We start from the raw sequence: 57,671 nt of genomic DNA on the forward strand, positions 1-57,671 counted from the left end.
TGATAGGGAGGAAATAAAGTGTTAAAAAAACAAACGGTTTGGCTATTAACGATGTTAAGTTTAGTGGTTGTACTATCTGTTTATTACGTAACAACTCCTGATAAAATGAATACAGCAGCACCGGCAACGGGTGAAAAGATGGGACAAGAAAAGCAAGGTGTTGATAAAGCAGTTACAAAAGAAACAACGAAAGAAACTACAAATAAAGAGACAACAAAAGAAAATACAAGCAAGGAAACTACAAATAAAGAAACAGACAAAAAAGAGAATGACAAAAAAGAAACAAGTAAAAAAGAGGCTAGCGTAACAGTTCAATCAAGCGATGAGAATTTTACAGCGCTACGTATGCAAATGGAAGATCAGCGTAGTGTAGAGAAAGAAAAGTTACAAAATGTAATGAAGTCATCAAAATCTTCAGCAGAAGAAAAGAGTAAAGCGAAAGATAATCTTGATGCCATCACTACGATGGAAACGAAGCAACAATTACTTGAGACAGTGATTAAATCTCAAGGTGGATATAAAGATGCTCTTGTAAGAGCTGATGGAACGGACATTAAAGTAACAGTTAAATCGGCAAAGCATTCACAAAAAGAAGCGAATAAAATTATTCAGCTTGTAAGAAGTGAAGGTGGTCCAAAAGATGTAGGTGTGAAATTTGATCCATCAGTAAAATAAATTATAATAGGTGTTGCTGCTTCAAATTAGATAAAAGAATAATAGAAAAAAGCTATCGTTTTCGATAGCTTTTTTCTATTTCATCTTTGCAGTTGTATTTAGTATTTTCAATTGGAAACGGGGAAATACGCTGTGAGTAAAAGATTAATGGTTCGTGATGATGGTGATTAGTTTTTCCAGATTTGACGTGAATGAAGAGGACCAATGTCCAAATCACTACGGCAGGCAAGAACAGGATGAGCCATATCATATGTCCGCACCTCACTACAATAAATTTGCTACACTTTGAACATACTATTCTTTTATGAAGGAAGAATGAACGGCGCGTAAACAAAAAAATAATATTTGGTAAAAATATGTTTTTTTACCGTAGATAAAATGAAGAATTCTGAGGGAATTACGTTTTTACACTTTGCAGTTTTGAAAAAGTAAAGAATGTTTTTTAGGAAGTGGTCTTGCCAATTTTGTGTGAAACTTGGTATTATTACTAGGTAATAATTTTTTGATGGAATAATATTTTTACAGGAGTTTCGATTTATAATAAAGAAATATAAATTGGAATGTTTAAAAAATTTAGCGTAAGATGGGAATAGTAAATATTTCTATTAGTAAATGTCATAGGAATAAATTTTCTAATAGAATACATCGTATTTTTACAGTAAATCAGTTTGATGCCAATCTGTAAAAACGGGACAAACAAGAGTATGGGAGTGGATTTTACATGTTTAAAATTCAAGAAGTTCGTGAATTAATTAAATTAATTGATAGCTCTAATATTGATGAATTTGAATACAAAAAAGACGGTACAGCAATCAAAATGAAAAAACGTGGTAATGAAGTTGTTGCTGTGCAAGCACCGGTAACGAAACAAGTAGTACAACCAGCAGCATCTGTTGAAGTAGAAACAACAGTAGCGGCAGCGCAAGTAGAAGTGCAAAAACAAGAAGAGAAGAAAGTTGTTCAAGATGAAAACCTACATAAAATCACATCACCGATGGTAGGGACATTTTATTCCTCTTCTTCGCCTGATACACCTCAATATGTAAGTGTTGGGGACAGAGTATCGAAAGATTCTATCGTATGTATTGTTGAAGCTATGAAATTATTTAACGAAATTGACGCAGATGTAGAGGGCGAAATTGTTGAAATTCTTGTTAATAACGGACAGCTTGTTGAGTATGGACAACCGCTATTTCTTGTAAAAGCGTAATAAGGGAGTCTTTGTGATGATAAAAAAAGTATTAATAGCCAATCGTGGGGAAATTGCTGTACGAATTATTCGTGCTTGTAAAGAAATGGATATTGAAACAGTTGCAATTTATTCAGAAGCAGACAAAGAGTCACTTCATGTGCAAATTGCAGATGAAGCGTATTGTGTTGGACCAACGATTTCAAAAGAAAGCTATTTAAATTTGACGAACATTATTAGTGTTGCGAAATTAACAGGTTGTGATGCAATTCATCCGGGATATGGATTTTTAGCAGAGAATGCAGATTTTGCAGAATTATGCCGTGAGTGTAACTTGATTTTTATCGGTCCAAGCCCAGAAGCCATTTCAAAGATGGGCACAAAAGACGTTGCACGTGATACAATGAAAGAAGCAGGGGTTCCAATTGTACCAGGTTCACAAGGGATTATTAAAAATACCGAAGAAGCGATCGAGCTTGCTAATCAACTTGGATATCCAGTTATCATTAAAGCGACTGCAGGTGGCGGCGGAAAAGGTATTCGTGTTGCGCGCCATGAAGAAGAGCTTGTAAAAGGAATTCAAATTACACAGCAAGAAGCCAGTACCGCTTTTGGGAACCCTGGTGTATACTTGGAGAAGTACGTTGAAGATTTCCGCCATGTTGAGATTCAAATAATGGCAGATACACATGGAAATGCCATTCATTTAGGAGAGCGTGATTGTACAATTCAGCGCCGTCTGCAAAAACTATTAGAAGAAAGTCCATCACCTGCACTTGATGAGAATATTCGCAAGCAAATGGGTGAAGCAGCAGTTAAAGCGGCGGTAGCGGTTGATTATACAGGTGCTGGTACGGTTGAGTTTATTTATGAATATAAAACGAAAAGCTTTTATTTCATGGAGATGAATACGAGAATCCAAGTTGAACATCCAGTTACTGAAATGGTAACAGGGATGGATTTAATTAAAGAACAAATTCTTGTTGCTTCTGGAGAAAAGTTATCGTTACAGCAAGAAGAAGTACAATTTAATGGTTGGGCAATGGAATGTCGAATTAATGCGGAAAACCCTGCCAAAAAATTTATGCCATCTCCAGGTAAAGTAGAAATGTACTTACCACCAGGCGGATTTGGTATTCGCGTCGATTCAGCTGTATATCCGGGATATTCAATACCACCTTTCTATGATTCGATGGTTGCTAAATTAATTGTTCACGGAAAAACACGTGAAGAGGCAATTGCAAAAATGAAGCGAGCGCTCAGTGAGTTTGTCATTGAAGGCGTACATACAACAATCCCGTTCCATTTGCAATTGCTAGAGCATCCTGATTTTGTAAAAGGTGAGTTTAACACGAAATTTTTGGAAGAGCATGAACTTGTGACGCAGTGATACATTAAAGGAGGTTTTTTTCATGGCTGAACATATGTTAGATATGGGTCAAGATACAACTCTTGGAAAAGTAGAAATTGCACCAGAAGTAATCGAAGTAATTGCAGGTATTGCAGCTGCTGAAGTAGAAGGTGTAGCGGCAATGCGTGGTAATTTTGCTACAGATGTTGTTGAGAAGTTAGGTAAGAAAAATCATGGTAAAGGTGTAAAGGTTGAATTAGCAAACGAAGATATTATTGTTGACCTTTATGTTGTGATGTATTTTGGTGTAGCAATTCCGGTTGTTGCACAAAAAATTCAAGACAATATTCGCCAAGCACTCTTTACAATGACAGGACTTGAGCCAAAAGAAGTGAACGTTCACATCGTTGGCGTAACATTCGAAACACAAAAAACAGAAATCGAACCAGTGTAAGAGTGGAAAAAGGTGCCTAGTAAAATAGGCATCTTTTTTATCGTTTCATTTCTTCACAAATTAAAATCCTCTAATTATTATACTATTTCAAAAAAAAAGAAAAATAAAACGGTATGTTTCATTTTTCCAAAAAACGTACATTGTGATAAGATATGGAACTTGAAGTTAATCTTTTTATTATTTTTCAGCCTTGTACCCCGTGTGTGAAACGATAAATTGTGTTATTATCATTGTATTATAAGGTTGGAAAATCAATGAAAACTGCAAGAGTAAGTGAATTGACGGCTTATAAATTATAATAATATAACAAAACATAAGGAAAGACTTGAAGTATAAAGGAGAGTTACAATGAAACGTAGGACGGCTAGAGAAAGAGCAATGCAAGCATTATACCAAATGGATATTACAGGTGAATTAGAACCGAAAGTAGCGGTGGAAAATACGCTAGATGAAGGCGAAGAAACAAATGAGTTTCTAGAATCACTTGTTGTAGGATTTGTAGACAACAAAGAAGAGATTGACGCAGCAATTCGTCAAAATTTAAAAAAGTGGAAGCTTGAGCGTATTAGTATTGTTGATCGCAGTATTTTACGTGTAGCTGTGTGTGAGATGAGATACATGGAAGAAATTCCGCACAATGTAACAATTAACGAAGCAATTGAAATCGCAAAAACATTTGGGGATGAGGAATCTCGTCGTTTTATTAACGGCGTTTTATCTAATATAAAAGATACACTGTAATTTCTTTAAGGGGGAAACTTAAAATGGTAGCAGTAATCATCAAAGGAAATGAAGTTGCGGAGAAAAAACGAGCACAATTAAAAGAAAAAGTTGTGAAGTTAAAAGAGCAAGGGATTGTACCAGGATTAGCAGTTATTTTAGTTGGAGAAGATCCAGCATCGCGTTCTTATGTAAAAGGAAAAGAAAAAGGTTGTGAGCACGTAGGAATCTATTCAGAGCTAATTGAACTTCCTGAAACGATTACTGAGGAGCGTTTGCTTGCTGAAATCGATCGCTTAAATGGAGACGACCGCATTAATGGCATATTGGTACAATTACCTTTACCAAAACACATTGAAGAAAAAGCTATCATTGAAAGAATTTCACCGGAAAAGGATGTAGATGGATTTCACCCAATCAGCGTAGGACGTATGATGACGGGACAAGACACATTCCTTCCATGTACACCGCATGGCATTTTAGAATTAGTAAAAGAAACGAATCTTGATATTTCTGGAAAGCATGTTGTTGTAATTGGAAGAAGTAATATTGTTGGTAAACCAGTGGGGCAACTGTTTTTAAATGAAAATGCAACTGTCACATATTGTCATTCTAAGACGCAAAATATAAAAGAATTATCGAAGTTAGCTGATATTTTAATCGTAGCCGTTGGACGACCGAAAATGGTAACAGCTGACTATATTAAAGAGGGTGCGGTTGTAATTGATGTTGGTGTTAACCGTTTAGAAACAGGCAAACTTTGTGGTGATGTTGATTTTGACAATGTATTAGACGTTGCAGGTTACATTACGCCTGTGCCAAAAGGAGTCGGCCCAATGACTATTACAATGCTTCTTCACAACACTGTGGAGTCTGCAAAGCGTGCAGGTGTTGTTTGTCAATAATTTGAATCGGCTATGAGGAGAGAGAAATGGAGAAACAATATTTAACCGTTACAGCGTTAACACGCTATATTAAAACAAAAATAGAGTATGATCCGCATTTACAGTCTGTTTGGTTAAAAGGAGAAATTTCCAACTTTAAATATCATAGTCGTGGTCATATGTATTTTACATTGAAAGATGAAAATGCAAGAATTGCAGCGGTTATGTTTGCGGGTCATAATCGTAACATTAAATTCAGACCGGAAAATGGAATGAAAGTACTTGTAAAAGGAAAGATTTCTGTTTATGAGGCGAGTGGTTCTTATCAAATTTATATTCAAGACATGCAGCCTGACGGAATTGGAAACTTGCATTTAGCTTATGAGCAATTAAAAGTTCGTTTAGAGGAAGAGGGCTTGTTTTCTCAAGTTTATAAAAAAATAATTCCTCCGTATGCTAAAACAATAGGTGTAATCACGTCGCCAACAGGAGCAGCAATTCGCGATATTATAACAACAATTAAACGTCGTTATCCGATTGGAAATGTTATTGTGTTTCCTGTACTTGTACAAGGGGAGTCAGCAGCTCCCTCGATTGTACAAGCAATTCGTACAGCGAATGAAATGGGAGATATTGATGTTTTAATTGTTGGACGTGGTGGAGGCTCTATTGAAGAATTATGGGCCTTTAATGAGGAAATAGTTGCAAGAGAAATTTTCACAAGTGAGATTCCGATTATTTCGGCTGTAGGCCATGAAACAGATTTTACAATCGCAGATTTTGTCGCGGATTTACGTGCACCAACACCGACTGCAGCAGCTGAGCTGGCGGTACCTAATACTATAGAGTTACAAGAAAAGGTATTACAAAGAACTCTGAGATTGCAAAGAGCAATGAGAGAAAGAGTACATAAAAAAGAAGAAAAGCTGCAAGTGTTACAAAAATCTTATGCGTTCCGTTATCCAAGGCAAGTGTACGAGCAAAAAGAAGAGCAGTTAGACAGGGCTCTTGAACAACTTGTTTTAGCGAAAGAGCGTTATATAGATAAAAAAGTAAATCAATTAAAGCAACTTTCATTTTATTTAGAAAAGCACCACCCATCTCAAAAAATTATACAAACGAAAACGGCAATTGAAACGTTGCAAAAGCAGTTGCAACGTGAAATGCAAACATTACTTCAAACGAAGGAGTTCGTATTTGTGAGAGCGGCTCAAAAGCTTGAGGTATTAAGCCCGCTTAAAGTAATGATGAGAGGGTATGGGCTTGTATACGATGAAGAGAAACAAGTATTAAAAAGCGTGAAAGATGTTAGCCTTGGAGATGCTGTTTCGGTTCAATTACAAGATGGAATACTAGATTGTAGCGTATCAAGCATAGAGGAGCGTGAATTGAATAATGGAAAATAAGTTAAGCTTTGAAGAAGCAATTTCGCAGCTTGAGCATCTCGTTTCTAAGCTTGAACAAGGTGATGTACCTTTAGAAGAAGCAATTTCTTATTTTAAGGAAGGCATGGAATTATCTAAGCTTTGTGATGAGAAATTGAAAGATGTACAAGAACAAATGGCAGTTATCCTTGGGGAAGATGGAGAGCTTAAACCGTTTACTGCTTTAGGAGATGAAGCATAGTGACACATATAGCTTTTGATGCTTTTTTGAAAGAGAGTAAAACTTTCGTAGAAGAAAAGCTTGTAAGCTATGCAAATGAATTACAATGTCCAAATGTGCTTCGTGAAGCGATGGCATATTCTTTGGAAGCGGGTGGGAAACGTCTCCGCCCGTTACTTTTATTTGCAACGTTACAAGCGTTTGGGAAAGAAAGAAATCTTGGAGTGGGTGCAGCTTGTGCCCTTGAAATGATTCATACATATTCGTTAATTCATGATGATTTACCTTGTATGGATGATGATGATCTAAGACGAGGAAAGCCTACAAATCATAAAGTATTTGGTGAAGCAATGGCAGTTTTAGCGGGAGATGGTTTGTTGACATATGCTTTTCAAGTTATTATGGCATATGAGCAAAAAGAAATCTCTGCTGAAAAAAAAGTAAGACTTGTACTTGAGCTTGCGAAAGCAGCAGGACCTGAAGGAATGGTTGCTGGACAAGTGGCAGATATGGAAGCTGAAGGAAAACGACTTACAATTAATGAATTAGAGTACATTCATAATCATAAGACAGGTAAACTGCTTGAGTTTGCTGTACTTGCAGGCGCGATACTTTCTGATGCTACAGAAGAGCAAGAAGAGAAGTTACTTGCATTTGCGAAATATATCGGTCTAGCTTTCCAAATTAGAGATGATATTTTGGATGTAGAAGGAACAGAAGAAGAGATTGGAAAACCGATTGGTAGTGATGCTTCCAACGAGAAGAGCACATATACGACGTTATTTACTGTAGATAGAGCAAAATCTATTTTAGAGGAGAAAATTGCAAAAGCAAAAGCTTCTATTAGCTCCTTACAATTACAAGATGAATATTTACTATCTATTTGTGATTTAATCGCAAAACGTAATAACTAATATAACAGCGTTTCCATTTGTTGAGTCATTCATCATTTTATGATATAAATGTAGGAAAAGGTTTTTCTTTTCTTGTTATTGGCAAAAATATATGTAGATTACATTGCCGTTATCACTTCGTGTTAGCGGCTATTTTTTTCATCACGTAAAGAAATATGATGTATAATATGATAAGTGAAAAAATGGAAGTGTTTTCTGAAAGCAGGACAAGATAAAAAGAATAGAAAAGATAATTTCTTGTGTTGTGTAAATGTTTCTTATAATATTTGACATGTTGACAGATTATGAAATGAAAGTGAGTGATCCATGTGGATCTAACGCAAATTCAAAACCCTAGTTTTTTGAAAGATATGTCTATCAGTGAACTAGAGGGGTTGAGTGAGGATATTCGTAAGTTTTTAATTGAAGAGCTCTCTCAAACAGGTGGACATATTGCACCTAATTTAGGTGTAGTAGAACTCACAATTGCTCTGCATAAATTATTTGATAGTCCGAAAGATAAGTTTTTATGGGACGTAGGACATCAATCCTATGTACATAAAATTTTAACAGGGCGTGCGAAAGAATTCGGCACATTAAGGCAATACCAAGGTCTATGTGGTTTTCCAAAACGCTGTGAGAGTGAGCATGATGTTTGGGAAACTGGTCATAGTTCAACGTCGTTATCTGCTGCAATGGGAATGGCTCTAGCACGTGATTTAAAGAAAACGGAAGAATACGTTATACCAATCATTGGCGATGGTGCATTAACAGGCGGAATGGCTTTAGAGGCATTGAACCACATTGGGCATGAAAAAACGGACATGATTGTTATTTTGAATGACAATGAAATGTCAATTGCACCAAACGTCGGTGCACTTCATAATGTACTTGGTCGTTTACGTACCGCAGGGAAGTACCATTGGGTAAAAGATGAACTAGAGTATATATTGAAGAAAATCCCAGCAGTCGGCGGGAAAGTTGCTGCGACAGCAGAGAAAATAAAAGATAGTCTAAAATATTTACTAGTATCAGGCGTCTTTTTTGAAGAATTAGGCTTTACATATTTAGGTCCGGTCGATGGGCATGATTATGAAAAGTTATTCGAAACGTTGCAATATGCAAAGAAAACAAAAGGCCCAGTACTTGTTCATGTTATTACGAAAAAAGGAAAAGGTTATAAACCAGCTGAAAGTGACGTTATTGGAACTTGGCATGGAACAGGATCGTATAAAATTGAGTCAGGTGACTTCGTTAAACCGAAAGAAGTTGCACCAGCATGGAGTGCTGTTGTTAGTGAAACAGTGCTTAAGCTAGCGAGAACGGATGAACGTATCGTTGCAATTACGCCTGCAATGCCTGTTGGATCGAAACTTGAGAAATTCCAAAAAGAATTTCCGGATCGCATGATTGATGTAGGTATTGCAGAGCAGCATGCTACAACAATGGCAGCTGGTATGGCAACACAAGGGATGAAGCCGTTCTTAGCAATTTATTCAACATTTTTACAAAGAGCATATGACCAAGTTGTTCATGATATTTGTCGCCAGAATTTAAACGTTTTTATTGGAATAGATCGCTCTGGATTAGTAGGAGCAGACGGTGAAACGCATCAAGGTGTATTTGACATCGCGTTTTTACGTCACTTGCCGAATATGGTGCTTATGATGCCGAAAGATGAAAATGAAGGTCAACATTTAGTATATACAGCGATGCAATACGAAGATGGGCCGATTGCTTTACGTTATGCACGCGGAAATGGACTTGGCGTTCAAATGGATGAAGAATTAAAGGCGATTCCAATCGGTACATGGGAAACGTTAAAAGAAGGCACACAAGCAGCAATTTTAACGTTTGGTACGACAATCCCGATGGCAATGGAAGCAGCTGAGCGTCTTGAACAAGCTGGAATATCAGTGAAAGTAGTGAATGCTCGCTTTATTAAGCCGATGGACGAAGCATATTTACATGAGCTTTTAGGGAAAAATATACCGATTTTAACGATTGAAGAGGCTTGTTTAATCGGTGGCTTTGGAACGGGAGTAGTTGAATTTGCTTCTGAGAACGGATACCATAGTGCTTTAATTGAACGAATGGGTATTCCTGATCGCTTCATAGAGCATGGTAGTGTAACAAAACTGTTAGAAGAAATTGGTTTAACAACAGATGCTGTTGTAGACCGTATTCATACAATGATTCCATCAAAACAAAAAAGGGCGTAACAAATGAGCGTAAAAAAAGAAAGAGTAGATGTACTATTAGTAGAGCGAGGACTTATAGAAACGCGTGAGAAGGCTAAACGTGCTGTTATGGCAGGTCTTGTATATGCGAATGAAATGAGACTCGATAAGCCAGGGGAGAAAATCTCACAAGATACGGAGATTACGGTGAAAGGGCAAGTCATGCCGTATGTAAGCCGTGGTGGTTATAAGCTTGAAAAGGCATTAGAAACATTTCAACTTGATTTACAAGATAAGGTTATGATAGATATTGGTTCATCAACTGGTGGTTTTACAGACTGTGCGCTTCAAAATGGGGCGAAGTTATCCTACGCATTAGATGTAGGATATAATCAACTTGCGTGGAAATTGCGTCAAGATGAGCGTGTTGTTGTGATGGAACGAACGAACTTCCGTTACGTGACACCGGCAGATTTAGAGCGTGGTTTACCGCAGTTTGCAAGTATTGATGTTTCATTTATATCATTAAGGCTTATATTGCCGGTTTTAAAAACAATGCTTATGCCAAATGGTGATGTAGCTGCATTGATTAAACCTCAGTTTGAAGCTGGACGAGAACAAGTCGGGAAAAAAGGCATTGTTCGTGATAGAAAAGTACATGAAGCTGTCGTGGAAATGATTGTCGATTTTGCCCTTAAGGAAGGCTATAATATCGAAGGTTTAACATTCTCACCAATTACAGGCGGGGATGGAAATATTGAATTTTTAATTCATCTAAAGTGGCACGGTGAGCGTGAGAATGGCGAAAATCATTCTCCGGTTTCTATTGAGCAAGTTGTTACAGAAGCACATGATGTTCTAAAACAAAAAGGGAAAGGGGAATAACATATGTTGTTCCTCTTTTTGTTGTAATCGTATAATGATTGTAAAAACAATTGTGTACAAGTAATGGATTATACGGTAACATAAATAAATGAAGTATACCAATGTTTAAACTATGGTAAGAGATAGTGTGAGGTGCAAATGTATGAATAAAGGTCAGCGCCATATTAAAATCAGGGAAATTATTGCTAACAAAGAAATTGAAACACAAGATGAACTAGTTGATATTTTACGTAATGTGGGGTTTAATGTAACGCAAGCAACAGTATCGCGCGATATTAAAGAACTGCACTTAGTGAAGGTGCCATTACATGATGGCCGCTATAAATATAGCTTGCCAGCAGATCAACGATTTAATCCGTTGCAAAAATTAAAACGAAATCTAGTGGATTCATTTGTAAAATTAGACACGGCAGGACATATGCTTGTGCTAAAAACATTGCCTGGTAACGCTCATTCACTTGGGGCACTCATTGATCATTTAGAGTGGGATGAGATTGTCGGAACCATTTGTGGTGATGATACTTGCTTAATTATTTGCCGTACACCTGAAGATACAGGTGTTGTCTCTGATCGTTTCTTAAATATGCTTTAACAGAAAAATCTTGTTTACTTTCCTCTGTAAAGTGGAAAGTAAACAAGATATTTTTATTGGCGAAAAATACGGATTTTCAAATACAATACATTATTTTTTTTGAATGAAGTTAGAAAATAGGTGGATTGACCCGTAAAACGAATGTTTGGTACAATGGAGCGGGTTAGAAGAGTAATTTATACATACAAACATATAGTATAACTATTTGAATGAAGAATACTGAGAAAAGCCCTTAATAGGGGATTAGTTTATAACGAGGTGAATGGGGCATTGTTATCGGAATTATCGATCAGAAACTTTGCTATTATTGAGGCATTAAATATTTCTTTTCAAAAAGGTTTAACCGTTTTAAGTGGTGAAACAGGAGCTGGAAAATCCATTATTATTGATGCAATTAGTTTGCTTGTTGGTGGCCGTGGTTCAGCAGAATTTGTTCGATATGGAACAGAAAAGGCTGAGATAGAAGGCTTATTCTATGTAGAAGATGACAAACATCCATGTATCGCAAAGGCAGAAGAGTTAGATATAGAAATAGAAGATGGCATGATTATTTTGAAGCGTGACATCGCTGCGAACGGAAAAAGTGTCTGTCGTGTAAATGGGAAACTTGTTACACTCAGCATATTAAAAGAGATTGGAAAAACGCTAGTTGATATTCATGGACAGCATGAAACACAAGATTTAATGAATGAAGAGCGTCATATGTTTATGCTTGATCATTTTGATGGAAATCGCATTGTTAAACAATTGGGCATATATCAAAATGTATATACAGACTATGAGAAGTTAAAAAAACAGCTGAAATCTTTAAGTGAAAATGAACAACAAATGGCCCATCGTCTAGATTTAATTCAATTCCAACATGAAGAAATTCGTAAGGCGGATTTAAAAATGGATGAAGAATATGAATTGACTGAGGAACGATTAAAAATCTCCAATTTTGAAAAGATTTATAAAGCATTAGGAGATGCGTATCGTTCGTTAAGTGGAGACGGACAGGGATTGGATCACGTAAGAAATGCAATGGGACAAATGGAGAGTATTACGCACTTAGATGAAGCGTATCAAGAAAATCATGATTCTATTGCAAATAGTTATTACTTATTAGAAGAAGTTGCATACCAGCTTAGAGAAAAATTAGACATGATGGAATACGATCCGAAACGTCTAGATGAAATTGAAACACGTTTGAATGAAATCCGTATGTTAAAGAGAAAGTATGGAAATACTGTAGAAGAGATTTTAGCGTATGCTGATAAAATTGAACAAGAAATTTTTACGATTGAAAATAAAGACGTACATATTGAAACGACGAGAAAGCAGTTAACGAAATTAGAAGGTGTTATTGTAAAAGAAGCAACGTTGTTAAGTACTATGCGTCATGAGCTTGCAGATCATCTTACAAGCGCTATTCATCAAGAATTAAAAGAACTATATATGGAAAAAACGAAATTTGAAGTGAGAATTATGAAGAGGGTAGGAAATGTAGAAGAACCTCTCGTGGAAGGAACACCGGTAAAACTTACGGCTGATGGCTACGATCATGTGGAATTTTATATTTCAACGAATCCGGGTGAACCGTTAAAGCCACTTTCAAAGGTCGCTTCTGGCGGAGAGTTATCTCGTATTATTTTAGCTTTAAAAAGCATTTTTTCTAAGCATCAAGGTGTTGCATCTGTTATTTTTGATGAAGTGGATACGGGTGTGAGTGGTCGGGTTGCACAGGCTATTGCGGAAAAAATTTATCGTGTATCAGTAAACTCGCAAGTACTTTGTATTACGCACTTACCTCAAGTAGCTTCAATGGCGGACTCTCATTTATTTATTAGAAAACAAGTGGCGAATGATCGTACGATTACATCGGTTACTGTGTTAAGTACGGATGAAAAAGTAACAGAAATTGCTCGAATGATTTCTGGTGTTGAAATTACAGATTTAACGACAGAGCATGCGAAAGAGTTACTTACGCAAGCGCATCATTTCAAACAGACAGCAGAGGCTATCCAGTAATGGATAGCTTTTTTTTCTCAAATGACGATTTCTTAATTCTTCCGGTTATAAATAAAGCGCTGCAAGGAGAGATTAAAAAGTGAAGCCAAGAGGCTGAATGTGGGGTAGGAGCGAGGAGAGTGAACAAATTGAAATTAGAAAGATTTCGAAAAATAATAGGTCTTTGTCTCCTTGTTTCTCTAGTTTTTATTGGATGTTTTAAACCGCTTCGAACGTTTATTTCATCGCCGAAGCAACTTGTTGTTTTTGAAGGACAACAATCAGAAATAGCATCATTACCAGTTTTTAAGGCTGCATCTACAAATCGTAATGTGTTTACTGTAAGTTCAAATGAACAAGAACTTATGGTAAATTCTCACCAAAATGGTGAAGCTGATATGGTGTTTCAACTTGCTGGTTTTCCAGTGAAAAAAGTAAATGTGAAAGTATTAAAAGATTTTAAAGTTATTCCAGGTGGACAATCGATTGGTGTAAAATTGAACACAAAAGGTGTACTTGTTGTAGGCCATCATTTAATTCAAACTGAAAAGGGTAAAGTATCTCCTGGTGAAACAGCTGGTGTACAGATTGGAGATATGATTACTGAAATCAATGGTAAAACAATTGAAAGAATGAGTGATGTAGCACCATTTATTCATAATAGTGGAGAAACAGGTGAACCGCTTAATCTTGTTTTATTAAGAGATGGAAAATATATTCGTGCTAAGCTAACACCACAAAAAGACAATGGTGAATCCTCTTACCGAATTGGACTGTATATTCGTGATTCAGCAGCTGGTATCGGAACGATGACATTTGTACATCCAGATTCTATGAAATATGGAGCGCTTGGTCATGTAATTTCCGATAATGATACAAAAAAACCAATTCAAGTAGAAGATGGACAAATTATGCGTTCGACAGTAACGTCTATTGAAAGAGGAAGTCACGGGAACCCGGGAGAAAAATTAGCAAGATTTTCACCGGATCGTGAAGTGATTGGTAATATTACAATAAATAGCCCGTATGGTATTTTTGGGAAATTAAATACAGATATGACAAACGGCATAATGGATAAAGCAATGCCTATCGCATTATCCCATCAAGTAAAAGAAGGGCCAGCGAAAATATTAACAGTTATTGATCAAGATAAGGTGGAAGCATTTGATATTGAAGTTGTTAGTACGGTACCACAAAAGTTCCCAGCTACAAAAGGTATGGTTATAAAAGTGACAGATAAACGTTTACTAGCAAAAACGGGTGGTATTGTACAAGGAATGAGTGGAAGTCCGATTGTACAAAATGGGAAAGTAATTGGTGCGGTTACACATGTATTTGTAAATGATCCAACGTCAGGATACGGTGTTCATATTGAATGGATGTTACATGAGGCTGGAATTAATATTTATGATCAAGAGAAAAAAGCGAGCTAATACATATTAGCTCGCTTTTCTTTTGAAAAATTCGTTGAAATTTTGTAAAAGCTCCGCAAGAGCTGTTTTTTGTTGTAAGATATAAGCAAAGGGTTGAACGTTTCGCTGTAATTCTATGATGGAATGTGTTGCGAAAGTAAAAAAATGAACGATAAACATATTTTTTTGTGATTTTATCGGAAAGTAAGAAACTTTAAAGGGAATTTTCACACAATTGTCGAACAATTCATGTAGCCTAGAAGCTTACACATGTCGGAAGAATCGATTCGGTAAGGGAGGAAAAACTGTGGAGAAAATTAAAGTATGTCTTGTGGATGATAATAAAGAATTGGTATCGATGCTAGAGAGTTATGTTGCTGCCCAAGATGATATGGAAGTTATCGGAATTGCTTACAATGGTCAAGAATGTTTAAACTTATTGAAAGAAAAGCAGCCTGATATACTCGTTTTAGACATTATTATGCCACATTTAGATGGTCTAGCTGTGCTAGAGAAAATGCGACATATTGAAAGATTAAGACAACCTAGCGTTATTATGTTGACAGCATTCGGACAAGAAGATGTGACGAAAAAAGCGGTTGATTTAGGAGCATCATATTTCATATTAAAACCATTTGATATGGAGAATTTAACAAGTCATATTCGTCAAGTTAGTGGTAAGGAAAGTGCTACTATTAAACGTCCATTACCATCTTTCCGATCAGCAACAACGATCGATGGAAAACCGAAAAACTTAGATGCGAGTATTACAAGTATCATTCATGAAATTGGTGTACCCGCTCATATTAAAGGGTACATGTACTTACGAGAAGCAATCTCTATGGTGTACAATGATATCGAATTACTAGGATCTATTACGAAAGTATTATATCCAGATATTGCAAAGAAATATAATACAACAGCAAGCCGTGTCGAGCGCGCAATCCGTCACGCAATTGAAGTAGCTTGGAGCCGTGGGAATATTGATTCTATTTCGTCCTTATTTGGTTATACAGTATCCATGTCAAAAGCAAAACCTACGAATTCCGAGTTCATCGCAATGGTTGCGGATAAGCTGAGACTTGAACATAAGGCTAGTTGAGATTAGTATATTCAAAATAAATATTTTTATAAAAGATCAATGAGTTTAAAACACTCGTTGATCTTTTATTTTGTTTCCCACATTCATAATTTTAGTGGGTAAGTTATCCGTGATATAATAGGTGATAATAAAAAGCCCTGCAAAACAGGACTATATTATTCTTCGTCTTTATTTTGTTTTTCTAATTCAACTAACTTTTGTATTAAAATATGCTGTGGCATATGCATAAGTTGTTCAAGTGGAACACCTAACGCTTTTGATAGGCGGACTGCAGTGTCTGGAGAAATTTGTAATGGTCTCATAGAAGTACCTCCTTTTTCGTATAGTATAGCATAAGATTGGGGGAGTGAGGATGACTCTTATATTTGCACATCGTGGTGCAGCGGGAACGTATCCGGAAAATACAATGATTTCATTTGAAGCGGCGGAGGCTTTCGGGGCAGATGGAATTGAACTCGATGTTCAATTCACGAAAGATGGAAAAGTTGTCGTTATTCATGATGAAACGGTGGATCGGACAACAAATGGAAAAGGTGCGGTTCGAAATTATTTATATGAGGATTTATGTAAGTTGGATGCGAGTTATAAATTCGGTGACAAAGTAGGTTTTTGCAAAATACCTCTTCTAGAAGAGGTGTTAGAATGGCTCGCAAAAACGAAATTGCTACTCAATATTGAACTGAAAAATAATAAAATTCCATACAGAGGTTTAGAAGAAGAGGTTATAACACTTGTACGTAAGTTTAGTCTAGAGGATCGTGTTATATTTTCTTCGTTTAATCACTACAGTATGAAAAAATGTCATTTGATGGCTCCTGATATTCAAACAGCTATTTTGTATCGTGAAGGTTTGCATAGCCCGTGGGCATATGCAAAAAAGATGGGTGCTAATGCAGTACATCCGAATTATCGTTATCTTCAAGATGCTATCGCTGAATTAACGATGGAAAGTGGTGTGGAGGTTCGTCCTTACACAATAAATGAAGAAACGCTTATGCGTAAATATTTTGATATGAATATATCAGCGATTATTACTGATCATCCTGAAACAGCAAGAACTTTATTACCGATAAAAAAATGAGACCTAATATAATGGTCTCATTTTTTTATCGGTATGTGAAAACTTTGTTCTATCTTCTGAAGCGAGCTTGCACTTTATTTCTCTTACGATCTCTGTGTAAGACGAAGCCGCCGAAAATATAAAACCCGAGTGCAAAGCAAAGAGCGCCGATTAAAAATTGTAACCATAATATAGGGATTGGGGAGAATAAAATCCCAAATACAGTATCTCTCATTAGTTTAATACCAAGCACGGCTAATGAAATTGGGATGAGTGCTAATGATAGAGCGAGGTAACGCTGCATACATAACGCTCCTTTTCAGATTATTTTGTGTATTTTAATGATGTTATATGGAATGGGGGTTTGTCAAGAGGTTGCTGAACGAGTAAGATAAGAATGTGAAAAATTTTGCAGAGATACTTCGAGAGGAAGTGTAATGTATGAAACAAAATGTGTTAATTGTTGGAGCAGGTGAAGGTGGGAGTACACTGCTGAGTCTGTTGCAAAATTCGAATATATTTCAAATTATAGGGGTTATTGATATTAATCCAATTGCGAAAGGATTACAAATCGCAAAGGAACATGGAGTTCCGATTGGTGATAGTGTAACTCCGTTTCTTTCTATGCATATTGATGTAATGTTTGATATGACAGGTGATTATGATTTACATAAAGTGTTATTGGGAAGTAAGCATAAAGATACTCTTCTTATACCAGGGGATATTGCAAAAATTGTTACGAGACTAGCGCATGAGAAGGAAAGTTTAATTGGAAAGCTAGAAGAACAGACGCAACAAGGGAATTTAATTTTAAATTCAACGCATGACGGTATGATTGTTATAGACCAAGAGGGACAAGTTCGTCTGTTTAATAAAAGCGCAGAGCGTATTACTGGATATAAAAAAGAGGAAGCAATAGGGAAATATATTTTAGAAGTTATTCCAACGAGTAAGTTGCTTCGTATTATACGCACGAAAAAAATAGAAGTGAATCATGAACTGACGTTAGAGAATGAAAAAAAGATTATTACAACGCGTATTCCGATATTAAAAGAAGGTGGAGAGGTTCAAGGGGCATTTGCGATTTTTAAAGACATTACAGAAGTTGTAGATTTAGCGGAAGAAGTTACAGACTTAAAAGAAATTCAAACGCTACTTGAGGCGATTATTAACTCATCTGAGGAAGCAATTTCGGTTGTTGATGAGAAAGGAAGAGGACTAGTTATAAACCCTGCTTATACGAAGTTAACGGGTTTGACTGAAGAAGAAATTATTGGGAAGCCGGCTACAACTGATATTGTGGAAGGTGAAAGTATGCATATGAAAGTACTTCGGACGCGCCGAGCGGTACGAGGAATACATATGAAGATTGGGCAAAAAAAGCGAGATGTAATTGTAAACGTAGCACCGGTTATTGTCGATGGAATATTGAAAGGGAGCGTCGGGGTAATTCGCGATGTATCAGAAATTCAAAAGTTAACAAATGAATTGAATAGGGCAAGACAAATTATTCGAACGTTAGAAGCAAAATATTCATTTGATGATATTGTTGGTGATTCAGATGAAACGACGGCAGCTATTGAACAAGCAAAACTTGGAGCGAATACACCGGCAACAGTATTGCTTAGAGGGGAATCTGGTACGGGGAAAGAGTTATTTGCACACGCTATTCATAACAGTAGTAATCGAAAATACAATAAGTTTGTACGAGTAAACTGTGCTGCTATTTCTGAGACCTTATTAGAAAGTGAATTATTCGGTTATGAGGAAGGTGCGTTTTCTGGAGCGAAAAGAGGCGGGAAACGAGGGTTCTTTGAAGAAGCGAATAATGGAAGTGTTTTTTTAGATGAAATCGGAGAGTTATCTGCAAATACGCAAGCGAAGCTCCTTCGTGTGCTACAAGAAAAGGAAATTGTGAAAGTAGGGGGAACGAAAGCGATACCTATTAATGTTCGAGTGATCGCTGCGACGCATGTGAATTTAGAAAAAGCTATTTTAGAAGGGAATTTCAGAGAGGACTTATATTATCGTTTAAATAAAATCCCGATTCAAATTCCTTCCCTTCGTCAGCGTAAAGGAGATATACCAGCGATTGCAGAAAGGTTAATTCAAAAAATTAATCAAGACTATGGTCGTAATGTAGAAGGACTCACCGATTCAGCCGTTTCGTATTTACAATCATATGAATGGCCAGGGAATGTTAGGGAACTTGAAAATATTTTAGGACGAGCTATTATCTTTATGAATTATAACGAGATATATATTGATGTACATCATTTACCGCCTTTACATAAAGAAGAACAAGTAGAGACGAAACAAAATAATTTATTATCTGAATTAGAAGAGAAGGCCCTTGAACACCTAGTGACAGAATTTGAGGGGAATATTATCCGTGAATATTTAGAGAAATTTGATGGGAACAAAACGAAGACTGCAAAAGCGTTAGGAATTTCAGTTCGAAACTTATATTACAAGCTAGAAAAGTATGACTGTGCAAAAAATAGCATGCAATAAATTGCGTACCGCGCAATTTATTGCACGGTATACAAAAAGCGACAAAACGAGACAGAATATTCCGTTGTTTTCCAAAGTATTGATTTTACTGCATTTTGAATGCGTTTTCATTATTGGTAAGACCACTTTTAAAAGTTGGCACGGTATTTGCTTAATGAATAGACGAGGGACGACGGAAAGGGTTGATTACAAAATATGAAGTTAGAACACTTAATTGATCAAGCAGCAGGACAGCCTAAAAAAACTGTGGCTGTAGCAGTAGCTGAAGATCATGAAGTAATTGAAGCTGTAGCGAAAGCAATCAAGTTACAGCTAGCTCAATTTCGTCTATATGGAAATCAAGAGAAAATAATAGGGATGCTACAAGAGCATGGGTTACAAACTTCAGAACATATTGAAGTGATTGCAGCAGCGTCAAGTGCTGAGGCTGCAGAACTTTCTGTTAAATCTGTAAGCAATGGCGAAGCAGATGTGCTAATGAAGGGGAACATCCCAACAGCAAATATTTTGAAAGCTGTATTAAATAAAGAGTGGGGACTTCGTAAGGGCAGCGTGCTTTCACATGTTGCAGCGTTTGAAGTTCCAAATTACGATCGTCTTATTTTTGTTACAGACGCAGCGATGAACATTGCACCTGATGTAACACAAAAAGCTGCTATTATACAAAATACTGTAGAAGTTGCCCAGGCAATAGGAATTGATTTGCCGAAGGTAGCGCCAATTGCAGCGGTAGAGGTTGTTAATCCTGCGATGCAAGCGACAATTGATGCAGCGATGTTAACTCAAATGAATCGCCGCGGACAAATTAAAAATTGTGTCGTTGATGGACCACTTGCTTTAGATAATGCAGTATCACAAATTGCAGCAGAACATAAAGGCATAGTAAGTGATGTAGCAGGTAAGGCAGACATTTTACTCGTCCCAACGATTGAAGCTGGAAATGTGCTATATAAATCACTCGTCTATTTTGCAAATGCAAAGGTAGGAGCGATGATTGCTGGCGCTAAAGCACCGATTGTTTTAACATCACGTGCTGATTCAGCAGAAACAAAAGTATATTCATTAGCATTGGCAGTTGCGACTGCTTCAAAATAAACCAAATAGGGTAAAACAATTAGGGGGAAACGACAATGACATTAGAAATCTTCGAATACTTAGAAAAATATGATTATGAGCAAGTGGTATTTTGTCAAGATAAAGAATCTGGTTTAAAAGCAATCATTGCAATCCATGATACAACACTTGGACCAGCTCTTGGTGGAACAAGAATGTGGACATATGATTCTGAAGAAGCGGCGATTGAAGATGCATTGCGTCTTGCAAAAGGGATGACATACAAAAATGCAGCAGCTGGTTTAAACTTAGGTGGTGCAAAAACAGTAATTATCGGTGATCCACGTAAAGATAAAAGCGAAGCGATGTTCCGTGCATTAGGACGCTACATTCAAGGACTAAACGGACGTTACATTACAGCTGAAGATGTTGGTACAACAGTAGATGATATGGATATTATCCATGAGGAAACTGATTTTGTAACAGGGATTTCACCATCATTCGGTTCTTCTGGTAACCCATCTCCAGTAACTGCATACGGTGTTTACCGTGGTATGAAAGCAGCTGCAAAAGAAGCATTTGGTACAGATAACCTAGAAGGAAGAGTAATTTCTATTCAAGGTGTTGGTAACGTAGCGTATCACCTATGCAAACATTTACACGCTGAAGGAGCAAAATTAATCGTTACAGATATTAATAAAGAAGCTGTACAACGTGCAGTAGAAGAATTCGGTGCAACAGCAGTTGAGCCAAATGAAATTTACGGTGTTGAATGTGATATTTACGCACCATGTGCATTAGGCGCAACAGTTAATGATGAAACTATTCCACAACTTAAAGCAAAAGTAATCGCAGGTTCTGCAAATAACCAATTAAAAGAAGATCGTCACGGCGACCTTATTCATGAAATGGGTATTGTATACGCACCAGACTATGTTATTAATGCAGGTGGCGTAATTAACGTAGCAGACGAATTATATGGATACAATAGAGAACGTGCATTAAAACGTGTTGAGTCTATTTATGACACAATTGCAAAAGTAATCGAAATTTCAAAACGCGATGGCATAGCAACTTATGTAGCAGCAGATCGTCTAGCTGAAGAGCGCATTGCAAGCTTGAAAAACTCTCGTAGCACATACTTACGCAACGGTCACGACATTATTAGCCGTCGCTAATCATTCATATATAACTTTTACAAAAGGTGTGGTTACCTCTTATGAGGTTTCCACTTCCTTTTAAATTTATTAGTGGAGGTAGCAACATTGTCTGTAAATCGAATTCTTGTTATTAACCCAGGTAGTACATCCACAAAGATTGGTGTTTTTGATAATGAAAGACCCGTTCTAGAAGAAACTATTCGTCATGACGTAGAACAGATTGGAAAATATAAGCGAATTATCGACCAATATGAGTTTCGTAAAGAAACGATTTTAGAAGTTCTACATTCTCATGGTATTAACATTTCAAAATTAAACGCTGTTTGTGGGCGTGGTGGATTACTTCGTCCAATCGAAGGCGGTACGTATACAGTAAACGATGCGATGTTAGAAGATTTGAAAAATGGGTTTAGCGGTCATCACGCTTCAAACCTTGGAGGCATTTTAGCATATGAAATTGCTTCTGGATTAAACATTCCTGCATTCATTGTGGATCCTGTCGTTGTAGATGAAATGGAGCCAATTGCTCGTATTAGCGGTATTGCTGGTATGGAACGTAAAAGTATTTTCCATGCATTAAACCAAAAAGCGGTTGCTCGTAAAGTAGCAGATGAATTAAATCACAAATATGAGGATTTAAATTTATTAGTTACACATATGGGCGGCGGTATTACAGTTGGTGCTCATAAAAAAGGAAAAGTTATCGATGTGAATAATGGCTTAAACGGAGAAGGACCATTTAGTCCAGAGCGTGCTGGTACAGTACCAGTAGGACAATTAGTTGAAATGTGTTTTTCTGGTGAGTATTACCGAGACGAAATGGTTAAAAAACTTGTCGGACAAGGTGGACTTGTAAGTCTTATCGGTACAAACGATGCAATTAAAGTAGAACAAATGGTTGAAAAAGGTGATCCTGAAGCAACACTTATTTATAAAGCAATGGCGTATCAAGTTGCAAAAGAGATTGGCGGAGCTAGTGCTGTACTTCACGGGAAAATCGATGCAATCGTATTAACTGGTGGACTTGCGTACAGTAAAATTCTTGTCGATGAAATAAAAGAACGTGTTCACTGGATTGCAGATGTTATCGTACATCCAGGAGAAGATGAATTACAAGCGTTAGCAGAAGGAGCACTTCGTGTATTACGTGAAGAAGAAGCTCCAAAAGAATATATTGTACGAGAAAAACAAACAGTAGCTAGGGGTTGAGATAATGGCAAGAGAATATGATTTAGTCATCGTTGGCGGCGGTACTGGTGGATATGTTGCTGCTATTCGTGCATCACAACTAGGGTTAAAAACTGCACTTGTTGAAAAAGAAAATCTTGGTGGTACTTGTTTACACAAAGGATGTATTCCTAGTAAAGCTCTTTTACGTAGTGCGGAAGTATACGCAACTGCTAAAAAAGGAGAAGAGTTCGGAGTTATTGCAAGTAATGTAGAACTAAACTTTGCTAAAGTACAAGAGCGTAAAGAGAAGATTGTAACGCAGCTTCATAAAGGCGTTCAGCATTTAATGAAACAAGGTAAAATTGATGTGTTTGAAGGTATTGGCCGTATTCTTGGCCCATCTATTTTCTCTCCAATGCCAGGTACAATTTCAGTTGAACTTGCAAGTGGAGAAGAGAATGAAATGTTAATTCCAAAAAATGTACTTGTTGCAACAGGTTCTCGCCCAAATTCATTACCAGGATTAGAGTTAGACGGAGAGTATGTAATGTCTTCGGATCATGCCCTAAAAATGGAAACGCTTCCTAGCTCAATCATTATCGTTGGTGGCGGTGTAATTGGTATTGAGTGGGCATCTATGCTTGCTGACTTCGGTGTAGAAGTTACTGTATTAGAATATGCGAAAAACATATTACCACTAGAAGATAATGACGTTTCAAAAGAAATGCAACGTCTATTCAAGAAAAAAGGTATTAAAGTGGTAACTGGTGCAAAAGTATTACCAGAAACATTGGTAAAAGATAATGGAGTAACAATTCAAGCTGAACATAACGGTGAGAACAAAGCATTTAAAGCAGAAAAAATGCTTGTATCTGTAGGAAGACAAGCGAATACGCAAAATATGGGCTTAGAGAACACAGATATTGTTGTGGAAAAAGGATACATTCAAACAAATGAGTTTTATCAAACGAAGGAATCTCATATTTACGCAATTGGAGATGTAATCGGTGGCTTGCAACTTGCTCACGTTGCTTCTCATGAAGGAATTGTTGCAGTAGAACATATCGCTGGTAAAGAAGTTACACCAATTGATTATTCTATGGTATCAAAATGCGTATATAGTAGTCCAGAAGTTGCTTCTGTCGGCTTAACAGAACAAGAAGCAAAAGAAAAAGGCTATAAGTTAAAAGTAGGTAAGTTCTCATTCCGTGCAATCGGAAAGGCACTTGTATACGGAGAATCAGACGGTTTTGTAAAACTTGTAGTTGATGAAGAAACAAATGACATTCTCGGTGTTCATATGATCGGACCACATGTAACAGATATGATTTCTGAAGCTGGTCTTGCAAGAGTACTTGATGCAACACCTTGGGAAGTGGCACATACAATTCATCCGCATCCATCATTATCTGAGGCGATTGGTGAAGCTGCACTTGCTGTAGATGGAAGAGCGTTACACGCATAAAAATGTGGATTTAGGAGGTTATGAAAAATGGCAGAAGTAAAAGAAAAGCGCCATGAAGAGCTTGGCTTAAGCGATGAGCAAGTATTAGAAATGTTCCGTACGATGTTACTTGCACGTAAAATTGACGAACGTATGTGGTTATTAAACCGTGCAGGTAAAATTCCATTCGTAATTTCTTGTCAAGGACAAGAGGCTGCACAAGTTGGAGCGGCGTTCGCTCTTGATAGAGAGAAAGATTATGCATTACCATACTACCGTGATATGGGTGTTGTACTAGCGTTTGGTATGACAGCTAAAGAGCTTATGTTGTCTGCTTTCGCAAAAGCTGGAGATCCAAACTCTGGTGGTCGTCAAATGCCTGGTCACTTCGGTCAAAAGAAAAATCGTATTGTTACAGGATCATCACCAGTAACAACGCAAGTACCACATGCAGTTGGTATTGCACTAGCTGGAAAAATGGAGAAGAAAGATTTAGTAACGTTCGTTACATTCGGAGAAGGCTCTTCAAACCAAGGTGACTTCCATGAAGGAGCAAACTTTGCTGGTGTACACAAACTACCTGTTATTTTCATGTGTGAAAATAACAAATATGCAATCTCTATTCCAGTTGAAAAACAATTAGCATGTAAAAACGTATCAGATCGTGCAATTGGTTACGGCATGCCTGGATATACAATAGACGGAAACGATCCGCTTGCAGTATATAAAGCTGTAAAAGAAGCAGCAGACCGCGGTCGTCGTGGTGAAGGTCCGACTTTAATTGAAGCAGTATCATATCGTTTAACAGCACATTCTAGTGACGACGATGATCGTGTTTATCGTGATAAAGAAGAGGTAGAAGAAGCGAAGAAAAAAGATTCAATTATAACATTTGCAGCTTATTTAAAAGAAGTTGGTGTGTTAACTGAGGAATTTGAAAAACAAATGCTAGACGAAATCATGCATATCGTAAATGAAGCAACAGAATATGCAGAAAATGCTCCGTATGCAGCACCTGAAGATGCATTGAAGCACGTATACGCAGAATAGGGGGGAACGTTTCATGGCTGTAATGTCTTATATTGATGCTATTACATTAGCAATGCGCGAAGAAATGGAACGCGATGAGAAAGTATTCGTTTTAGGAGAAGATGTTGGTAAAAAAGGTGGCGTGTTTAAAGCGACACACGGTTTGTATGATCAATTTGGTGAAGATCGTGCGCTTGATGCACCGCTTGCAGAATCTGCAATTGCTGGGGTAGCAATTGGTGCGGCAATGTATGGTATGCGTCCAATCGCTGAAATGCAGTTTGCTGATTTCATCATGCCAGCAGTAAACCAAATTGTTTCTGAGGCAGCAAAAATTCGTTATCGTTCTAACAACGATTGGACTTGTCCAGTTACAATTCGTGCGCCATTCGGCGGGGGTGTTCACGGTGCATTGTATCATTCACAATCTGTAGAAGCGATGTTTGCAAACCAACCAGGTTTAAAAATTGTTATCCCTTCTACACCATATGATGCAAAAGGCTTATTAAAAGCTGCAATTCGTGATGAAGATCCAGTATTATTCTTTGAGCATAAGCGTGCATATCGCTTAATTAAAGGTGAAGTGCCAGAAGATGACTATGTATTACCAATCGGAAAAGCAGATGTAAAACGCGAAGGTGATGATATTACTGTTATCACTTACGGATTATGTGTTCACTTTGCTCTTCAAGCAGCTGAGAAGTTAGCACAAGATGGAATCTCTGCACACATTCTTGATTTAAGAACGGTATATCCGTTAGATAAAGAAGCTATTATTGAAGCGGCTTCTAAAACAGGTAAAGTTCTTCTTGTAACAGAAGACAATAAAGAAGGAAGTATTATAAGTGAAGTGGCAGCTATTATCGCTGAAAATTGCCTGTTTGATTTAGATGCACCAATTGCACGTCTTGCAGGCCCAGACGTTCCAGCAATGCCATATGCACCAACAATGGAAAAATTCTTTATGGTAAATCCAGATAAAGTTGAAAAAGCAATGCGTGAACTTGCGGAATTTTAATCGGGGGGACTATACATGGCTGTAGAAAATATTACAATGCCTCAGCTCGGGGAGAGCGTTACAGAGGGCACAATTAGTAAGTGGCTCGTTAATGTTGGCGATCACGTAAATAAGTATGATCCGCTTGCAGAAGTAATGACGGACAAAGTAAATGCCGAAGTACCATCTTCTTTCACTGGTATTGTGAAAGAGTTAATAGCTGGCGAAGGTGAAACGTTAGCCGTAGGTGAAGTTGTTTGTGTCATTCAAGTAGAAGGCGCAGATGAAGTAGCAGCAACAACTGTAGAGGAAAAAACGAAAGAAGAACCAAAGGCAGATATAACTACGCCTGAAAAAGCACCGAAAGCAAAACAACCAACTGATGGAAAACCACGTTTTTCACCAGCTGTTTTAAAACTTGCGGGTGAGCATAATGTTGATTTAGATTTAGTAGAAGGTACGGGAGCAAATGGCCGTATTACTCGTAAAGATATTTTAAAGCTAGTGGAATCTGGAAATATTCCGCAAGCAGGTGCCAAGAAAGAGGAAGTTGTTGCAGTAGCAGAGCGTCCAGAAGCACCAAAATCAGCGGCAGTAGCACCGGTAGCGCAAAAAGTAGAAGCTGCAAAACCAGTTTCTGTGCCGACAATGCCTGGAGATATCGAGATTCCGGTAACAGGTGTGCGTAAAGCAATTGCAGCAAATATGTTACGCAGTAAACATGAGGCACCTCATGCTTGGATGATGATTGAAGTAGATGTGACAAACCTTGTATCATACCGTAACTCAATTAAAGGCGATTTCAAAAAGCGTGAAGGCTTTAACTTAACGTTCTTTGCTTTCTTCGTAAAAGCAGTAGCACAGGCGTTAAAAGAATATCCTCAAATTAACTCAATGTGGGCTGGCGATAAAATAGTTCAGAAGAAGGACATTAACCTTTCTATCGCTGTTGCAACAGAGGAAGAACTATTTGTACCAGTAATTAAGCACGCGGACGAAAAAACGATTAAAGGCATCGCTCGTGAAATTACAGAGCTTGCAGGAAAAGTACGTACGAAATCGTTAAAAGCGGACGAAATGCAAGGCGGAACATTTACAATTAATAACACAGGATCATTCGGTTCTGTTCAATCTATGGGTATTATTAATTACCCACAAGCGGCTATTTTACAAGTTGAATCAATTGTAAAACGCCCAGTAATTATGGATAATGGTATGTTCGGTGCTCGCGACATGGTTAACTTATGTTTATCACTTGACCACCGTGTACTAGATGGCCTAATTTGTGGTAAGTTCTTAGGACGTGTAAAAGAAATTTTAGAAAATACGTCAGAAAATAATACATCTGTATATTAATAAAAAGCTCGCTTATGCGAGCTTTTTATCATCTTATTTCTTCATCTGCATCCTACTATATGTACAAAACTTTTCCCAGTAATCTTACAATGAACGATTATGTATTAGAAATTTACGAAAATACATTGCTGATATATGGTATATAGATATAAAATAAGAAAAGAATAATTTTTTTGGCAAATCTTACTGATGAAACTGTAGTATAATATATTGTATTGTATGAAAAAGAGAGTTATTCTATATAAGTGTTTTATAGATAATGTGTAATCAGTCGTCAAAACATGAAGAATGTTGACTCCTGGTTTTTTATTTTGCTGTAACAATGTTTCAGGAGGATGTCATGAAAAGAAGTACCGAGTTTCTAAAAAGTTTAGATGTAAAATTAATTTTAATTTTGTGTGCATTTTGTGTTATAAGTATAACTGCTATATATAGCAGTCAGCAAACCGGACAGTATGGAGATGCAAACTTTGCTATGAAGCAGGGAGTTAACTACATAATTGGGGTTGTATTGTTACTTCTTGTTGCTAGCATCGACTTAGATCAGTTGCAAAAATTGTCTTGGCCGCTTTATATTGCTGGGTTTGCTTCACTTATTCTTTTGAAAGTATTACCAGCATCAGGTTTCACACCTGAAAAGTTAGGGGCAAAAAGGTGGTTCGTTTTTCCAGTACTTGGACAAATTCAGCCATCCGAGTTTTTCAAAATCGCATTGCTTCTTGTAGTAGCAAGTATAGCAGTGAAGCATAATGCACAGTATATGGCAAGGACATTCCAAACGGATTTAAAATTAGTAGGTAAAATTATGCTAGTATCCCTCCCGCCTATGGCCGTTGTATATAGCCAACCGGATACAGGTATGGTGTTCTTATATGCAGCAGCTATCGCGTGTATTTTATTTATGTCAGGAATTCAAAAGAAATTAATTGCGTTATGTACAGTCATTCCGGTGACCATATTGTCTACATTAATATTTATATTTGTAAAATATCCAGATTTCTTCTTTAATAAATTAGTTACTTTGTTAAAACCTCACCAACAATCACGTATTATAGGTTGGCTAAATCCATTTGAGAATGCAAATGAAGGCTATCAAACACAGCAATCGATTTTAGCTGTAGGTAGTGGAGGTATGGAAGGGAAAGGATTCGGTGAAGGGAACGTCTATATTCCAGAGAAACACACTGACTTTATTTTCGCTACAATTGCCGAAGAAGGTGGATTTATAGTAGCGGCGTTAGTTGTGTTCTTGTTCCTATTACTACTATATCGAACAATTATTATCGGTTATTCTGCTGATAATTTATTTGGTACATTATTATGTGCTGGATCAATAGGAATACTAACGGTTCAAATATTCCAAAACATCGGTATGATCGTTGGATTAATGCCTGTAAAAGGTATCGCATTACCTTTCTTATCATATGGGGGAAGTTCCTTATTTTCGAATATGATTATGATGGGGCTCATATTATCGGTACGGAAAACGTATAAAAAATATATGTTTTCAGTTAAGTAAAAAAGCTAGTTCGTGTAAAAACGAACTAGCTTTTTTACATATATGCCCTTAAACGTTGCAAACTAAGACAGAATAGCAGTTTGAGACGGGTAAGGAGTGCAAAGTGATGCATATGCATATTTTTGAAGGAGCACGGCATCTATCTAATGGTGAATGGGTTATTCGAGCTATCATAGCATACATATTTTTAATATTAGTTGCGAAAGCGATGGGACAAAGGTCCATCGCACAACTTCGTTTTTTAGATGTCGTATTAGTATTATTGCTTGGTGGGAATATTTCTAACGCATTATCTGATGAAAAAGTGGGGTTACTCGGCTCGATGATTACAACGTTCATACTCGTTGTACTTCACATTATAAGCTCAGTCTTAATGTTGAAATGGGATAGATGGAGACGATTTTTAGAGCCAGCACCTATTATTCTTATACACAATGGTTCCATTGATTTTAGCAATTTGAAAAAAGCGAGAATTACGGTGGAATATTTATTTTCGGAAATTCGTATGCGAAATGTGAGCGATATTCAAACGATTAAATTAGCATTGTGGGAAGCGAATGGTGTTGTTTCTATATTTCAGTATCCAGAATATGAAGCAGTTTCGCGGCTTGATCTGAAAGTGGCGGGAAGAAGATCTCCAGTTTCTTTTGTATTAGTAAAGGATGGGAGGATTCAGCAAGATGTTCTAGCTTTAGTAGGAAAAACAGAAGAGTGGGCGAAAGAGTGTTTAGAGAAGAGTGCAGAAATCGAATCCATTATGTTAGCTACAGTAGATGAAGCGCATAAAATAAATGTTTTGTTAAAAAAATGAAAAATATACGCATTTTGTCGTTTCATACATATGATACAATAGTGTGGACAACGAAAAAGGAGGGATACGATGGGATATGTAGAGGGATTACGAAAAGTAGTTGGTCATCGCCCTTTAATTTTAGTTGGTGCTGTTGTACTCGTTATAAATGAAAGTGGATATGTATTATTACAGCAAAGAACAGAGCCGTACGGAAAATGGGGGTTGCCTGGCGGGCTAATGGAGCTTGGTGAATCACCAGAAGAAACAGCTTACCGTGAAGTATATGAAGAGACAGGAATAGAAGTAAAGAACCTCCGATTAATCAATGTATTTTCTGGAGCGAACTATTTTTCAAAATTAACAAACGGTGATGAGTTTCAATCCGTAACGACAGCCTATTATACCGATGAATACGAAGGGAATTTTGTTATGAATAAAGAAGAAGCGGTTCAGCTTAAATTCTTCCCGGTAACAGAGCTACCTGATTATATTGTAGGATCGCATAAAAAAATGATTACGGAGTATATAAAGGCTATGGGAAATAAGATATAATATAATGAAAGAGATACAAAAACACAGTTCTGGTCGGTAGTCCAGACGCATGATTTCATGTCAGTAACCTTCCCCTCCGGGATGTCCAGTATTTCTAATTTTTTTAAAGGAGGGGCTGTCAATGGATTTGACAGTATATCACGATGGTCAATTTTTCATAGGAATTATTATGCATAAAGAAAAAGGGAAATTGTATGGAGCAAGGTATATTTTTGGAATGGAACCTTCAGATGAAGAAGTACTTATATTTGTGAATGGTCCAATGTTAGCATATTTCCAGCACGTTGCAAAATGCGGTGTGGAAGTGAAAGAAAAACAGCGTCCCAAAAATATAAAACGTATCATACGACAAGCGGCAAAAGAAGTAAATGTAAAACGTTTTACTAAGGCACAAGAAGCGATTAGTTTATCTTATGAATTGTATAAACAAGAAAAGAAAGTGCAGTCTAAAGAGAAGCGAGAAGCTGAAAAACAAAGAAGACGTTTAATTAAAGTACAAAAAGCAAAGCAAAAGCATCGTGGCCATTAAAAAAAGGTGTTAGAGCAAGGGCTCTAACACCTTTTCTATGCCTAAATACAAGTAAACTTACTTGTATTTCATAAACATTAACTGGTAAGATACAAATAGGTAGAATTAGAGGAGGGAAAAGATTGATTAACTTTAACTTTTTTATGAATGATGTTGTCCGTCAAGCGCGTGAAGAGATTGTCTCTGCGGGATATACAGAATTGACGACACCAGAAGCAGTCGAAGAAGCATTTAAAAGAAATGGTACAACACTTGTAATGGTAAACTCTGTATGTGGTTGTGCAGGTGGCATTGCTCGTCCTGCTGCTGCACATTCCGTACATTATGATAAACGCCCTAACCACCTTGTAACAGTATTTGCGGGTCAAGATAAAGAAGCAACAGCAAGAGCTCGTGAATATTTTGAAGGATATCCACCTTCATCTCCATCATTTGCGTTATTGAAAGATGGAAAAATTGTAACGATGGTAGAACGTCATGAAATTGAAGGTCATGAACCAATGCAAGTAATTGCAAAACTACAATCTTATTTCGAAGATAATTGCGAAGAACTATAAGGAAGAAAAAAAGGCGGTACGTCCACAATCAAGTGGGTGTACCGCCTTTTTTATTTAGTTTTTAAAATAATTAAACATGCAGGAAGTTGTTGTTTTATGCATGTTTTTATGCATTGGCAACAGCTTTAATGCTGTTCTTTTATTTATTTTTATTTTAAATATTGCATAAAAATGAAAGTGCTGATACAATACAAACATCGAATAAATATTCTATTAAACTTTTAAATATACATTATTAGGGGGAAGAAAGATGAAGAAGTTATTATCAATATCATTTGCACTTATTTTAATTGTAAGTATGTTCAGTGCTTGTAGTAATGGGGAAGAAAAGGCGAATGGCAAAAATAAAAAAGTACTCGTTATGGGGACTTCAGCAGACTATAAACCGTATGAATACGTGGAAGCTTCAAAAAGTGATGAAATTATCGGCTTTGATGTTGATATTGCCAAATATATCGGAAAAGAACTTGGATACGAAGTGAAAGTGAAAGACATGGATTTCGGCGGATTATTAGCATCTCTTAATTCAGGAAAAGTTGATTTCGTTATGGCAGGTATGACGCCAACTGCAGAGCGTAAAAATAATGCTGATTTCACAGATATATATTTTGTTGCTAAAAATATGATCGTTTCAAAAAAGGGTTCTAATATTAAATCGTTAGAAGATTTAAAAGGGAAAAAAGTAGGGGTACAAACAGGGTCAATTCAAGAAGAAAAGGCAAAAGAATTTCAGAAACAAGTCGATTTCAAAGCTGAGGGACGTGACCGTATACCAGAAATCGTACAAGAAATTAAAGCTGGTCGTTTTGACGCTGCAATTATAGAAGACACGGTTGCAAAAAATTATTTAGAAAAAATGAAAGAACTACAAGGAATTGAAATTCAAGAAGCTCCAGAAGAAGTAGGGGCAGCAATTGCTCTTTCAAAAAATAGTGATAAAACAGAAGAATTTAATAAAGTAATTAAGAAAATGCAAGAAAATGGAGAGATGGATAAATTAGTTAAGAAATGGTTTGGCAGCGGAAAATAAGCTGCCTTTCACTTTTCTGTGAGGGGAATGAAAAGGATGAATTTGGATTTTTCGGCAATTACGCCTTCAATACCATATATATTAAAGGGCTTAGAAGTTACATTAAAAATTGTAGCTGCATCAGCTTTAGCAGGATTTATTTTAGGGACGTTATTAGCACTTTGCAAAATTGCTAGAATACGAGCATTAAATATTGCAGCAGATATATATACTTCAATATTTCGTGGTACACCACTAGTATTACAATTAATGATTATTTATTTCGGTGTTCCGCAAATGATTGGATATGAGATACCAGCCTTTTTAGCAGCTGTACTTGCATTTAGTTTAAATTCAGGTGCATATATGTCAGAAGTAATTCGTGCCGGCATTCAAGCGGTTGATAAAGGACAAACAGAAGCAGCTATGGCTTTAGGGATTCCTTACGGGAAAATGATGAAAAATATTATTTTTCCTCAAGCTTTAAAAAATATATTACCAGCACTTGTAAATGAATTTGCGACTCTTACGAAAGAATCGGCTGTAGTAACTGTAATTGGAGCCACAGATTTAATGCGCCGTGCTTATATTGTAGGCGGTGAAACGTTTAAATATCTTGAACCATTACTGTTTGTTGGACTTATTTATTATATGTTAGTCATTATTCTTACATTAGTCGGGAAAGCCATTGAAGGGAGAATGAAGAAAAGTGATTAAAGTTGAAAACCTTCATAAGTCATTTGGAAAAAATGAAGTATTAAAAGGAATTACAACAACGATTGAAAAAGGAGAAGTTGTTGCAATTATCGGACCGTCTGGATCTGGAAAGTCAACGTTTTTACGCTGTATGAATGTACTAGAAGCACCGACAAATGGTCAAATTTGGATTGGAACGGAAGAAGTAACGAATCCGAAAACAAATATTATGCATGTTCGTGAAAATGTCGGAATGGTATTTCAACATTTTCACTTATTCCCTCATATGACTGTATTAGAAAATATTACGTATGCTCCTATCAATGTAAAAGGAGTAACGAAGCAAGTGGCTGAGAAAAAGGCTCAGGAACTTTTGGATAAAGTAGGACTGCTTGATAAGAAAGATTCATATCCAAATCGTCTTTCAGGAGGACAAAAGCAACGTGTAGCAATTGCAAGAGCGTTAGCGATGGAACCGGAAGTTATGTTATTTGATGAACCGACCTCTGCGCTAGATCCAGAAATGGTGAAAGAAGTGTTAGAAGTTATGAAATCATTAGTTACGACAGGAATGACGATGGCAATCGTTACACATGAAATGGGATTTGCAAAAGAAGTAGCAGACCGTGTTCTCTTTTTAGATGGTGGAAAGCTCGTAGAAGATAGTAATCCGGAAGAGTTTTTTACAGCACCAAAAAGTGACCGTGCAAAAGAATTTTTGCAAAAGATATTGTAATATGTGAAGGGTACGTGAATAATAGGTAGAAAAGGATGACATTGCGTCATCCTTTTTTTATACTATTTTTAAATACGTTTATACATATAGGAGTAATGATATGTTTAAAATTGGATATAGAACAGTGAAAACAGCGCTTGGAACGGGTGCTGCAGTTTTTATTGCTCAGCTATTAGGATTAGAATTTTATAGTTCAGCTGGTATTTTAGTCATTTTATGCGTGCAAAATACGAAACGAAAATCAGTTCAAGTATCGTTGCACCGTTTTTTAGCTTGTGTATTATCAATGGTATTTGCGTTTTGTATTTTTGAAACGATTGGTTATACACCACTAGCGATTAGCGTATTACTGCTTACCTTTATTCCAACTGCAGTTATGTGCAAAATTCAAGAAGGGATTGTCACGAGCTCGGTTATCGTTATGCATCTGTATTCATTAAAGCAAATTACATGGTCTATAGTTGGTAATGAAATTGCTATATTAACGATTGGAATTAGTGTTGCTTTATTAGTAAACATGTACATGCCAAGCAGTGAGAATAAACTGAAAGAGTATCAAGGAAAAATAGAAGAGCATTTCAGAACGATTTTGTTTGAAATGGTCGTTTATTTACGGAATCGAGATAGTAATTGGAGTGGGGCCGAATTAATTGAAACAGAAATGATGCTGAAAGAAGCGAAAGATTTATCATTTAAAAAACTTGAGAATGAATTTATGCGTGAAGATGACTATTATTATCGGTATTTTGATATGCGTATGCAACAATTTGAAATTTTGGAGCGCATGATACCATTAGCTGCATCACTATCTTGGACGTATGAACAAGCTGATATGATTGCAGACGTAATTGAAAATATAGGGAATTCTATTCGACCTGAAAGTACAGGGGTCATTTCGTTAAGACAACTTCAAGAAATGCGAGAAGTATTTAGAGAAATGCCTTTACCAGTCTCGCGAGAAGAATTTGAAATACGTGCAAAACTTGTTCAACTTGTTTATGAGATGGAGCAATATTTACTCATTAAAAGTCGTTTTAGGGGAAAGGATAATATAAAAGAACTTATTTAGAAGGTAGGAACTATATATGCCGTATCTTCTTTCTTTATTATTATGTCTTTCTCTATCACCGATCTGGCCTCTTGGTGATAACCCACGTGCTGGAGATCCTTTTATAATTGTAAATAAAGCAACGAATAAACTAGCTTACATCGATGATGGGAAGATCCAAAAGGTTTTTCCAGTAGCGACAGGAAAAACAAATGAATTAACCCCAGAAGGAACCTTTGACATTGTATTGAAGGCGAAGGATCCCTATTATATTGCGAAGGATATTCCTGGGGGCTCTCCAAAAAATCCACTTGGATCGAGGTGGATGGGATTTAATGCAAGAGGAACGGATGGAAGTAAGTATGGGATACACGGGACAAACCAGCCTAGTTCAATTGGAAAATATATTTCGCAAGGATGTATAAGAATGAAGAAACATGATGTGGAATATTTGTTTGATCGTATTCCAATTGGAACAAAAGTATCGATTGTGAAATCGAAAAAAACATTTCAGCAATTGGCGAAGGAAAAAGGGGCCATAGTATTTGGAAAAGTCAACGAAACGGTTGGCTTTTTCTTTTATTATAAGTTGTCTTGACATGTGTACATAACCATGCGTTAATGAGAATATATAAAGATAATTGAGTAAAGGGGTTGCTCATATGTATTTAAATCCAAAAATTTCTTACATGCAGTTTTGTGTTGGTTTTCTATTTGTTATTACATTCATATTGGCAACTTTTAATATATGTTCTTACGTTGTAGCGATTGTATTTATGGCATTACTCAATCTTACTTTTGTTATTGGGGCATTTCAGCAGAAACAATATACAAGTTTTGTAATAGCACTTGTAATGGTCTTTTCCTTTAGCATTGTAGCAATTGTAATATATATAAAATAAAATATTCATTACAAGATAGACTATCTCGATTTCGAGATGGTCTATTTTGTATGTGTAAGCAGTAAAAAAAGGACGAGTGAATCGTCCTTTTTACCAAAACATACTTGCGCCAGTAAGTAATGTTGTTACAAGCATAGAAATTAACATTATATAAACCATAATTTTTTGAGCTTTTTTATGCATCGTTAAACCTCCTTGCAAATCAGTACAATTTCATTGTAACGAGAAATGAAATTGTGGACAAGGGGAGAGAAAGGACAAAATTCGGGAAGGGGGTGCAAAATATTACAGGGAATTTGAGCATACGTAGAGAATATGTTAAAAGATAGATTATTAATTTTTTGTTATGCAAGCTGAAGAATGGAGATACAATGATGAAAATATACGAGACAGATCGTTTACATTTAAGAGAAATTGATGAGTCGTATGCGGAAAAAGTTCTTCAATATTACGACAAAAATCGTGAATTTTTAAAAGCGTGGGAAGAGTATAGACCGGAGGGTTTTTTCACGTTAGATTATCAAAAGAAAAAGTTACAAAAGGATAGAAAAGAGTTCGCGGAAGGCAAGATTATCAGGCTTTGGATTTTTAAAAAGGGTGATGATACAAAAATTATTGGATGTATTTCATTTAATCTAATTGTTCGCGGAATTTATCAATCTTGTGTACTCGGTTATAAATTAGATAAGGAAGAATTGAATAAAGGTTACACAACAGAAGCGCTTAGAAAAGCAATTCAAGTTACCTTTGAAGAATTTCATTTACATCGTATAGAAGCACCAATTATGCCACGAAATTTAGCATCTATACAAGTAGTGACGAAGATAGGATTTCAATATGAAGGTGTATCTCGAAAAATGCTAATGGTAAATGGCATCTGGGAAGATCATATGCGCTGGGTATTGTTAAACGAGTAATAGAAGGCAGATGGGTATCTAGATGTGTTAACCATCTGTTTTTTGTCTTGTATTTCGAAACTTTTGCGAAATTCTGTTATAATTAATGTTGTTACATACATAATGGTAGTGCAGGAGGCGCAGTCTTATGATTAATCAAGAACGTTTAGTAAATGAATTTATGGAGTTAGTACAAGTAGATTCTGAAACGAAATTTGAAGCAGAAATTTGCAAAGTGTTAACAGAGAAATTTACTGCTTTAGGTGTAGAAGTATTTGAGGATGACACGATGGGTGTGACTGGTCATGGTGCAGGTAACTTAATTTGTACTTTACCAGCAACAAAAGACGGTGTTGATACAATTTATTTCACTTCTCATATGGATACAGTAGTTCCTGGTAATGGAATTAAGCCTTCTATTAAAGATGGATATATCGTATCAGATGGTACTACAATTTTAGGAGCCGATGACAAAGCTGGATTAGCATCTATGTTTGAAGCGATTCGTGTCTTAAAAGAGAAAAACATTCCTCATGGTAAAATTGAATTTATTATTACAGTTGGAGAAGAATCTGGTCTTATTGGTGCAAAAGCGTTAGACCGCGAGCGCATTACAGCAAAATATGGTTATGCATTAGATAGTGATGGAAAAGTTGGTGAAATTGTAGTTGCAGCGCCAACACAAGCGAAAGTGAATGCGATTATTCGCGGGAAAACAGCTCATGCTGGCGTAGCACCAGAAAAAGGTGTATCTGCAATTACTATCGCAGCAAAAGCAATCGCAAAGATGCCACTTGGTCGTATCGATTCTGAAACAACTGCAAATATTGGACGTTTTGAAGGTGGTACACAAACAAATATCGTTTGCGATCATGTTCAAATCTTTGCAGAAGCTCGTTCTTTAATAAATGAGAAAATGGAAGCACAAGTTGCAAAAATGAAAGAAGCATTTGAAACAACTGCAAAAGAAATGGGTGGTCATGCAGACGTTGAAGTAAACGTTATGTATCCAGGATTTAAGTTTGCTGCTGGCGATCACGTTGTAGAAGTTGCGAAACGTGCAGCTGAAAACATTGGTCGTACGCCTTCTCTTCACCAAAGTGGTGGCGGAAGTGATGCGAACGTAATCGCAGGACATGGTATCCCAACAGTTAACTTAGCAGTTGGTTATGAAGAAATTCATACAACAAATGAAAAAATTCCTGTTGAAGAATTAGCGAAAACAGCAGAATTAGTTGTAGCTATTATTGAAGAAGTAGCGAAGTAAGTAATAAAAAAAGACGCGTGAACCAATTATGGTTTACACGTCTTTTTTTATTTTGATTCAATTGCTTTCACAAGGCGGATAAGCCAATATAAGAAGACCCACGGAAGTACATAAGTTGTTGTAAAACGTATGAAATGAGAGAAGATTCCTAAAGCGTAAATGTTAATGTTAAAAAGGGGAAGTAACAAATAATTAATCGCAAGGATTACTATAATAATAATAAATACATAATTGAGTTTATTATGTTGTTTCATAACGATTCATCTCCTTTACAATAATATCCATTTGTTACGTACAGTATAACAAAAAATAGATAGAGAAAAGCCCATAATTATTATAAAGTGTAAAGAAATTTGATATAATGAAGGAACAAATGTTCTTTGAGGGGTGAGTAGTATGCGAGAAATGTATCCGAAAAATGGTCGTGTCATTTTACATGTAGATATGAATTGCTTTTTCGCATCTGTTGAAATTGCTCATGACCCATCATTACAAGGAAAGCCATTAGCGATTGCGGGGAATGAAAAAGAGAGAAAAGGGATTATCATAACATGTAGTTATGAGGCGAGAGAATATGGAATACGTACGACGATGCCTCTATGGGAAGCGAAGCGATTATGCCCGCAATTAGTTGTGAGGCACCCTAATTTTACATTATATCGAGAAGCTTCATTTCAAATGTTTCAAATTCTTTCCCGTTTTACAGAAAAAATACAACCGTTTTCTATAGATGAAGGGTATTTAGATATTACAGATTGCTATGCGCTCGGTTCGCCTCTTGAAATAGCGAAGATGATTCAACAAGCGTTACTAACAGAGTTACAGCTTCCATGTAGCATTGGGATTGCCCCAAACCTTTTCCTAGCAAAGACTGCTTCAGATATGAAAAAACCTCTTGGAATTACAGTACTTCGAAAACGTGATATCCCAGAAATTATTTGGCCACGATCAGTTGCAGAGATGCATGGAATCGGAGAGAAAACAGCTGAAAAACTAAAAGACATTCATATACATACAATTGAACAGTTAGCAAAAGGAGACGAGCATATCATTCGCGCTAAAATTGGAAAGCACGGTGTTGATTTACAAAAACGTGCAAAAGGTATGGATGACAGGGAAGTTGATCCGAATCAAATGGGACAACATAAAAGCGTTGGAAATTCGATGACTTTCTCAAAGGATATGGACGAAGAAAAAGAATTACTTGATATGTTAGAAAGATTATCGAAATCAGTAAGCAAAAGGCTACAAAAACGAACTCTCGTTAGTTATAACATTCAAATTATGATTAAATACCATGATCGTCGCACGGTAACACGGAGTAAACAATTGAAAAATGCAATATGGGAAGAACGGGTTATTTTCCAATCAGCATCACGTTTATGGAAGCAACACTGGGATGGTGATTCTGTTCGTCTGTTAGGTGTTACAGCTACTGAATTAGAGTGGAAGACAGAATCAGTGAAACAGTTAGATTTGTTTTCATTCGAAGAAGATGCGAAAGAAGAGCCGTTACTTGCTGTTATTGATCAAATTAATGAAAAGTATGGAACACCTCTTTTACAGAGAGGTAGTCAATTATTGCGTAAGCAAGAAAAGTCGTTTCAGCAAAAATTAGAAAATAAGTTTATGTAGAAGGTTTTAGAGATTTAAACCCTTCTTTTTTAGCCCCGTACTAAGTTGAAACAAAAAGATTGAATGAGTATGGATTACTTTTAGTTATTCCTAGCAGTTGCTAATAACTTGAAAATAAAACAGAAGGTGTCATGAATATTAAACCTTTTGTTTTATTCATGACACCTTTATGATTTAACTTGCTTCTAAGTCTAGTGTTGTCTTCCACCCCGCGGCAGTAACACCAGATTCTAAAAGCATTCTACTTACTATTTTTTCAATTAAGACAGCTGCATTTGTATTGCAATGTAATGTAGCTTGTATACATACTTTTTGGTTAGAATCAACGTCTTCACTGTACAATTCTTTTAAACCGATACCTTCAGAACTTACCATGTGCATGAGAAGAAAACGAATGTGTGCTTCATTTTCTTCTGAACAAGTAAGAGAAAGTAAGTAGTTTGTTTGCTCGGGTAAATCTTCTTTTGATTTATTATTCATAAATAGAGCGATTGGGCGTAGTAGTATATTTGCTAGTAAGACGCCGGCTGCACCTAGCATAGCTGCAACGAGGAAGCCAGCACCTGTAAGAGTACCAACAGCAGCTGCACACCATAAAGTTGCCGCTGTATTTAACCCTCTAATACTAAAACCGTCACGAATAATAACACCGCCTCCTAAAAAGCCAATACCACTAACAACTTGAGCGGCGATGCGTGATGGACTAGCATCATGATCAAGCATGACGGATAATAAAACAAATATACAGGCGCCAAGTGATACGAGAGCATTTGTCCGCAAACCAGCCATTCGATGTCTCCATTGTCTTTCCATTCCGATGCAAGCTCCTACAATAATTGCTATAAATAACCTTAATACGATGTCATACCATATCATCATGGTCACCTCCATACATATAAGTACATGTTATATTTTTTGAGAATGAGTGAGAAATACCCACTCATTCTCATTTTTACAACCAGCTATGGAATTTTTTAATATAAAGCTTTTTCAGGAATTGTGTTAAGAAAGCATAGCCTAATAATATTCCTATGAGCCACGGGAAATAGCTTAGTGGTAATGCTTGTAAACCAATTGCTGCACCAAGTGGTGAGAATGGAATGTAAATTCCGATTGCCATAATACAAGCGGTTAATACAAGAACTGGTATTGATGCTGTACTTTGAATAAACGGAATTTTCTGTGTTCTGATCATATGGACAATTAATGTTTGAGTTAGTAACCCGACGACAAACCAACCAGATTGGAATAGTGATTGTTCTCCAGGTGTATTTGCACCGAATACATTCCACATGACAACGAATGTGATAATATCGAATATAGAGCTAATTGGACCGATGCAAATAATGAAGTTACGCAAGTTTGCAGTATCCCATTTTCTAGGCTTCTCTAGAAATTCCTTATCCATTTTATCCCATGGAATTGAAAGCTGTGAAATATCATAAAGTAAGTTTTGAATTAAGAGATGAATTGCAAGCATCGGTAAAAATGGAATGAAAGCACTTGCTATTAATACACTAAATACATTTCCGAAGTTAGAGCTCGCCGTCATTTTGATATATTTTAAAATATTGCCGAACGTAGTACGTCCCTCTAAAATACCTGCTTCTAATATAGTTAAACTTTTTTCGAGTAAAATAATATCAGAAGATTCTTTTGCGATATCGGTAGCGGTATCAACAGATATTCCAACGTCAGCTTCACGTAATGCCACGGCATCGTTAATGCCATCGCCCATGTAACCTACAGTATGACCATTACCTTGTAATACGTGAATAATACGAGATTTTTGCATTGGATTTAGTTTTGCGAACACTGTTGTTTCTTCTGCCAGTTTTGCTAATGCTTTATCTGGTAAAGAATCGATTTCGTAACCGAGGACAGGCTCTCCTATATTTAATCCAACGTCTTTACAAACCTTTCTTGTAACAATTTCGTTATCACCAGTTAAGATTTTCACTTGTACGCCGTGTTTTTGCAATGCTTGAATTGCAGAAGCAGCAGATGGTTTTGGTGGATCTAAAAAGCCGATATATCCAGTAAGGATCATAGCGGATTCATCTTGTACTGCATAAGCTTTATGATAAGGTTTGTTATCTTTCTTGTATGCTACAGCGATGACACGCATTCCTTCACTATTTAAAGTTTCGCTAAGATGTTTTACATTTGCTCTCATTTCTTCAGTGAGAGGGACAATTTGCCCATCAACTTCAGTGTAATTACAGATTGATAAAATTTCTTCTACGGCACCTTTACAAACCATTGTATGTTCACCTGAAATATCTTTCACGATGACAGACATACGACGACGAGCAAAATCGAATGGAATTTCATCTAGCTTTTGAAAAGCTGATGGATCAAATTTATGGTTTTCCTCTGTATGTTCAATAACAGCTTTATCTATTAAATTTTTCAATCCCGTTTGATAGAAGCTATTTAAATAGGCAAAGTGTAATACACGATCGCATTCATTTCCGTTAGGATCTAAATGACGAACTAGGACAACTTTATCTTCTGTTAAAGTTCCAGTTTTATCTGTGCAAAGAATGTTCATAGCACCTAAGTTTTGGATAGAGTTGAGCTGTTTTACAATTACTTTTTGTTTAGACATGTTAACGGCACCTTTAGCTAAATTAGCAGTTACAATCATTGGCAGCATTTCAGGTGTAAGACCAACTGCAACAGCAATAGCAAAGAAGAAAGCTTCTTGCCAATCTCCTTTTGTGAATCCATTAATGAGAAGGACAATGGGTGCCATAATAAGCATGAATGTGATTAAGAGCCAACTTACTTTGTTTACGCCTTTATCAAAGCTTGTTTCTGCACGTTTTCCGATAACCTTTTTTGCTAAAGAGCCGAAATACGTATCCGTACTAGTTGAAACAACAACAGCTTTTGCGCTACCGCTAACAATATTTGTACCCATAAAGCAAAGGTTTTCCATATCGAGCGGATTGTAATTTTTTTTCATGTTTTTCGGTAATATATGTTTATTTTCCGTATGGTAGCAGTTTTCGTATTTTTCTACAGGAAGTGCTTCCCCGGTTAAAGAAGACTGATTAACAAATAAATCTTTTGCGGATAAAATACGCACATCAGCTGGCACGATATCACCAGCTGAAAGTGAAATAATATCGCCAGGTACAAGTTCTTCAATTGGAATTTCTGTTGTGTAATTTCGATTTAAATTTGTTACGTTTTTTGTTTCGTGTACAAATCCATCTATTCTAAAGACACTCGCAGTTGTTCGAACCATAGCCTTTAACTTATCCGCCGCTTTCTGAGAGCGGAATTCTTGTAAAAAGCGAATCGTTGCACTTAGCAGTACCATTACAGATACGACAATTGTTCCTTGTATATCATCTGTGAAAAAAGAGAGTGCTCCAAGAGCTAACAAAACAAAAATAAATGGATTTTTAAATGCCAGCAGAAATTGAATATACCATGGCAATGTTTTATTATGAGCAATTTCGTTCGGACCGTATAAAGAAAGTCTACGAGACGCTTCTTGTTTAGAGAGACCATCTTGTGTTGTTTCTAAGAGTTTTAACGCAGAGTTTACATCCTGTGTTGCAACTTCCACTAATAATTCGTTATTTGCTTTCATGCTATCTTGATCGTAAGCATGCTTTGTTTCTTGTCTTTGTAAATTTAACATTGGTAGTTCCTCCTCTTTCATGAAGGAGGAAACAATCTGTTACTCGACTATTTAAAATTGGGAGGAACAGCTTCTTTCCTACCTACATGGTGAAATATTAATGTAAAACATATGGGTATCTGGGCCGAATCATCACTTGCCACTGTTCCTCACCTCCGTACAATTAGTAGTTTCTGAATATGCTATGTTTGTTTCATAGTAAGGTGCATAAAGACATAAAAAAGACCTTTACTCAAAACGAGTAAAGGTCTGAATTCGTAGTCAAAAAGAGTCAACAACAAAGACTGTTAGTAAACATAGATAAAAACAGTTTTTGTGTATGACAAAACATACGCACCTCTCCCTCGTTGAGTTTTAGCACTGTATAGCATAGGTACTGAAACCAGCTACGTTAAGAAAGGCCTTCATTCCGACCTTTCCTGTTGACCCATTGGCGTCTCTCGACATTTTTGGGCAGCAGCGTTTCTCTATACAGGAGCCTCACCTAACAGAGACCATATTCAATTACAAGTTGAATGTTAGCACTGTAAAATCGTAGTGTCAATATCTTTTTAATCTATTTTTTCGAAAAATCAAATAGATTTATGATGGCTATATAGTAGGAAATAAGCGGAGTTTTTGAAATAAGGCGGGAAAATAAATACTTTAATGAACATAAATAAAAAGCACTGTAATCAGTGCTTTTTTATTTTAGATTATGAGATTGTAGCATTTTCAAAAATAACAATTTCTGAACTGTTTGTTGTTGAAACGCGTTGTGCGTAATATGTTAAAGCTGAAGAAATATATGTTGGTAACGAATCATTTGTATGTGTTGTTGTATATTCATGGATTAATTCTTTTAAAGTCGTCCATTCTAATTGTGCTGGGTGATCAGAAACGAAAGAACTTACCCAGCGATCAAATGAAGATGAAAAATCAGTTTGTAAACGAAATGCTTCTTTCATAATAAAACGCTCCCTTAAAATGTAGTATAATCATTTTACCATAAAACACGAACGATAGCTAAATTTTTCGAGTATAACGTTCGTGTTATATAGTTGTCTAGATGATTGGTTATGTAAATTCGATTTGCCATTTGAAATAACATTCCGTAAGATGAAAGATAGATTATATAAAGAGCTGGAGGAAAGAAAGTGGAATTTGTATTTTTAGGAACTGGTGCAGGTGTTCCTTCGAAAGGAAGGAATGTTTCAGCAATTGCTCTGCAATTGCTAGAAGAACGAGGACAGACTTGGTTATTTGATTGTGGCGAGGCGACGCAACATCAAATATTACATACATCAGTACGTCCACGCCGCATTGAAAAAATATTTATTACGCATTTACATGGTGATCATATTTTTGGGTTGCCTGGTTTATTAGGAAGCCGTTCGTTTCAAGGAGGGACTACACCTTTAACAGTGTATGGACCAAAAGGAATTAAACAATTTATTGAAGTGGCATTATCAGTAAGTACGACACATGTTAAATATCCGCTTGAAATCGTTGAGATTACGGAAGAAGGTATTGTGTTTGAGGATAATGAATTTTGTGTAGAAACAAAAAGGTTATCACATGGAATTGAATGTTTCGGATATCGAATTGTAGAGAAAGATATACAGGGAGCTCTTTTAGTGGATAAGTTACTGGGAATGGGTGTGAAACCTGGTCCAGTTTTTAAACGCTTAAAAGATGGTGAAGTAGTTGAATTAGAGAATGGCACAGTGTTAGATGGAAAAGATTTTATTGGCCCGCCTCAAAAAGGAAGAGTTATTACAATTTTAGGCGATACACGATATTGCGAAGCGAGTAGAGAGCTTGCGCAAGATGCTGACGTACTTGTTCATGAAGCAACTTTTGCGGCAGAAGATGAACAACAAGCGTATGATTATTTTCATTCCACATCTAAGCAAGCTGCGAGTATTGCACTTCAGGCAAATGCAAAACGCTTAATATTGACTCATATTAGTTCTCGTTATCAAGGAGATACATATAAGGAATTATTGAAAGAGGCAAGAGAGCTATTTTCTAATACAGAAATAGCTACGGATTTAAAATCATTTCCAGTAGACAGATAATAATGTTGTGAAAAAATGGTGACGATAGGTTGCCATTTTTTTTATTTCTAAAAAAAATTAAAAATAAAACTGTTATCATTTTATTTTTATATAGGATGAAACAGAAAGTTTTAATGATGTGAAGATATAGGGTAAAAATACATAATACCGATCATTTAGAAAAACTGTTATATAAGTCAGACGACATACGAGTGGTACAAGTAGCAAAAACGGATTTTTATTCAGAACTTTTAAAATTCATTAAAAGTAAGCGTTTTATTAAAAACAAGCTATAATGAGGGCAGATTATAATTTATCCCGCTATTTGCGGACAGTAAGACTCCCACCTCAGAATTCGGCGAATGCGAGGAAGTTAGGTGGGAGATAACTGCCCGTAAAAGCCCGATTGGTGTGGGCTAATAATCAGTGGGGGATGGACAAAACCCCCACTGATTAAAGTTTCACTTTATTGTAGGCTACATGCGTTTTAGCCATTTGTCATAACAAGTGAAGTTGACTAAATCGTGAGAGAGCAACATGGAAATTATAATAGGAAGGATATTACTATTATTTGTACTAAGTCTTTTTTCACTTTTTAGCTTTAAAACATCAAAAGGTATGAAAGCAATGGGAGTTTCACTTGTTTATGCTATGCTTGTAAGGGGTTCTGTGTTAAACTTTGGATTGCTACCAGACTTTATTATGGACTATCTTATATTATTTTTAAATGCAGGTAATGCTAAGTTTCTTATTTATTATTATAACTGGTATTATTTCAGGATATATTGCTTCACTGTTATTCAAAAACTATCCAATTCTTACAGCGGAACAAATTCGTGGTACGACTGGAACAGCAACCGATTCGGTAGCTTAATAGAATAGTAAATAATTTTTTCATAGAGGTTTAGGGGGAGTTATGATGAAGTATCGCTCAGTGTTTGATATTATTGGTCCGGTTATGATTGGTCCATCAAGTTCACATACAGCAGGCGCGGCAAGAATGGGGCAAGTTGCTCGTCAGCTGTTTCGTCATGAACCAGAGAGAGTTAGCATTTCATTATATGGTTCATTTGCAAAAACATACCGTGGTCACGGTACGGATGTAGCGCTAATCGGTGGAATACTAGGATTTGAAACAGATGATTTACGTATTCCAAGTGCGTTAGATATTGCAAAAGAACGCGGGATTGAAGTGGAATTCATTGAAGAAGATGCAAATGCTCCGCATCCAAATACAGCGAAAATTCGTCTGTATAAAGGTGAAGAGGAAATTGAAGTTGTTGCTTGCTCAATTGGTGGCGGTAAAATTGAAGTTGTAGAATTAAACGGATTCGATCTTCAATTAACAGGCACGAGTCCAGCACTACTTATTGTAAATAACGATCGCTTTGGTGCTATCGCAGCTGTAGCTTCAATCCTTGCTAAGCATGAGATTAACATAAGTACAATGAGTGTTTCTCGTAAAGAAAAAGGAAGAAGAGCGCTTATGGTCATTGAAACAGATGAATTATTAGCAGATGAAGTAATTGCGGAAATAAATGGGCAACAAAATATTTGTCAAGTAACTATTATGGATTAATTGCAGGGGGGACACACCATGTTTCGGAACGCAGCGGAACTAGTGGCGCAAGCTAAAGAGCAAAATGTAAAAATCGCAGAAATTATGATTCAATGTGAAATGCAAACAAGAAATATCTCACGTGAAGAAGTAATTGCTGGAATGGAAAAGAACTTAGTCGTGATGGAACAAGCAGTAGAACGCGGTATTCGTGGTGTAAAATCACCGACTGGTTTAACTGGCGGGGATGCTGTGAAAGTCCAAGCGTATATGCAGAGTGGAAAAGGCTTATCTGGAGATACGATTTTGGACGCAGTGAGTAAAGCTGTTGCGACAAATGAAGTAAATGCGGCGATGGGAATTATTTGTGCAACACCAACAGCAGGGTCTGCTGGAACAGTGCCAGGTGTACTGTTTGCATTGCAAGAAAAATTACAGCCGACACGCGAAGAAATGATTGAATTTTTATTTACAGCAGGAGCTTTCGGTATGGTTGTTGCGAATAATGCTTGTATTTCTGGCGCGGCAGGTGGTTGCCAAGCTGAAGTAGGTTCAGCAAGTGGAATGGCAGCTGCAGCAGCAGTTGAGATGGCTGGTGGAACACAAGATCAAGCAGCTACAGCGATGGCGATTTCATTAAAGAATATGCTTGGTTTAGTATGTGATCCTGTTGCAGGGCTTGTAGAAGTACCTTGTGTAAAACGTAATGCAGCAGGAGCTGCGAATGCCATGATTTCAGCTGATTTATCATTAGCTGGTGTAACTAGTACAATTCCATGTGATGAAGTCATTGAGGCGATGTTTAGAATTGGACAAACGATGCCAGTAGCACTTCGTGAAACAGCAGAAGGTGGCCTTGCAGCAACACCGACAGGTCGTCGTTTGCAAGAAGAGATTTTTGGTAAGAGTAATAACTAAAAGCATATCATATGATTAAAGTAAAAACGGAGCTCAAATAAAGTTGAGCTCCGTTTTTTATTTTTCTTTTGCTATTTCTTCTAATGTTTTTCCAAGATCGTGTGATCGTTTCGTTGCTTGTGTAATACATGAGATTAATGCTTGTTGAAAATTATGCTCCTGTAATACTTCAATACCTGCTTCAGTTGTTCCGCCAGGAGAAGTAATTTCTTTTCGCAAAATAGAAGGGTGTTTTTCGCTTGCTTTTAGCATTTCAGCAGAACCAATCATCGTCTGAAGAATAAGAGATTTTGCAACATCTTCTTTTAAACCAATTTTTTTTGCTGCCTCTTCCAGTGCTTCTACCACGTAATAAATATAAGCTGGTCCACTTCCGGATAATGCAGTGATAGCATGCATATCTTCTTCTTCTACTACAGAGACGAGACCAATCGTTTCAAATAAAGATGTTGCAGTGCGAATATGTTCCTCTGTTGTGTGTTCTGAAGGTGAGATAGCGGTAGCGGATTTTAAAATGGCTGCAGATGTATTTGGCATTGCACGAATAATCGGAACGTCTTTTTGAAGTAGGTTTCTAATTGAATGAGTAGAAACACCTGCTAATAACGAAATAATAAGCAAGTCATTATTTATGTATTCTTTAAGAGGAATAACCGCTTCTGCGACATCTTTTGGCTTCATAGCTAGAAAAAGAATATTTGCATCAGCAAGTAATTCCTTTTTATTATGTGTACCTTTGACACCGTATTTTTTATGTAACTCCTGTAATCTTGTCTCGTTAGAACGATTACTTACAGTGACGTGTTCTCCCTTAACAACATTTGCGTTTAATAAGCCACCAATAATCGCTTCGGCAATAGAGCCTGCACCGAGAAAGGAAATGTTTTGCATAGACATGATGTGCCTCCTTTAAATTTGGTTAGAAATACTTATAAATGTACATACATTCGTTTTTTTATGGAAAAGACCTCTTTTTATCTGAAAATAATGACAAATTTATAGGGAAGTTGTAAACTGAAGAGGTATTCATTTTTGAACCGGAAAAAGACAGGGGGGGCTAAGCATGACGGCGATTCATCGAATGGAGATTCCTGTTCCATTTGCAGTTGAGACAGTGAATGTGTTTTTAGTTGAGGGAGAAACATTAACGTTAATTGATACAGGGACAAATACAGAAGAAGCAAAGAAAGCACTAGAAAGTCAATTAGGTGCATTAGGATATAAGATAGAAGATATTGAAACGGTAGTGATTACGCATCACCATGCGGATCATTGCGGACTTTTAAATACATTTTCTGAAAAAGTAAAGATTATCGGACATCCTTGGAATGAACCGTGGATTACACAGAATGCTGAATTTTTAAAGAGGTATCATGAATTTTTTAAAGAGACAGCCTTGCAGTTCGGCGTTCCAGCAGTATTTCTGAATGGTGAGGCGTTATTGACGACGAAGACACTTAAATATTCTTGTAATAGATCGTTAACACATACCGTGAGAGAGGGAGATCGTATAGATTCGTTACCTGGATTTATAGTGATTGAAACCCCGGGTCATGCTTCCACTCATATTTCATTATATAGAGAATCTGATGGAATATTAATTGGTGGGGATGCTCTCATTAGTCATATTTCTTCAAATCCAATATTAGAACCACCATATGAAGGGCAAACAGAAAGAGCGCATCCTTTATTGCAGTACAATCAAACGTTAAAACGTTTAAGTGAAATGAATATTTCACGGATTTTATCAGGGCATGGGGAAGATGTTCTGAATGTGAAACAACTTATTGAAACAAGATTACAAAAGCAAGAGACACGTGCTTTTAAAGTGCTTGAACTATTAAAGGAAAAGCCAATGACAGCATTTGAGGTGTGTGTAAAACTATTTCCGGTATTATATAAAGAGCAATTGCCACTTACTATCTCAGAAACTGTTGGACAATTAGACTTTTTAGCATATAATCAACAAGTGATGATTGATGAATCTTCACAACAATTGATTTATTATGCAAAGTAGGTGACAGCAATGACGGGACGTTTACAAGAAAAAGTAATCGTCATTACAGGTGCTTCTAGTGGAATTGGAGAGCAAGTTGCAATGCAGGTTGCAGAGCAAGGGGCGACGCCGGTATTAATGGCTCGAACAGAAGAGAAGCTACAAGCATTAGCAGACAAAATTAAAGTAACTTATAATACGCCTTGCTATTACTATGTATTAGATGTAAGTGAAGAAACGAAAGTACAATCTGTTTTTTCAAAGGTATTACAAGAAGTAGGACGTATTGATATATTGGTAAATAATGCTGGGTTTGGTATTTTTAAAACGTTTGAAGATGCTTCAATGGATGAAGTAAAGGATATGTTTCAAGTAAATGTATTTGGATTAGTAGCTTGTACGAAAGCGGTATTACCTAATATGGTAAAAAGGAACGAAGGACAAATTATTAATATTGCTTCATTGGCTGGAAAAATTGCAACTCCGAAGTCGAGTGCTTATGCAGCGACAAAACATGCTGTATTAGGATTTACGAATAGTTTACGTATGGAGCTATCTAACACAAATGTGTATGTAACAGCAATTAACCCAGGACCGATAGATACGAACTTTTTTGAAATAGCCGATCAATCAGGTACATATGTGAAAAATATGGGACGTTACATGTTAAAACCAACATATGTAGCAGAACAAACCGTAAAGGCGATGCAAACGAAAAAACGTGAAGTAAACTTGCCGAAGTGGATGGGAATGGGGCCAAAGCTCTACGCATTATTCCCAGGTTTATTTGAACGCATTGCAGGCAAATCATTAAGTAAAAAATAGGAGATTTCCATATGGAAATCTCCTATTTTTTATTTTCCAGTCACATAATCGTAAACGATATCCTCAACAGCCTCGTATACATCAATTTCAGTATTTGAATGAATTATCATTTGAATATGTTTAATTAGCATTGCCTGATCCTCTTTTGAAACAGGATTACATTGATATTGCCGAAAACTTTTTATAATCATTTTCTCAATTAATTTTTTATTCATGTTTTTCCCCGCCTGTATGTATACATGTATTGTTTTATTGTACTTGAAGTGAAATAAAAATACTACTATGCACTATTTTTGCATAAAAATCCACTTATATATATCACTTTTATAGTGAGGTTAATATTTTGAAGTTTTTAAAAATTATAAATATTTAATTGACTTTATAATTATGCAATATTATAATCAAACTTAATTTAAAGAATAGATATGAGGAGGAGCTTATGAAAGTCGCAATTATTGGAGCAACTGGATATGGAGGTATTGAGTTAATTCGGTTATTAGAGCAACATCCATATTTTTCGATAGCATCTCTCCATTCTTTTTCACAAGTTGGTGAATTTATAACAAATGTATACCCGCATTTTCGAAATGTTCTTGTCCATACGTTACAAGAAATTGATGCGGAGAAAATAGAGAAGGAAGCTGAAATTGTATTTTTAGCAACTCCAGCGGGAGTATCGGCAGAGTTAACACCAAAATTATTGGCAGTAGGTTTAAAAGTAATTGACCTATCTGGAGACTTTCGTATGATAGATCCCTCGTCATATGAATTGTGGTATAAAAGGCCAGCTGCACAGGAAGAACTTCTTAGGAAAGCAGTATATGGATTAAGTGAATGGAAAAGGCCTGAGATCCAAAATGCAAATTTAATTGCAAACCCAGGATGTTTTGCTACAGCTGCATTATTAGCGGTAGCGCCGTTAGTACGTAGCGGCATGATTGAAGAAGCTTCGATTATTATTGATGCGAAATCAGGAGTATCTGGAGCGGGCAAAACGCCAACAACAATGACTCACTTTCCTGAGTTATACGATAACTTACACATTTATAAAGTTAATCAGCATCAGCATGTTCCTGAGATTGAGCAAATGCTTGCAGAGTGGAATCGTGAAACGAAGCCAATCACGTTTAGTACACATTTAATACCGATATCACGAGGGATTATGATTACACTTTATGCGAAAGTGAAAGAGGAAATGAAAATAGAGCAACTTCAAAAGTTGTATGAAGAAACGTATGAATACTCAGCTTTCGTTCGAGTTCGCTCGCAAGGAGAATTTCCAAGTCCGAAAGAAGTAAGGGGCTCAAATTATTGTGATATTGGGATAGCTTACGATGAAAGAACAGAAAGAGTTACGGTCGTTTCTGTTATAGACAATATGATGAAAGGTGCGGCAGGGCAAGCAGTTCAAAATGCAAATTTATTAGCGGGACTAGAAGAGACAACGGGTTTACAGCATATGCCGCTTTATCCATAAGGGGGAAATTATGATTAAAGCATCGTCTATTACAAAATTAGCAAATGGTTCAATTGTTACACCAAAAGGCTTTTTGGCAATCGGTACTGCAAATGGTCTGAAAAAGGTGAAAAAGGATATGGGTGCAATCGTTTGTGAGGTGCCAGCATCATGTGCCGCTGTGTATACAACAAATCAAATACAAGCAGCGCCGTTGCAAGTAACGAAGGATAGCATAGCAGCAGAAGGGAAATTACAAGCAATTGTTGTAAATAGCGGCAATGCAAATGCTTGTACGGGGATGAAAGGGTTGCAAGATGCTTATGAGATGCGAACATTAGGAGCGGAACACTTTGGAGTAAAAGAAAAGTACGTCGCAGTCGCTTCAACAGGTGTAATTGGAGTACCTTTACCGATGGATATCATTCGAAAGGGAATTGAATCTCTTGTGCCAACAAAGGAAGTAAGTGAAGCTTATTCTTTTTGTGAAGCAATTTTAACGACAGATCTTATAACGAAAGAAACTTGCTATGAGATGATAATTGATGGGGAAGCAGTGATCATTGCTGGGGTCGCAAAAGGTTCAGGGATGATCAAACCGAATATGGCAACGATGCTTAGTTTTATTACAACAGACGCCAATATAGAGCATGAAGTATTGCAAACAGCATTATCACAAATTACGAATCATACGTTTAATCAAATTACGGTGGACGGAGATACTTCTACAAATGATATGGTCATCGCTATGGCAAGTGGATTATCAGAAACGAAAACGATGAATATGGAACATGAAGACTGGGAAACTTTCGTAGTTGCTTTACAAAAGGTATGTGAAGATTTAGCGAAAAAAATTGCACAAGATGGTGAAGGTGCTACGAAGTTAATAGAAGTAAACGTGTTAGGGGCTAGAACAAATGAAGAAGCAAAGAAAATTGCAAAACAAATAGTCGGTTCCAGTCTTGTGAAAACAGCGATATACGGTGAGGACCCAAATTGGGGACGAATTATTAGTAGTACTGGACAGAGTGAAGTAATTATTAACCCAAATACAATTGATATCACTCTTCAATCTATTGTCGTATTAAAAAATAGTGAGCCTCAAATGTTTTCTGAAGAGGAAATGACAAAGAAATTACAAGAACATGAAATAAAAATTGATGTGTGTTTACATTTAGGAGATGAAACGGGATCAGCTTGGGGCTGCGACTTAAGTTATGAATATGTGAAAATAAATGCTTGTTATCGTACATAAGGAGAGAGAAGATGAGTGATTATATTGTAGTTAAATGTGGCGGTAGCATGTTGAATCGATTAAATAGTGTCTTTTTTGATTGTATAAAGAAATTGCAAAATAAGTATAAGGTTGTTATTGTCCATGGCGGTGGCCCAGAAATTGATGCCAAGTTAGAAGACTCTAATATCGAGATAGAAAAGAAAGATGGATTAAGAGTAACGCCGAAAGAGGTTATGGATGTTGTTCAAATGGTGCTATGCGGAAGTACGAATAAAAAATTCGTAATGAATTTACAAAAACATGATTTACTTGCGGTGGGGCTTTCAGGATGTGACGGTAATTTACTTCAAGTTCAACCTGTTGGCGAAGAGATGGGATATGTAGGAGAAGTGAGTTATGTAGAAACAGCCCTATTGAAAGGGTTGATAGATATGAATTATATTCCTGTCATTGCCCCAATTGGGATAAATGGTAATGAGGTTTATAACATAAATGCAGATACCGCTGCAGCTGGAATAGCATATGCACTATCCGCAAAAGAACTCATTTTTATAACGGACGTAGATGGAGTATTACACGAAGGAAGATTGGTAAAGAAAACGGATGAATATGAAATTCTTACTTTTATAGAACAAGGCGTCATTACAGGTGGAATGATTCCGAAAGTACAGGCGGCACTTACATCGTTAAAAATGGGAGTGAAAAAAGCTAGTATCGTAAATGGTACAAAGGATTTTACTGAGGTTACAGGAGAGTGTGTTGGAACTACGGTAACAAAAGGAGTGAGTATCGTATGACAAGTCATCTTTTTCAAACGTATGGGAGAAGAACTATTGACTTTGTAAAGGGCAATGGGGCGAAAGTTATTGATAAAAGTGGTGAGCAATATTTAGATTTTACTTCTGGTATTGGAGTATGTAACTTAGGACATTGTCATCCTACGGTTGTAAAGGCAGTAGAAAAGCAACTTAGAAATATATGGCATATATCTAACTTATTTACGAACTCCTTACAAGAAGAGGTCGCATCATTATTAACAGAAGATACAGCATTAGATCATGTGTTTTTTTGTAATAGCGGGGCGGAGGCAAATGAAGCGGCTTTAAAGCTAGCACGTAAGCATACTGGAAAATCTCTCGTAGTAACATGTGAACAATCTTTCCACGGGAGAACATTTGGAACGATGAGTGCAACAGGGCAAGATAAAGTGAAAGAAGGATTCGGTCCATTACTTCCGTCTTTTTTACATATACCATTTAACGACATACGAGCATTAGAGGAAGTAATGAATGAAGAAGTTGCGGCGGTAATGGTAGAAGTTATTCAAGGAGAAGGAGGAGTAATATTAGCTGATCCATCCTTTTTGAAGGAAATTGAAAAACTATGTAATGAGTACAATGCTCTTTTTATTATAGATGAAGTACAAACTGGAATAGGCAGAACAGGAACACTATTCGCTTATGAGCAAATGGGAATAGTTCCTGATATCGTTACCATCGCAAAGGCGCTTGGGAATGGTATTCCAGTTGGAGCGATGATTGGCCGGAAAGAACTAGGTTCTTCTTTTACTGCCGGGTCACACGGTTCAACTTTCGGTGGGAATTATATTGCTATGACTGCAGCGAAAGAAGTATTGCAATTCATTAAGGAACAATCGTTTTTTAAAGAGGTACAGGAAAAGGGCGAGTACGTATTAAAGAAATTGCAAGAAGAATTACGACACGTTGAATGTGTTCAAAATATTCGTGGTAAGGGACTTATGATTGGAATCGAATGTAAGCATGAGGTTGCAAATGTCATAGAACAACTAGAAAAAGCAGGACTTCTCGTATTACAAGCAGGGCCTAATGTTATAAGACTATTACCACCACTTATTGTAACGAATGAAGAGCTAGAACAGGCAATATATATGATAAAAAGAGTGGTTTGTACAAAAAATGCATCAATAATATAAGGGGGAAATTTCATGTCAACTGTACAAGTACCGAAATTAAATACGAAAGATCTTTTAACGTTAGAAGAATTGACGCAAGAAGAAATCATTTCTTTAATTGAGTTCGCTATATATTTAAAAAAGAACAAGCAGGAGCCTTTATTACAAGGGAAAATATTAGGTCTCATTTTTGATAAACATTCAACCCGTACGCGCGTTTCTTTTGAAGCAGGAATGGTACAGCTCGGAGGACATGGAATGTTTTTAAGTGGAAAAGAGATGCAAATTGGCAGAGGAGAAACGGTGTCAGATACTGCGAAAGTACTATCTCATTATATTGATGGAATTATGATACGCACATTTTCGCATGCGGATGTAGAGGAGCTTGCAAAAGAGTCCAGTATCCCAGTTATTAACGGTTTAACTGATGATCATCATCCTTGCCAAGCGTTGGCAGATTTAATGACGATATATGAAGAAGTTCATACGTTTAAAGGGGTTAAATTAGCTTATGTAGGTGATGGGAATAATGTATGTCATTCACTATTGCTAGCGAGTGCAAAAGTCGGAATGAATATGACTGTGGCAACGCCTGTTGGGTATGAGCCGAATGAAGAAATTGTTAAAAAAGCATTAGCGATTGCTGATGAGACAGGGGCTGAAATTGAGATTTTGCATAATCCTGAATTAGCGGTAAGTGGAGCAGATTTTATTTATACTGACGTTTGGATGAGTATGGGCCAAGAAGGAGAAGCAGAAAAATATACTTTATTCCAGCCTTTCCAAGTAAATAAAGAGCTTGTTATACATGCAAAGCAAACATATCGTTTCCTGCACTGCCTGCCTGCTCATCGTGAAGAAGAAGTAACTGGAGAGATTATAGATGGGCCACAGTCTATCGTTTTTGAGCAAGCTGGTAACAGGTTGCACGCGCAAAAAGCTTTATTAGTGAGTTTATTTAAAAATATAGAAGAGCCTTCCTAAAAGGGAGGTTTTTTTATATTGAAATGTCGGATGTATATTTAGTTAATTATCTCTATATCATTTATAATAAAAAGAGAAAACTAAATTTGTTTTTCATATCATGTAAGGACATACTAGATAAAAAAATATAGTTAAAGAGATGATGAATTTGAAAACAACTAAGAAAACATATTCGTTTTTTCAGCGGATGTGGAGAATATTAAAGTTTCAATATTTTAAGTTACTTCGATCGCCAGAAGGAGCAAAGAAAGTGTCACTAGGTTTTGCTATTGGATTTGGTTTAGAAATGTTGGTGATTTATACGGCATCGCTCGTATATTTAATATTTTATCCAATTGTCAGGTTAGCAAAGGGATCTTTTCCAGCCGCAGTCATTGGTAATATTATTGGGAAAATATCGTTTCTCCCAGTATTTTTATTTCCGTTTGCTTATGCGCTAGGAAAAATGATTTACCCATTTCATGTACAGAAAATACATCATGAACCATTTACGATATCAGATTTGTTTTCGAGCCATATTTTTACGATGTTAAAGAGCTTATTACAGAGTGAAGTGTATGTATTAATTGGTATGACGATAATAGGAATTGTGTTTGGGGTAATTTCATATTTCGTTGTGCATTATTTATATGAAAAGAATCGTAAGTTACGTTTGAAGAAAAGAAAGAAACAAGTGAGAGAACCACTTGTTCAAATATAAAGAATGTCACATTCATTTTCTCCTTTGAATATGTTTAAGAAAAAGGGGGAGAGAATGAATGTATTATTACTACGTACCTCAAGTATATCCATATATAAATTATTATCCTGTAACTGGAGTGAGACAGCAATTCGGAGTATATCCGCAGCAACAAATACAGCAGATACAGCCAATGCAACAGCCTGAGCAGCAACCTGTTCAAGAACGAAAACCGTATTTAATGACATGGCCGTATTCAAATGTATATTATGGTAATTATTACGAATCATAAAGCTGCTTCTATTTAGAAGCAGCTTTATGCGTTTGTTTTCAAAATTAAATTTTGAATGGTTTTAAGAGAATAAATGAGCTTTTCACGCTCTTCCTCAGATAATGTTTGAAAATTTTCTTTTAGTTTGCCTAAAATGAATTGTTGATACTGACTTACTAACAATTTCCCTTCAGTTGTTAGGGAAATTAAAATGACCCTTCGATCTTTTTCGCTATAATGACGCTCTATTAGCTCTTCTTGAAT

General features: G+C 36.5%; 63 protein-coding genes and 1 riboswitch (2 of these 64 only partly in view). Of the genes, 52 read left to right on the forward strand and 11 right to left on the reverse strand.

The genetic code is table 11. From position 1 onward, the window contains the following. Positions 1–3: the final stretch of a stage III sporulation protein AG gene (spoIIIAG, locus tag ABH959_RS05935; RefSeq protein WP_113935554.1), read on the forward strand. It extends 660 nt beyond the left edge of the window; only the last 3 of its 663 coding nucleotides appear in the window; the start codon falls outside the window, past its left edge; its stop codon occupies positions 1–3. Positions 4–18: 15 nt separating this feature from the next. Continuing rightward, positions 19–675, forward strand: a complete 657-nt coding sequence (locus ABH959_RS05940) for a SpoIIIAH-like family protein (protein ID WP_002067104.1) — start codon at positions 19–21, stop codon at positions 673–675. 52 nt (positions 676–727) lie between these two features. Here ABH959_RS05940 and ABH959_RS05945 read toward each other — a convergent pair whose 3' ends face one another. Continuing rightward, positions 728–925 (reverse strand): hypothetical protein, encoded by a 198-nt coding sequence (locus ABH959_RS05945; protein WP_012261697.1) that lies wholly within the window; start codon positions 923–925, stop codon positions 728–730. Positions 926–1,396: 471 nt separating this feature from the next. Between ABH959_RS05945 and accB the strand changes: the two genes are divergently transcribed. The 14 genes from accB to spo0A all read left to right on the forward strand — a co-directional run bounded on the left by accB (position 1,397) and on the right by spo0A (position 15,931). Continuing rightward, complete coding sequence (gene accB, locus ABH959_RS05950) at positions 1,397–1,885, forward strand: acetyl-CoA carboxylase biotin carboxyl carrier protein (RefSeq protein WP_002067078.1); 489 nt, start codon at positions 1,397–1,399, stop codon at positions 1,883–1,885. A 16-nt stretch (positions 1,886–1,901) separates the two neighbouring features. Next, complete coding sequence (gene accC / locus ABH959_RS05955) at positions 1,902–3,254, forward strand: acetyl-CoA carboxylase biotin carboxylase subunit (RefSeq protein WP_002015065.1); 1,353 nt, start codon at positions 1,902–1,904, stop codon at positions 3,252–3,254. Positions 3,255–3,276: 22 nt separating this feature from the next. Continuing rightward, positions 3,277–3,669, forward strand: a complete 393-nt coding sequence (locus ABH959_RS05960) for an Asp23/Gls24 family envelope stress response protein (RefSeq protein WP_000807630.1) — start codon at positions 3,277–3,279, stop codon at positions 3,667–3,669. Positions 3,670–4,017: 348 nt separating this feature from the next. After that, complete coding sequence (gene nusB, locus ABH959_RS05965; RefSeq protein ID WP_113935553.1) at positions 4,018–4,410, forward strand: N utilization substance protein NusB; 393 nt, start codon at positions 4,018–4,020, stop codon at positions 4,408–4,410. Between the two features lie 23 nt (positions 4,411–4,433). Beyond that, positions 4,434–5,294 carry a bifunctional methylenetetrahydrofolate dehydrogenase/methenyltetrahydrofolate cyclohydrolase FolD gene (folD, locus tag ABH959_RS05970; protein WP_113935552.1) on the forward strand — a complete coding sequence of 287 codons (861 nt, stop codon included), beginning with the start codon at positions 4,434–4,436 and terminating at the stop codon, positions 5,292–5,294. Positions 5,295–5,320: 26 nt separating this feature from the next. After that, positions 5,321–6,679 carry an exodeoxyribonuclease VII large subunit gene (gene xseA / locus ABH959_RS05975; protein WP_002192510.1) on the forward strand — a complete coding sequence of 453 codons (1,359 nt, stop codon included), beginning with the start codon at positions 5,321–5,323 and terminating at the stop codon, positions 6,677–6,679. Continuing rightward, positions 6,669–6,899 carry an exodeoxyribonuclease VII small subunit gene (gene xseB / locus ABH959_RS05980; RefSeq protein WP_000428422.1) on the forward strand — a complete coding sequence of 77 codons (231 nt, stop codon included), beginning with the start codon at positions 6,669–6,671 and terminating at the stop codon, positions 6,897–6,899. The genes xseA and xseB overlap by 11 nt, the downstream gene beginning before the upstream one ends. Next, the gene (gene ispA / locus ABH959_RS05985; RefSeq protein WP_002129045.1) at positions 6,899–7,792 is read left to right on the forward strand and encodes a (2E,6E)-farnesyl diphosphate synthase; all 894 of its coding nucleotides are present in this window, start codon (positions 6,899–6,901) and stop codon (positions 7,790–7,792) included. The genes xseB and ispA overlap by 1 nt, the downstream gene beginning before the upstream one ends. A gap of 308 nt (positions 7,793–8,100) precedes the next feature. Next, positions 8,101–9,993, forward strand: a complete 1,893-nt coding sequence (gene dxs / locus ABH959_RS05990) for a 1-deoxy-D-xylulose-5-phosphate synthase (protein WP_002129043.1) — start codon at positions 8,101–8,103, stop codon at positions 9,991–9,993. A 3-nt stretch (positions 9,994–9,996) separates the two neighbouring features. After that, complete coding sequence (locus ABH959_RS05995; protein ID WP_002015074.1) at positions 9,997–10,836, forward strand: TlyA family RNA methyltransferase; 840 nt, start codon at positions 9,997–9,999, stop codon at positions 10,834–10,836. A 142-nt stretch (positions 10,837–10,978) separates the two neighbouring features. Next, positions 10,979–11,428, forward strand: coding sequence for an arginine repressor ArgR (gene argR / locus ABH959_RS06000; RefSeq protein WP_002015076.1), 450 nt, complete (start codon positions 10,979–10,981; stop codon positions 11,426–11,428). Between the two features lie 270 nt (positions 11,429–11,698). Then, entirely contained in the window at positions 11,699–13,438 is a 1,740-nt protein-coding gene (gene recN / locus ABH959_RS06005; RefSeq protein WP_002088564.1) for a DNA repair protein RecN, read from the forward strand. Between the two features lie 119 nt (positions 13,439–13,557). Further along, the gene (gene spoIVB, locus ABH959_RS06010; RefSeq protein ID WP_002015079.1) at positions 13,558–14,850 is read left to right on the forward strand and encodes a SpoIVB peptidase; all 1,293 of its coding nucleotides are present in this window, start codon (positions 13,558–13,560) and stop codon (positions 14,848–14,850) included. A 286-nt stretch (positions 14,851–15,136) separates the two neighbouring features. Then, positions 15,137–15,931, forward strand: a complete 795-nt coding sequence (gene spo0A / locus ABH959_RS06015) for a sporulation transcription factor Spo0A (protein ID WP_002015081.1) — start codon at positions 15,137–15,139, stop codon at positions 15,929–15,931. A 155-nt stretch (positions 15,932–16,086) separates the two neighbouring features. On the opposite strand, the gene ABH959_RS06020 is transcribed toward spo0A, so the two are convergent. Next, positions 16,087–16,233, reverse strand: coding sequence for a YycC family protein (locus tag ABH959_RS06020; RefSeq protein WP_001247671.1), 147 nt, complete (start codon positions 16,231–16,233; stop codon positions 16,087–16,089). Between the two features lie 50 nt (positions 16,234–16,283). Here ABH959_RS06020 and ABH959_RS06025 point away from each other — a divergent pair, with 50 nt between their 5' ends. Next, on the forward strand, positions 16,284–17,012 hold the full coding sequence (locus tag ABH959_RS06025; RefSeq protein WP_404492380.1) for a glycerophosphodiester phosphodiesterase: 729 nt from the start codon (positions 16,284–16,286) through the stop codon (positions 17,010–17,012). Positions 17,013–17,061: 49 nt separating this feature from the next. Here the strand turns inward: ABH959_RS06025 and ABH959_RS06030 are convergent, their stop codons facing one another. After that, complete coding sequence (locus tag ABH959_RS06030) at positions 17,062–17,295, reverse strand: DUF2627 domain-containing protein (RefSeq protein WP_002111735.1); 234 nt, start codon at positions 17,293–17,295, stop codon at positions 17,062–17,064. A 137-nt stretch (positions 17,296–17,432) separates the two neighbouring features. Between ABH959_RS06030 and ABH959_RS06035 the strand changes: the two genes are divergently transcribed. The 19 genes from ABH959_RS06035 (at position 17,433) to ABH959_RS06125 (ending at position 36,055) form a co-directional block, all read left to right on the forward strand. Next, positions 17,433–19,505: a sigma 54-interacting transcriptional regulator gene (locus tag ABH959_RS06035; protein WP_404492381.1), complete on the forward strand. Its 2,073-nt coding sequence runs from the start codon at positions 17,433–17,435 to the stop codon at positions 19,503–19,505. 195 nt (positions 19,506–19,700) lie between these two features. Beyond that, positions 19,701–20,600 carry a phosphate butyryltransferase gene (gene yqiS, locus ABH959_RS06040; RefSeq protein ID WP_002033959.1) on the forward strand — a complete coding sequence of 300 codons (900 nt, stop codon included), beginning with the start codon at positions 19,701–19,703 and terminating at the stop codon, positions 20,598–20,600. A gap of 35 nt (positions 20,601–20,635) precedes the next feature. After that, positions 20,636–21,736 (forward strand): leucine dehydrogenase, encoded by a 1,101-nt coding sequence (locus tag ABH959_RS06045; RefSeq protein WP_002015088.1) that lies wholly within the window; start codon positions 20,636–20,638, stop codon positions 21,734–21,736. A gap of 87 nt (positions 21,737–21,823) precedes the next feature. Next, positions 21,824–22,927: a butyrate kinase gene (buk, locus tag ABH959_RS06050; RefSeq protein ID WP_002088555.1), complete on the forward strand. Its 1,104-nt coding sequence runs from the start codon at positions 21,824–21,826 to the stop codon at positions 22,925–22,927. Positions 22,928–22,931: 4 nt separating this feature from the next. Further along, positions 22,932–24,353 (forward strand): dihydrolipoyl dehydrogenase, encoded by a 1,422-nt coding sequence (gene lpdA / locus ABH959_RS06055; RefSeq protein ID WP_002033960.1) that lies wholly within the window; start codon positions 22,932–22,934, stop codon positions 24,351–24,353. Between the two features lie 27 nt (positions 24,354–24,380). Further along, a complete protein-coding gene (bfmBAA, locus tag ABH959_RS06060; protein ID WP_002033961.1) occupies positions 24,381–25,382 on the forward strand; it encodes a 3-methyl-2-oxobutanoate dehydrogenase subunit alpha in 1,002 nt (333 codons plus the stop codon). A 13-nt stretch (positions 25,383–25,395) separates the two neighbouring features. After that, positions 25,396–26,379 carry a 3-methyl-2-oxobutanoate dehydrogenase subunit beta gene (gene bfmBAB / locus ABH959_RS06065; protein ID WP_000290070.1) on the forward strand — a complete coding sequence of 328 codons (984 nt, stop codon included), beginning with the start codon at positions 25,396–25,398 and terminating at the stop codon, positions 26,377–26,379. A 15-nt stretch (positions 26,380–26,394) separates the two neighbouring features. Continuing rightward, on the forward strand, positions 26,395–27,714 hold the full coding sequence (locus tag ABH959_RS06070; protein WP_113937096.1) for a dihydrolipoamide acetyltransferase family protein: 1,320 nt from the start codon (positions 26,395–26,397) through the stop codon (positions 27,712–27,714). A gap of 340 nt (positions 27,715–28,054) precedes the next feature. Further along, positions 28,055–29,233, forward strand: coding sequence for an FtsW/RodA/SpoVE family cell cycle protein (locus tag ABH959_RS06075; RefSeq protein WP_113937097.1), 1,179 nt, complete (start codon positions 28,055–28,057; stop codon positions 29,231–29,233). Between the two features lie 106 nt (positions 29,234–29,339). After that, positions 29,340–30,044 (forward strand): DUF421 domain-containing protein, encoded by a 705-nt coding sequence (locus tag ABH959_RS06080; protein WP_113937098.1) that lies wholly within the window; start codon positions 29,340–29,342, stop codon positions 30,042–30,044. Between the two features lie 69 nt (positions 30,045–30,113). Further along, the gene (locus tag ABH959_RS06085; RefSeq protein WP_404492382.1) at positions 30,114–30,578 is read left to right on the forward strand and encodes an NUDIX hydrolase; all 465 of its coding nucleotides are present in this window, start codon (positions 30,114–30,116) and stop codon (positions 30,576–30,578) included. 121 nt (positions 30,579–30,699) lie between these two features. Beyond that, positions 30,700–31,107, forward strand: a complete 408-nt coding sequence (locus tag ABH959_RS06090; protein ID WP_113937100.1) for a YjdF family protein — start codon at positions 30,700–30,702, stop codon at positions 31,105–31,107. A gap of 143 nt (positions 31,108–31,250) precedes the next feature. Further along, positions 31,251–31,664, forward strand: coding sequence for a BrxA/BrxB family bacilliredoxin (locus tag ABH959_RS06095; RefSeq protein ID WP_002015097.1), 414 nt, complete (start codon positions 31,251–31,253; stop codon positions 31,662–31,664). A 250-nt stretch (positions 31,665–31,914) separates the two neighbouring features. Beyond that, positions 31,915–32,694, forward strand: coding sequence for a transporter substrate-binding domain-containing protein (locus ABH959_RS06100; protein ID WP_002015098.1), 780 nt, complete (start codon positions 31,915–31,917; stop codon positions 32,692–32,694). Positions 32,695–32,730: 36 nt separating this feature from the next. Then, a complete protein-coding gene (locus ABH959_RS06105) occupies positions 32,731–33,390 on the forward strand; it encodes an amino acid ABC transporter permease (RefSeq protein ID WP_002015099.1) in 660 nt (219 codons plus the stop codon). Next, positions 33,383–34,105 (forward strand): amino acid ABC transporter ATP-binding protein, encoded by a 723-nt coding sequence (locus ABH959_RS06110; protein ID WP_002165089.1) that lies wholly within the window; start codon positions 33,383–33,385, stop codon positions 34,103–34,105. Before ABH959_RS06105 ends, ABH959_RS06110 begins: the two co-directional genes overlap by 8 nt. 100 nt (positions 34,106–34,205) lie before the next feature. Next, a complete protein-coding gene (locus ABH959_RS06115; protein ID WP_219303512.1) occupies positions 34,206–35,174 on the forward strand; it encodes an aromatic acid exporter family protein in 969 nt (322 codons plus the stop codon). Positions 35,175–35,190: 16 nt separating this feature from the next. After that, positions 35,191–35,751, forward strand: coding sequence for a L,D-transpeptidase (locus ABH959_RS06120; protein ID WP_002015103.1), 561 nt, complete (start codon positions 35,191–35,193; stop codon positions 35,749–35,751). Between the two features lie 64 nt (positions 35,752–35,815). Next, the gene (locus ABH959_RS06125; RefSeq protein WP_328010382.1) at positions 35,816–36,055 is read left to right on the forward strand and encodes a DUF3894 domain-containing protein; all 240 of its coding nucleotides are present in this window, start codon (positions 35,816–35,818) and stop codon (positions 36,053–36,055) included. Between the two features lie 90 nt (positions 36,056–36,145). Here ABH959_RS06125 and prli42 read toward each other — a convergent pair whose 3' ends face one another. After that, on the reverse strand, positions 36,146–36,238 hold the full coding sequence (gene prli42 / locus ABH959_RS06130; RefSeq protein ID WP_000549036.1) for a stressosome-associated protein Prli42: 93 nt from the start codon (positions 36,236–36,238) through the stop codon (positions 36,146–36,148). 188 nt (positions 36,239–36,426) lie between these two features. Here prli42 and ABH959_RS06135 point away from each other — a divergent pair, with 188 nt between their 5' ends. Next, positions 36,427–36,972 carry a GNAT family N-acetyltransferase gene (locus ABH959_RS06135; protein ID WP_002015105.1) on the forward strand — a complete coding sequence of 182 codons (546 nt, stop codon included), beginning with the start codon at positions 36,427–36,429 and terminating at the stop codon, positions 36,970–36,972. A 127-nt stretch (positions 36,973–37,099) separates the two neighbouring features. Beyond that, complete coding sequence (locus ABH959_RS06140; RefSeq protein WP_002015107.1) at positions 37,100–38,218, forward strand: tripeptidase T; 1,119 nt, start codon at positions 37,100–37,102, stop codon at positions 38,216–38,218. Positions 38,219–38,265: 47 nt separating this feature from the next. On the opposite strand, the gene ABH959_RS06145 is transcribed toward ABH959_RS06140, so the two are convergent. Continuing rightward, on the reverse strand, positions 38,266–38,472 hold the full coding sequence (locus ABH959_RS06145) for a hypothetical protein (RefSeq protein WP_000809197.1): 207 nt from the start codon (positions 38,470–38,472) through the stop codon (positions 38,266–38,268). A gap of 142 nt (positions 38,473–38,614) precedes the next feature. On the opposite strand from ABH959_RS06145, the gene ABH959_RS06150 reads away from it, so the two are divergent. After that, entirely contained in the window at positions 38,615–39,853 is a 1,239-nt protein-coding gene (locus tag ABH959_RS06150; RefSeq protein ID WP_219303511.1) for a DNA polymerase IV, read from the forward strand. Positions 39,854–40,027: 174 nt separating this feature from the next. Here the strand turns inward: ABH959_RS06150 and ABH959_RS06155 are convergent, their stop codons facing one another. The 3 genes from ABH959_RS06155 to ABH959_RS06165 form a co-directional block, all read right to left on the reverse strand. Further along, the gene (locus ABH959_RS06155) at positions 40,028–40,729 is read right to left on the reverse strand and encodes an MgtC/SapB family protein (RefSeq protein WP_016096135.1); all 702 of its coding nucleotides are present in this window, start codon (positions 40,727–40,729) and stop codon (positions 40,028–40,030) included. Positions 40,730–40,805: 76 nt separating this feature from the next. Continuing rightward, positions 40,806–43,511, reverse strand: a complete 2,706-nt coding sequence (gene mgtA, locus ABH959_RS06160; protein WP_404492383.1) for a magnesium-translocating P-type ATPase — start codon at positions 43,509–43,511, stop codon at positions 40,806–40,808. A 331-nt stretch (positions 43,512–43,842) separates the two neighbouring features. Further along, positions 43,843–44,010: riboswitch (M-box (ykoK) riboswitch) on the reverse strand. Between the two features lie 196 nt (positions 44,011–44,206). Further along, positions 44,207–44,458, reverse strand: coding sequence for a DUF3932 family protein (locus tag ABH959_RS06165; RefSeq protein ID WP_000656495.1), 252 nt, complete (start codon positions 44,456–44,458; stop codon positions 44,207–44,209). 189 nt (positions 44,459–44,647) lie between these two features. Here ABH959_RS06165 and rnz point away from each other — a divergent pair, with 189 nt between their 5' ends. From rnz to sdaAA, 4 genes are all read left to right on the forward strand, one after another. Beyond that, positions 44,648–45,571: a ribonuclease Z gene (rnz, locus tag ABH959_RS06170; RefSeq protein ID WP_113937105.1), complete on the forward strand. Its 924-nt coding sequence runs from the start codon at positions 44,648–44,650 to the stop codon at positions 45,569–45,571. 715 nt (positions 45,572–46,286) lie between these two features. Beyond that, positions 46,287–46,424, forward strand: coding sequence for a hypothetical protein (locus ABH959_RS06175; protein WP_002066987.1), 138 nt, complete (start codon positions 46,287–46,289; stop codon positions 46,422–46,424). Between the two features lie 45 nt (positions 46,425–46,469). After that, entirely contained in the window at positions 46,470–47,129 is a 660-nt protein-coding gene (sdaAB, locus tag ABH959_RS06180) for an L-serine ammonia-lyase, iron-sulfur-dependent subunit beta (RefSeq protein WP_002088527.1), read from the forward strand. A gap of 18 nt (positions 47,130–47,147) precedes the next feature. Next, on the forward strand, positions 47,148–48,026 hold the full coding sequence (sdaAA, locus tag ABH959_RS06185) for an L-serine ammonia-lyase, iron-sulfur-dependent, subunit alpha (protein ID WP_002033842.1): 879 nt from the start codon (positions 47,148–47,150) through the stop codon (positions 48,024–48,026). 57 nt (positions 48,027–48,083) lie between these two features. On the opposite strand, the gene proI is transcribed toward sdaAA, so the two are convergent. After that, positions 48,084–48,923 (reverse strand): pyrroline-5-carboxylate reductase ProI, encoded by an 840-nt coding sequence (gene proI, locus ABH959_RS06190; RefSeq protein WP_002129014.1) that lies wholly within the window; start codon positions 48,921–48,923, stop codon positions 48,084–48,086. 166 nt (positions 48,924–49,089) lie between these two features. Here proI and ABH959_RS06195 point away from each other — a divergent pair, with 166 nt between their 5' ends. Further along, positions 49,090–50,043 carry an MBL fold metallo-hydrolase gene (locus ABH959_RS06195; protein WP_113937107.1) on the forward strand — a complete coding sequence of 318 codons (954 nt, stop codon included), beginning with the start codon at positions 49,090–49,092 and terminating at the stop codon, positions 50,041–50,043. Positions 50,044–50,052: 9 nt separating this feature from the next. Further along, positions 50,053–50,847: an SDR family oxidoreductase gene (locus ABH959_RS06200; protein ID WP_404492384.1), complete on the forward strand. Its 795-nt coding sequence runs from the start codon at positions 50,053–50,055 to the stop codon at positions 50,845–50,847. Between the two features lie 29 nt (positions 50,848–50,876). Here the strand turns inward: ABH959_RS06200 and ABH959_RS06205 are convergent, their stop codons facing one another. After that, positions 50,877–51,062, reverse strand: coding sequence for a YqzH family protein (locus ABH959_RS06205; RefSeq protein WP_242307720.1), 186 nt, complete (start codon positions 51,060–51,062; stop codon positions 50,877–50,879). Between the two features lie 224 nt (positions 51,063–51,286). Between ABH959_RS06205 and argC the strand changes: the two genes are divergently transcribed. The 7 genes from argC to ABH959_RS06240 all read left to right on the forward strand — a co-directional run bounded on the left by argC (position 51,287) and on the right by ABH959_RS06240 (position 57,428). Continuing rightward, entirely contained in the window at positions 51,287–52,324 is a 1,038-nt protein-coding gene (gene argC, locus ABH959_RS06210) for an N-acetyl-gamma-glutamyl-phosphate reductase (protein ID WP_002066994.1), read from the forward strand. Positions 52,325–52,334: 10 nt separating this feature from the next. Further along, on the forward strand, positions 52,335–53,558 hold the full coding sequence (argJ, locus tag ABH959_RS06215) for a bifunctional glutamate N-acetyltransferase/amino-acid acetyltransferase ArgJ (protein WP_404492385.1): 1,224 nt from the start codon (positions 52,335–52,337) through the stop codon (positions 53,556–53,558). Between the two features lie 11 nt (positions 53,559–53,569). Further along, the gene (gene argB, locus ABH959_RS06220) at positions 53,570–54,337 is read left to right on the forward strand and encodes an acetylglutamate kinase (RefSeq protein ID WP_404492386.1); all 768 of its coding nucleotides are present in this window, start codon (positions 53,570–53,572) and stop codon (positions 54,335–54,337) included. After that, a complete protein-coding gene (locus ABH959_RS06225; protein ID WP_404492387.1) occupies positions 54,334–55,494 on the forward strand; it encodes an acetylornithine transaminase in 1,161 nt (386 codons plus the stop codon). Before argB ends, ABH959_RS06225 begins: the two co-directional genes overlap by 4 nt. 12 nt (positions 55,495–55,506) lie before the next feature. Next, positions 55,507–56,457, forward strand: a complete 951-nt coding sequence (gene argF, locus ABH959_RS06230) for an ornithine carbamoyltransferase (RefSeq protein ID WP_002014968.1) — start codon at positions 55,507–55,509, stop codon at positions 56,455–56,457. Positions 56,458–56,605: 148 nt separating this feature from the next. Continuing rightward, entirely contained in the window at positions 56,606–57,157 is a 552-nt protein-coding gene (locus tag ABH959_RS06235; protein WP_002088510.1) for a DUF2062 domain-containing protein, read from the forward strand. Positions 57,158–57,215: 58 nt separating this feature from the next. Further along, entirely contained in the window at positions 57,216–57,428 is a 213-nt protein-coding gene (locus ABH959_RS06240; RefSeq protein ID WP_404492388.1) for a hypothetical protein, read from the forward strand. A 24-nt stretch (positions 57,429–57,452) separates the two neighbouring features. Here the strand turns inward: ABH959_RS06240 and ABH959_RS06245 are convergent, their stop codons facing one another. Further along, a protein-coding gene (locus ABH959_RS06245; protein WP_113937112.1) for a MarR family winged helix-turn-helix transcriptional regulator crosses the window boundary here: on the reverse strand, positions 57,453–57,671 show its 3' portion. Its footprint extends 228 nt past the window's final position; only the last 219 of its 447 coding nucleotides appear in the window; its start codon lies beyond the right edge, outside the window — the gene reads right to left on this strand; the stop codon is at positions 57,453–57,455.

Source organism: Bacillus sp. RC51 (genome assembly GCF_044908115.1).
In the GTDB taxonomy this organism is placed as follows: domain Bacteria; phylum Bacillota; class Bacilli; order Bacillales; family Bacillaceae_G; genus Bacillus_A; species Bacillus_A mycoides.

Excerpts from the sequence above, each read along its gene's own strand:
- ABH959_RS05945 (WP_012261697.1), bottom strand. The coding sequence starts at position 925 with ATGATATGGCTCATCCTGTTCTTGCCTGCCGTAGTGATTTGGACATTG.
- accB (WP_002067078.1), top strand. The coding sequence starts at position 1,397 with ATGTTTAAAATTCAAGAAGTTCGTGAATTAATTAAATTAATTGATAGC.
- accC (WP_002015065.1), top strand. The coding sequence starts at position 1,902 with ATGATAAAAAAAGTATTAATAGCCAATCGTGGGGAAATTGCTGTACGA.
- ABH959_RS05960 (WP_000807630.1), top strand. The coding sequence starts at position 3,277 with ATGGCTGAACATATGTTAGATATGGGTCAAGATACAACTCTTGGAAAA.
- nusB (WP_113935553.1), top strand. The coding sequence starts at position 4,018 with ATGAAACGTAGGACGGCTAGAGAAAGAGCAATGCAAGCATTATACCAA.
- folD (WP_113935552.1), top strand. The coding sequence starts at position 4,434 with ATGGTAGCAGTAATCATCAAAGGAAATGAAGTTGCGGAGAAAAAACGA.
- xseA (WP_002192510.1), top strand. The coding sequence starts at position 5,321 with ATGGAGAAACAATATTTAACCGTTACAGCGTTAACACGCTATATTAAA.
- xseB (WP_000428422.1), top strand. The coding sequence starts at position 6,669 with ATGGAAAATAAGTTAAGCTTTGAAGAAGCAATTTCGCAGCTTGAGCAT.
- ABH959_RS05995 (WP_002015074.1), top strand. The coding sequence starts at position 9,997 with ATGAGCGTAAAAAAAGAAAGAGTAGATGTACTATTAGTAGAGCGAGGA.
- argR (WP_002015076.1), top strand. The coding sequence starts at position 10,979 with ATGAATAAAGGTCAGCGCCATATTAAAATCAGGGAAATTATTGCTAAC.
- ABH959_RS06020 (WP_001247671.1), bottom strand. The coding sequence starts at position 16,233 with ATGAGACCATTACAAATTTCTCCAGACACTGCAGTCCGCCTATCAAAA.
- ABH959_RS06025 (WP_404492380.1), top strand. The coding sequence starts at position 16,284 with ATGACTCTTATATTTGCACATCGTGGTGCAGCGGGAACGTATCCGGAA.
- ABH959_RS06030 (WP_002111735.1), bottom strand. The coding sequence starts at position 17,295 with ATGCAGCGTTACCTCGCTCTATCATTAGCACTCATCCCAATTTCATTA.
- ABH959_RS06035 (WP_404492381.1), top strand. The coding sequence starts at position 17,433 with ATGAAACAAAATGTGTTAATTGTTGGAGCAGGTGAAGGTGGGAGTACA.
- yqiS (WP_002033959.1), top strand. The coding sequence starts at position 19,701 with ATGAAGTTAGAACACTTAATTGATCAAGCAGCAGGACAGCCTAAAAAA.
- ABH959_RS06045 (WP_002015088.1), top strand. The coding sequence starts at position 20,636 with ATGACATTAGAAATCTTCGAATACTTAGAAAAATATGATTATGAGCAA.
- lpdA (WP_002033960.1), top strand. The coding sequence starts at position 22,932 with ATGGCAAGAGAATATGATTTAGTCATCGTTGGCGGCGGTACTGGTGGA.
- bfmBAA (WP_002033961.1), top strand. The coding sequence starts at position 24,381 with ATGGCAGAAGTAAAAGAAAAGCGCCATGAAGAGCTTGGCTTAAGCGAT.
- bfmBAB (WP_000290070.1), top strand. The coding sequence starts at position 25,396 with ATGGCTGTAATGTCTTATATTGATGCTATTACATTAGCAATGCGCGAA.
- ABH959_RS06070 (WP_113937096.1), top strand. The coding sequence starts at position 26,395 with ATGGCTGTAGAAAATATTACAATGCCTCAGCTCGGGGAGAGCGTTACA.
- ABH959_RS06075 (WP_113937097.1), top strand. The coding sequence starts at position 28,055 with ATGAAAAGAAGTACCGAGTTTCTAAAAAGTTTAGATGTAAAATTAATT.
- ABH959_RS06080 (WP_113937098.1), top strand. The coding sequence starts at position 29,340 with ATGCATATGCATATTTTTGAAGGAGCACGGCATCTATCTAATGGTGAA.
- ABH959_RS06085 (WP_404492382.1), top strand. The coding sequence starts at position 30,114 with ATGGGATATGTAGAGGGATTACGAAAAGTAGTTGGTCATCGCCCTTTA.
- ABH959_RS06090 (WP_113937100.1), top strand. The coding sequence starts at position 30,700 with ATGGATTTGACAGTATATCACGATGGTCAATTTTTCATAGGAATTATT.
- ABH959_RS06095 (WP_002015097.1), top strand. The coding sequence starts at position 31,251 with ATGAATGATGTTGTCCGTCAAGCGCGTGAAGAGATTGTCTCTGCGGGA.
- ABH959_RS06100 (WP_002015098.1), top strand. The coding sequence starts at position 31,915 with ATGAAGAAGTTATTATCAATATCATTTGCACTTATTTTAATTGTAAGT.
- ABH959_RS06105 (WP_002015099.1), top strand. The coding sequence starts at position 32,731 with ATGAATTTGGATTTTTCGGCAATTACGCCTTCAATACCATATATATTA.
- ABH959_RS06115 (WP_219303512.1), top strand. The coding sequence starts at position 34,206 with ATGTTTAAAATTGGATATAGAACAGTGAAAACAGCGCTTGGAACGGGT.
- ABH959_RS06120 (WP_002015103.1), top strand. The coding sequence starts at position 35,191 with ATGCCGTATCTTCTTTCTTTATTATTATGTCTTTCTCTATCACCGATC.
- ABH959_RS06125 (WP_328010382.1), top strand. The coding sequence starts at position 35,816 with ATGTATTTAAATCCAAAAATTTCTTACATGCAGTTTTGTGTTGGTTTT.
- prli42 (WP_000549036.1), bottom strand. The coding sequence starts at position 36,238 with ATGCATAAAAAAGCTCAAAAAATTATGGTTTATATAATGTTAATTTCT.
- ABH959_RS06135 (WP_002015105.1), top strand. The coding sequence starts at position 36,427 with ATGATGAAAATATACGAGACAGATCGTTTACATTTAAGAGAAATTGAT.
- ABH959_RS06140 (WP_002015107.1), top strand. The coding sequence starts at position 37,100 with ATGATTAATCAAGAACGTTTAGTAAATGAATTTATGGAGTTAGTACAA.
- ABH959_RS06145 (WP_000809197.1), bottom strand. The coding sequence starts at position 38,472 with ATGAAACAACATAATAAACTCAATTATGTATTTATTATTATTATAGTA.
- ABH959_RS06150 (WP_219303511.1), top strand. The coding sequence starts at position 38,615 with ATGCGAGAAATGTATCCGAAAAATGGTCGTGTCATTTTACATGTAGAT.
- ABH959_RS06155 (WP_016096135.1), bottom strand. The coding sequence starts at position 40,729 with ATGATATGGTATGACATCGTATTAAGGTTATTTATAGCAATTATTGTA.
- mgtA (WP_404492383.1), bottom strand. The coding sequence starts at position 43,511 with ATGTTAAATTTACAAAGACAAGAAACAAAGCATGCTTACGATCAAGAT.
- ABH959_RS06165 (WP_000656495.1), bottom strand. The coding sequence starts at position 44,458 with ATGAAAGAAGCATTTCGTTTACAAACTGATTTTTCATCTTCATTTGAT.
- ABH959_RS06175 (WP_002066987.1), top strand. The coding sequence starts at position 46,287 with ATGCTAAGTTTCTTATTTATTATTATAACTGGTATTATTTCAGGATAT.
- sdaAB (WP_002088527.1), top strand. The coding sequence starts at position 46,470 with ATGAAGTATCGCTCAGTGTTTGATATTATTGGTCCGGTTATGATTGGT.
- sdaAA (WP_002033842.1), top strand. The coding sequence starts at position 47,148 with ATGTTTCGGAACGCAGCGGAACTAGTGGCGCAAGCTAAAGAGCAAAAT.
- proI (WP_002129014.1), bottom strand. The coding sequence starts at position 48,923 with ATGTCTATGCAAAACATTTCCTTTCTCGGTGCAGGCTCTATTGCCGAA.
- ABH959_RS06195 (WP_113937107.1), top strand. The coding sequence starts at position 49,090 with ATGACGGCGATTCATCGAATGGAGATTCCTGTTCCATTTGCAGTTGAG.
- ABH959_RS06200 (WP_404492384.1), top strand. The coding sequence starts at position 50,053 with ATGACGGGACGTTTACAAGAAAAAGTAATCGTCATTACAGGTGCTTCT.
- ABH959_RS06205 (WP_242307720.1), bottom strand. The coding sequence starts at position 51,062 with ATGAATAAAAAATTAATTGAGAAAATGATTATAAAAAGTTTTCGGCAA.
- argC (WP_002066994.1), top strand. The coding sequence starts at position 51,287 with ATGAAAGTCGCAATTATTGGAGCAACTGGATATGGAGGTATTGAGTTA.
- argJ (WP_404492385.1), top strand. The coding sequence starts at position 52,335 with ATGATTAAAGCATCGTCTATTACAAAATTAGCAAATGGTTCAATTGTT.
- argB (WP_404492386.1), top strand. The coding sequence starts at position 53,570 with ATGAGTGATTATATTGTAGTTAAATGTGGCGGTAGCATGTTGAATCGA.
- ABH959_RS06225 (WP_404492387.1), top strand. The coding sequence starts at position 54,334 with ATGACAAGTCATCTTTTTCAAACGTATGGGAGAAGAACTATTGACTTT.
- argF (WP_002014968.1), top strand. The coding sequence starts at position 55,507 with ATGTCAACTGTACAAGTACCGAAATTAAATACGAAAGATCTTTTAACG.
- ABH959_RS06240 (WP_404492388.1), top strand. The coding sequence starts at position 57,216 with ATGTATTATTACTACGTACCTCAAGTATATCCATATATAAATTATTAT.